The organism is Spirillospora sp. NPDC052242 (assembly GCF_040679555.1).
Taxonomy (GTDB): Bacteria; Actinomycetota; Actinomycetes; order Streptosporangiales; family Streptosporangiaceae; genus Spirillospora.
This window is the reverse complement of sequence record NZ_JBFAUZ010000028.1, coordinates 38927-96597: the sequence shown is the minus strand read 5'-3', so window position 1 is coordinate 96597 and position 57671 is coordinate 38927. Positions and strand designations below refer to the sequence as shown.

Annotated in this window: 33 protein-coding genes (1 of these 33 cut by a window edge); 17 read left to right on the top strand and 16 right to left on the bottom strand. The window is 70.3% G+C overall.

Features of this window, described 5'->3' with window-relative positions:
• Positions 1-3251, top strand: the 3' portion of a protein-coding gene (locus tag AB0L25_RS23255) for a DEAD/DEAH box helicase (RefSeq protein ID WP_500174748.1). Its footprint begins 1933 nt before the window's first position; 3251 of the gene's 5184 nt are visible here — the last part of the coding sequence; its start codon lies beyond the left edge, outside the window; the stop codon is at positions 3249-3251.
• Positions 3252-3319: 68 nt separating this feature from the next.
• On the opposite strand, the gene AB0L25_RS23250 is transcribed toward AB0L25_RS23255, so the two are convergent.
• The 10 genes from AB0L25_RS23250 to AB0L25_RS23205 form a co-directional block, all read right to left on the bottom strand.
• Positions 3320-5404, bottom strand: coding sequence for a DEAD/DEAH box helicase (locus AB0L25_RS23250; protein WP_500174747.1), 2085 nt, complete (start codon positions 5402-5404; stop codon positions 3320-3322).
• Between the two features lie 13 nt (positions 5405-5417).
• Positions 5418-6770 carry a BREX system ATP-binding protein BrxD gene (gene brxD / locus AB0L25_RS23245; protein ID WP_500174746.1) on the bottom strand — a complete coding sequence of 451 codons (1353 nt, stop codon included), beginning with the start codon at positions 6768-6770 and terminating at the stop codon, positions 5418-5420.
• Complete coding sequence (gene pglZ, locus AB0L25_RS23240; protein ID WP_500174744.1) at positions 6767-9412, bottom strand: BREX-2 system phosphatase PglZ; 2646 nt, start codon at positions 9410-9412, stop codon at positions 6767-6769. Before pglZ ends, brxD begins: the two co-directional genes overlap by 4 nt.
• Positions 9409-13101, bottom strand: coding sequence for a DUF6079 family protein (locus AB0L25_RS23235; protein ID WP_500174742.1), 3693 nt, complete (start codon positions 13099-13101; stop codon positions 9409-9411). Before AB0L25_RS23235 ends, pglZ begins: the two co-directional genes overlap by 4 nt.
• 13 nt (positions 13102-13114) lie before the next feature.
• Complete coding sequence (locus AB0L25_RS23230) at positions 13115-13684, bottom strand: PIN domain-containing protein (RefSeq protein WP_500174741.1); 570 nt, start codon at positions 13682-13684, stop codon at positions 13115-13117.
• 4 nt (positions 13685-13688) lie between these two features.
• A complete protein-coding gene (locus AB0L25_RS23225) occupies positions 13689-14867 on the bottom strand; it encodes a helix-turn-helix domain-containing protein (RefSeq protein ID WP_500174740.1) in 1179 nt (392 codons plus the stop codon).
• A complete protein-coding gene (locus tag AB0L25_RS23220; protein WP_500174739.1) occupies positions 14864-16201 on the bottom strand; it encodes a 7-cyano-7-deazaguanine synthase in 1338 nt (445 codons plus the stop codon). Before AB0L25_RS23220 ends, AB0L25_RS23225 begins: the two co-directional genes overlap by 4 nt.
• Positions 16201-16806 (bottom strand): hypothetical protein, encoded by a 606-nt coding sequence (locus AB0L25_RS23215; protein ID WP_500174738.1) that lies wholly within the window; start codon positions 16804-16806, stop codon positions 16201-16203. The genes AB0L25_RS23220 and AB0L25_RS23215 overlap by 1 nt, the downstream gene beginning before the upstream one ends.
• An 84-nt stretch (positions 16807-16890) precedes the next feature.
• Positions 16891-17442, bottom strand: coding sequence for an SUKH-4 family immunity protein (locus AB0L25_RS23210; RefSeq protein ID WP_500174737.1), 552 nt, complete (start codon positions 17440-17442; stop codon positions 16891-16893).
• Positions 17439-17879, bottom strand: coding sequence for an ATP-binding protein (locus AB0L25_RS23205; protein WP_500174736.1), 441 nt, complete (start codon positions 17877-17879; stop codon positions 17439-17441). Before AB0L25_RS23205 ends, AB0L25_RS23210 begins: the two co-directional genes overlap by 4 nt.
• Before the next feature lie 376 nt (positions 17880-18255).
• Between AB0L25_RS23205 and AB0L25_RS23200 the strand changes: the two genes are divergently transcribed.
• From AB0L25_RS23200 to AB0L25_RS23175, 6 genes are all read left to right on the top strand, one after another.
• Positions 18256-19599 (top strand): hypothetical protein, encoded by a 1344-nt coding sequence (locus AB0L25_RS23200; RefSeq protein WP_500174735.1) that lies wholly within the window; start codon positions 18256-18258, stop codon positions 19597-19599.
• A 161-nt stretch (positions 19600-19760) separates the two neighbouring features.
• Positions 19761-20549, top strand: coding sequence for an alpha/beta hydrolase (locus tag AB0L25_RS23195; RefSeq protein ID WP_500174734.1), 789 nt, complete (start codon positions 19761-19763; stop codon positions 20547-20549).
• Between the two features lie 15 nt (positions 20550-20564).
• Complete coding sequence (locus AB0L25_RS23190; protein WP_500174733.1) at positions 20565-22049, top strand: class I adenylate-forming enzyme family protein; 1485 nt, start codon at positions 20565-20567, stop codon at positions 22047-22049.
• Positions 22050-22073: 24 nt separating this feature from the next.
• Positions 22074-22718 (top strand): GlgC family sugar phosphate nucleotidyltransferase, encoded by a 645-nt coding sequence (locus AB0L25_RS23185; protein WP_500174732.1) that lies wholly within the window; start codon positions 22074-22076, stop codon positions 22716-22718.
• Positions 22719-22722: 4 nt separating this feature from the next.
• Complete coding sequence (locus AB0L25_RS23180) at positions 22723-23001, top strand: acyl carrier protein (RefSeq protein WP_500174731.1); 279 nt, start codon at positions 22723-22725, stop codon at positions 22999-23001.
• 203 nt (positions 23002-23204) lie between these two features.
• Positions 23205-23672 carry an SUKH-3 domain-containing protein gene (locus AB0L25_RS23175; protein WP_500174730.1) on the top strand — a complete coding sequence of 156 codons (468 nt, stop codon included), beginning with the start codon at positions 23205-23207 and terminating at the stop codon, positions 23670-23672.
• Positions 23673-24094: 422 nt separating this feature from the next.
• Here AB0L25_RS23175 and AB0L25_RS23170 read toward each other — a convergent pair whose 3' ends face one another.
• Together AB0L25_RS23170 and AB0L25_RS23165 are read right to left on the bottom strand one after the other, a co-directional pair.
• Positions 24095-26113 (bottom strand): WD40 repeat domain-containing serine/threonine protein kinase, encoded by a 2019-nt coding sequence (locus AB0L25_RS23170; protein WP_500174729.1) that lies wholly within the window; start codon positions 26111-26113, stop codon positions 24095-24097.
• A 493-nt stretch (positions 26114-26606) separates the two neighbouring features.
• Positions 26607-27032: a hypothetical protein gene (locus tag AB0L25_RS23165; protein WP_500174728.1), complete on the bottom strand. Its 426-nt coding sequence runs from the start codon at positions 27030-27032 to the stop codon at positions 26607-26609.
• 709 nt (positions 27033-27741) lie between these two features.
• Here AB0L25_RS23165 and AB0L25_RS23160 point away from each other — a divergent pair.
• A complete protein-coding gene (locus AB0L25_RS23160; RefSeq protein ID WP_500174727.1) occupies positions 27742-28623 on the top strand; it encodes a helix-turn-helix domain-containing protein in 882 nt (293 codons plus the stop codon).
• Complete coding sequence (locus AB0L25_RS23155; RefSeq protein ID WP_500174726.1) at positions 28620-28808, top strand: DUF397 domain-containing protein; 189 nt, start codon at positions 28620-28622, stop codon at positions 28806-28808. The genes AB0L25_RS23160 and AB0L25_RS23155 overlap by 4 nt, the downstream gene beginning before the upstream one ends.
• 208 nt (positions 28809-29016) lie before the next feature.
• On the opposite strand, the gene pglX is transcribed toward AB0L25_RS23155, so the two are convergent.
• Both pglX and pglW read right to left on the bottom strand, forming a co-directional pair.
• A complete protein-coding gene (gene pglX / locus AB0L25_RS23150) occupies positions 29017-32625 on the bottom strand; it encodes a BREX-2 system adenine-specific DNA-methyltransferase PglX (RefSeq protein WP_500174725.1) in 3609 nt (1202 codons plus the stop codon).
• Positions 32622-36902, bottom strand: a complete 4281-nt coding sequence (gene pglW, locus AB0L25_RS23145) for a BREX system serine/threonine kinase PglW (RefSeq protein WP_500174724.1) — start codon at positions 36900-36902, stop codon at positions 32622-32624. The genes pglX and pglW overlap by 4 nt, the downstream gene beginning before the upstream one ends.
• A gap of 192 nt (positions 36903-37094) precedes the next feature.
• Here pglW and AB0L25_RS23140 point away from each other — a divergent pair, with 192 nt between their 5' ends.
• From AB0L25_RS23140 to AB0L25_RS23125, 4 genes are read left to right on the top strand one after another with little or no spacing between them, the layout of a single operon-like run.
• Entirely contained in the window at positions 37095-38942 is a 1848-nt protein-coding gene (locus AB0L25_RS23140) for a GmrSD restriction endonuclease domain-containing protein (protein ID WP_500174723.1), read from the top strand.
• Positions 38939-39925: a CBS domain-containing protein gene (locus AB0L25_RS23135; RefSeq protein WP_500174722.1), complete on the top strand. Its 987-nt coding sequence runs from the start codon at positions 38939-38941 to the stop codon at positions 39923-39925. Before AB0L25_RS23140 ends, AB0L25_RS23135 begins: the two co-directional genes overlap by 4 nt.
• Positions 39922-43224 carry a hypothetical protein gene (locus tag AB0L25_RS23130; RefSeq protein WP_500174721.1) on the top strand — a complete coding sequence of 1101 codons (3303 nt, stop codon included), beginning with the start codon at positions 39922-39924 and terminating at the stop codon, positions 43222-43224. Before AB0L25_RS23135 ends, AB0L25_RS23130 begins: the two co-directional genes overlap by 4 nt.
• A gap of 44 nt (positions 43225-43268) precedes the next feature.
• Complete coding sequence (locus AB0L25_RS23125) at positions 43269-45347, top strand: UvrD-helicase domain-containing protein (protein WP_500174720.1); 2079 nt, start codon at positions 43269-43271, stop codon at positions 45345-45347.
• Here AB0L25_RS23125 and AB0L25_RS23120 read toward each other — a convergent pair.
• Both AB0L25_RS23120 and AB0L25_RS23115 read right to left on the bottom strand, forming a co-directional pair.
• Positions 45331-46824, bottom strand: coding sequence for a serine/threonine-protein kinase (locus tag AB0L25_RS23120; protein ID WP_500174719.1), 1494 nt, complete (start codon positions 46822-46824; stop codon positions 45331-45333). The two genes, AB0L25_RS23125 and AB0L25_RS23120, sit on opposite strands and share 17 nt — an antisense overlap.
• Positions 46825-46974: 150 nt before the next feature.
• Positions 46975-48942, bottom strand: coding sequence for an HsdM family class I SAM-dependent methyltransferase (locus AB0L25_RS23115; RefSeq protein ID WP_500174718.1), 1968 nt, complete (start codon positions 48940-48942; stop codon positions 46975-46977).
• Positions 48943-49216: 274 nt separating this feature from the next.
• Between AB0L25_RS23115 and AB0L25_RS23110 the strand changes: the two genes are divergently transcribed.
• The 4 genes from AB0L25_RS23110 to AB0L25_RS23095 all read left to right on the top strand — a co-directional run bounded on the left by AB0L25_RS23110 (position 49217) and on the right by AB0L25_RS23095 (position 57410).
• Positions 49217-49960: a DUF4352 domain-containing protein gene (locus tag AB0L25_RS23110; protein WP_500174717.1), complete on the top strand. Its 744-nt coding sequence runs from the start codon at positions 49217-49219 to the stop codon at positions 49958-49960.
• Positions 49961-50110: 150 nt separating this feature from the next.
• Positions 50111-55081, top strand: coding sequence for a PDDEXK-like endonuclease domain-containing protein (locus AB0L25_RS23105; protein ID WP_500174716.1), 4971 nt, complete (start codon positions 50111-50113; stop codon positions 55079-55081).
• Positions 55082-55170: 89 nt separating this feature from the next.
• A complete protein-coding gene (locus AB0L25_RS23100; RefSeq protein WP_500174715.1) occupies positions 55171-56943 on the top strand; it encodes a PD-(D/E)XK nuclease family protein in 1773 nt (590 codons plus the stop codon).
• A 167-nt stretch (positions 56944-57110) separates the two neighbouring features.
• Positions 57111-57410: a hypothetical protein gene (locus AB0L25_RS23095; RefSeq protein WP_500174714.1), complete on the top strand. Its 300-nt coding sequence runs from the start codon at positions 57111-57113 to the stop codon at positions 57408-57410.
• Positions 57411-57671 lie beyond the last annotated feature (261 nt).

Here is a 57671-nt window from a genome sequence, read left to right as displayed (position 1 = left end):
GCGCGCTCCACCCGGGAACGTCGGTGTCCTGCTGTTCGGAGGCGCGCCTATGGCCGGTGCGTCAGTTCACCCAGGCATCCGGTTCGCTCAAGGGATGCCTGGCCTGCGGTGGCCGCAACGGCCGCGGCACCCTCGTCCGCAAGTTCGAGAGCGGGCAGGACGCGGCGGCGGCGGTGGTGTCGACGGCGCTGTACCAGGCGCTGCCCGCCGCGCCGAACGAACGTATGGCCGATCGCCCCGGTGGCGGCCGCAAGCTGCTGCTCTTCAGTGACTCCCGGCAGAAGGCGGCGTTCTTCGCCCCATATCTGGAGAGCAGCTACGCGGTTCTGCAGAGGCGGCGGCTGATCTGGCAGGGACTTCAGCGGGCGGCCGAAGCCGGTGACGAAGTACGGGTGGACGACCTCGTCGCGGAGGTCGCGAAGGCCGGGGCGAGGGAGGGGATCTTCAAACGCCTCGACTCGAGGCAGAAAAAGGAGCGCACGACGGCGCTCTGGGTCATGCAGGAACTGGTGGCCATGGACGATCGCCAATCCCTCGAGGGCCTCGGTCTGCTACGGGTCGCTCTGGACCGGGAGCCGTACTGGAAGCTTCTGCCGGGGTTGACCCGCCTGGGTCTCAACGAGGACGAATGCTGGGACCTGCTCGGCGAGCTGACACGGACGCTGCGGCAGCAGGGCGTCCTGACGATGCCGGACGGCGTCGACCCCACCGATGAGGCGTTCGCTCCGCGCAGGGGCCCGATCTACGTCAGGTCCGACGGTTCGGAGAGCAAGCGAAAGGTACTGAGCTGGCTCCCGACCCGGGGCGTGAACCGGCGGCTCGACTACGTGCGCCGGGTGCTGGCGGCGCTGGGACGGGAGAACGATCCCACGCAGGTCCTGCAGGGCTGCTGGACCGTGATCAAGGAGCAGCAGGAGGGTTGGTTCACGGTTCGGCAGCCGCCGGGGCTCGGCGTCGTCCACCAGATCGACCATAGGTGGCTCTCGCTGGAGCCGGGGTCCGGCCTGTTCCGCTGCTCGACATGTCTGCGGACGGCGCCTGTCTCCGTGCGCGGGGTGTGCACCACCATGGGCTGCGCGGGCACGCTGGAACCCTACGAGGTACCGCCGCCGGAGCTCGACGATGACCATTACCGGTCGCTGTACCGGTCGATGAAGCCGGTGCCATTGAAGGCCAAGGAGCACACGGCACAGTGGACGGGCACGACCGCAGCGGAGATCCAGCAGGAGTTCCTGCGCGGGGAGGTCAACGCCCTGTCGTGCTCGACCACGTTCGAGCTCGGAGTCGACGTCGGTGAGCTGCAGTCGGTGATGCTGCGCAACATGCCTCCGACGACGGCGAACTACGTCCAGCGGGCGGGACGCGCGGGACGGCGCACCGCGTCGGCGGCTCTTGTGGTGACGTACGCGCAGCGCACGTCCCACGACCTGTCGCGCTACCAGAAGCCGGTCGACATGATCGCCGGGAAGGTGCGCGCACCCTACGTACCGTTGGGCAATGAGCGCATCGACCGGCGGCATGCGCACTCAGTGGCGCTGGCCGCGTTCTTCCGGTTCGCCAAGTTGCAGCTGGGCAGCCAATGGAGGACCGCCGGCGACTTCTTCCTACCGGGCGAGGACGGCGAACCGGCGCCGGTCACGCGAGTGCAGAACTTCCTCACACCCGTGCCCGACGGTGTCCAGGACTCCCTGCGGCGGGTCCTGCCGCCCGAGGTCCAACGCGTCCTGGGGGTGAACGAGGGACTGTGGGTGAAACGGCTGGTCGATCTTCTCGAGGAGGTCCGCGCCGACCTCGACAACGAGGTGAAGATCCTCGAGGAGCGCCGCGACGAAGCGTACATGTCGAAGAAGGGGAGGCTGGGCGACCAGCTCGATCGGACCATCAACACCCTCACCCGGCGGAATCTCCTGGGGTTCCTCGCCAACCGGAACGTGCTTCCCAAGTACGGCTTCCCCGTCGACACGGTCGAGCTGCGGACGGCGCACACCGGCAATCCGGTCGGGGAGCGGCTGCAGCTGGCCCGTGACCTGTCGGCGGCCATCTACGAGTACGCACCCGGCGGCGAGATCGTCGCGGGCGGGAAGCTGTGGAAGTCGGCGGGCGTGTACCGGCTTCCCGACCGGGAGCTGGACGGCAAGAAGTTCGCGATCTGCCGTTCCTGCGACTACTTCCACGAGACGAGGGACGACCTCGAACCCGTCTGCCCGGCGTGCGATACCCCGTTCCAGGACAATCCCCGCGAGTACGTCGTGCCGGAGTTCGGCTTCGTGGCCGCCAAGACGATCCAGGATCCCGGGATGCAGCCGCCCGAGCGGAGTTGGAACGGCGCCACCTACGTCCTGGACCTGGCCGCCGAGGAGAAAGAGGAGATCACTTGGCGGCTGGCCAACGGCGGATCCGTGATCGCCCGGGCGGGCGCCCGCGGAAAGCTGATCGCGGTGTCGGAGGGGCCGGGACGCGCCGGCTATTTCATCTGCGAGGCATGCGGCTGGGGCACCAGCATCCTGGCCTCCAGGGGCAGGCCGCCCAAGAGCCATGAACATCCGCTGCGCGACAGGGAGTGTCGCGGCAGGCTCCGGCGCAGGTCCCTCGCCCACCCGTACGAGACCGACATCCTCGAGTTGTCGTTCGACGCGCTCGCCCTGCGGCATCAGGACGACGGCACCCTGTACTCGCTGGTCAGCGCCATTCTCGAAGGCGCGGCGGAGCGGCTGCAGATCAGCCGGGACGACATCGACGGCACGCTGTATCCGCGTCCGGGCGGGCGGCGGGCGCTCGTCCTGTACGACACGGTCCCGGGCGGTGCCGGGAACGCCGCGCGGATCGCCCGTTCGCTCGACGTCGTGCTGCTCGGTGCGCTCGAGCGGGCGGACGGGTGCGACTGCGGCCCGGAGACGTCGTGTTACGGGTGCCTGCGCAACTTCCGCAACCAGTGGTTCCACGACCGGCTCGGCCGGGGAAAGGCGGCGGCGGCGCTGCGTCCTCTGGTCGCGTCGGCCGCCCCGGCGGTGGACGCGACGGGGCCGCACACCGGGATCCGGTTGGAGGGCGGCACGATGCTGTACGACACCGCGACCGGTCAGACGGTCGCCGTAGTGCTCGAGGGCGGACGCGTTCGGCTGCACGGCGAGGTCTACGACAGTCCCGACGCGGCCGCGACGGCGATCGAACAGGACGCCGACGCGTCGGAGTTCTGGTCGGTGGACGGCCCCGCCGGCCGGGTGCCACTGCGCGACTTCCTCAACGGTTGACGAGCCGGTAGCGGGCCCGTCGGGACGAGCGTCCCGACGGGCCTCGCGTTTCGGCAGCGCCCCGTCGGTCAGTGCAGCGGTCCGAAGAATCGGGTGGGTTCGGTGAGGACGTGCTCGGCCTGTTCGACGTCGGCGAGCCGCGCCGCGAGTGTGGCCTCGGCGAGGTGCCGGGGCAGGGCGGCGGAGAACTTCAGCCCGTGCAGAGCCCGCTCGTCCACCTCCGGCGGGACCAGGCGGCCGCGGAGCGTGGTGACGGCCTCGCGCCAGGTCTGCGGCCGGAGATCCGCGCGCAGCCGGAGGTGGCTTTCGGTGATGCGCTGGGTCTGATCGGCGAGGTCGCCGAGGGTGGCCTTGAGAGTCGCGTTGGCGCGGTGTCCCGCCCACGTCCACCAGCGCAGGTCCCCGGACGGGCCACGGCCGATCACCGGGCCGCCGGGATCGACGCAGTGCGCGAGGTCGTCGCGGACGGCGGTCAACGCGGCGGACGCCCGGCGCGTCAGCCGCACCGGCGGGTCCGCCCCGAGCAGCACGTCACGGGCGGCGCGGGCCAGCTCGAACGAGACGGTACCGGCTCCGCTCCCCATCCAGCCGGCCTTGCCGCCGCCGTCGGCGGGCTCGACGTGGCAGCGGCGACGTTTCCAGTCGATCCAGGTGACGCGCCAGCTGTGCCCACCGAGCAGGAGCAGCCGCGGGCCGGTGACGCGTTCGGTCAACAGCGCCGGATCGATGAGTCCCACTTCGCTGCGGCCGCTGACGGCGGTGAACTGCGGCGCGGCGGTGAACACGGCGGTGAGGTCGCGGAAGTGGATGCGGCCGAAACGCTTCTCGGCCTCGGGCCCGATGAACAGCATGCCGCCGTCGGAGTCGAGATAGCCCTCCTGCACCAGGTGCCGGACGATCGGAGCCGCGGAGTCGAACGGCGTGAGTCCGTCCCACCACTCGCGCCACAGCCTCTCCCCCACCTGGTTCTCCTGCAGGCAGAGTGCGAGGAGCTGCTGGGCGACGATGTGACGCGGCTCGGGCGGCGCGACGATCGGTTCGACGAACCCGCGGCTCCACTGCAGCAGGAGCGCCGCGGCGGACAGCACGTCCTCGCGCGTGAGGGCGAGGCAGAGACAGTTGCGGTCGGTCCCGGGACGTCGGCCGGTGCGGCCGAGCCGCTGCAGGAACGATGCGACGGTGGGCGGTGCGTTGATCTGCACGACTCGGTCGAGGTCGCCGACGTCGATGCCCAGTTCGAGCGTGGAGGTGGCGACGATGACGCAGTCGCGTGCGTCGGCGAAGGCCTGCTCGGCGCGACGCCGTTCATCGAGCGGCAGGGAGGCGTGGGACAGGAAGGTCGTGACCCCGAGGGCGCGCAGCGCGGCTCCGAGCTGCTCCACGATCCGGCGCGAGTCGCAGAACACGAGTCGCTTCTCGCCCCGGTGCAGCGCAGAGATCACCTTGGCCGCGTTCTCCACGGACCCGACGTGGTCGAGTTCGACGGAGGGTTCCGGCGCGAGTCCCGCCTGCGGTGCGACGACCCGTCCGGTCCGCCGCCGCCCTGCGCCTTGGAGCCAGGCGAGCAGATCGGCGGGGTTACCGACGGTGGCCGAGAGCCCGATGCGCTGGACGGGACGCCCGGCGACGCGCGAGAGCCGTTCGAGCACGGCGAGCAGGTGCCAGCCCCGGTCGTCCCCCGCGAAGGCGTGCACCTCGTCGACCACGACCGCGCGCAGTCCCGCGAACAGCCGGTCGTGGTCGACCTTCGCGCTGACCAGCATCGACTCCAGGGACTCCGGGGTGGTCAGCAGGATGTCGGGCGGGTCGGCGACGATCCGGCGGCGGCCCGGCTGCGAGACGTCACCGTGCCAGAGGGCGGCTCTGCGCCCCAGCCAGGCCGTATAGGTCTCCAGGCGCGGAAGCAGGTTGTTGAGGAGAGCCTTCAGCGGGCACACGTAGAGCACCGACAGGCCCGTCCAGTTCCCGGCGGCCATCGCGGACAGCAGCGGGAACACGGCCGCCTCCGTCTTGCCTCCGGCGGTGGGTGCCAGGAGCAGCGCGTCGTCGCCGTCGAGGACGGGACGGACGGCGTCGCTCTGCAGGGGACGCAGGCCGGGCCAGCCGAGCACGTTGACGATGTGGTGTTGCAGAGAGGGGTGCAACTCCTCCATCACGGGCCGTCCATCACAGGTCGAGTTCCACCTCGTCCGCACTGGACGCCCGGACGGTCGATGCGGCGGCGTTGCGTTCGACGTCGCTCAGTTCGGACGCGGCGAGCGTCAGCCGGTAGTCACGGCGAGGGTCGAAGTCGTCGAGGTAGTCGACCCGGTCGAGCACGTCGGCGACGAGCTTGCGCAGGAAGACGCGGGGCGCGACGCCGACCTGGCCGCCGAGCCCACCGGTGACGGCCTTGGCCAGCTCCGCGAGGTAGGCGTCATCGACGAACGCCGCGACACGTTCGGGGTTGCGGGCGCGGGAAACGAACAGGTCGCGGACGGCCACGCCAAGCTCGACGAGTTTGGGCAGGTCGAATCCGGTCAGCCGGAGCTGGACGGCACGCGGCGAGTCGAACCTGGGATCGGTGGAGAAGTCGGTGGCGAGGCGCTGCGCCAGCGGCGGCAGCCGCTGGGCGCCCTGTTGCCCGTCGAAGAACGCGGGCGTGCCGGTGATCACGAGGAACAGCCCGGGGAACCGTCCGCCGTCGACCTCGTCGATGAGCTGCCGCAGCGCGTTGAGGGCCTTCTCCCGCACGTCGGACCGGACGCGCTGCAGCGTCTCGATCTCGTCCAGTACGACGAGCAGCCCCGGGTGGCCGCAGTCGCGCAGGACGGTGAGGAGTCCCTGCAGGAACCCGAGGGCGCCGAAATGGTCGAGGTCGCCGCGGATCCCCGCGGCGCGCTTGGCGGAGGCGGCGACGTTGGGCTGCCCGCCGATCCACGCCAGCAGCGCTTCGGCGGTGGCGTGGTCGTCGGCGAGCCTGGCCCTGCGGTAGCCGCGCAGGGCGGCGGCGAACGCGGGCGTGGTCCGGGCGACGTCGGCGAGTCGCCGTTCCATCAGTTCGTCCACGCCCGCGGCGAGCGTGCCGAGGTCCGGCTGCCCGTCCGGCCCGGATGGAACGGTCCCAGTGGCCAGAACCTCTTCCTCCAGCGTGAAGAACCACGCCTCGACGATGTCGCGCAGTGCGCTCGGCGGAGACGACGCAGTGGAGATCCGTTCGACGAGCCGCCGGTACACGGTCTCCAGCCGGTGCAGCGGCGTCTCGGTCTCGGAGACCTGGATCTCCGTGGCGGCCATGCCGCGCCTCTTGGCCCGCTCTGCGAGCCAGCGGGCGAAGAACGTCTTACCGGAGCCGTACTCGCCGCGAACGGCCTTGAACACCGCGCCGCCTGCGATCGCGCCTGCCAGCTCGTCGTCGATGGCGGTCTCGAACCGGCCGAGACCGACGGCGAACAGGTCGAGGCCCGCCTGCGGGACGGTGCCACGGCGCAGGGCGTCCACGACTTCTCGACGCCGCGCGGCGCTCACCGCGGACGTCATCCGCCGCCTCCGAGGAACTGTTCGCGCAGCAGCGGCACGTTCAGGGCGACGGTCGCGCCGCGGTCGGTGACGGCGAGGACCTGGTAGCCGTCGACGTTGAGGAGCTTCATCACCGTGGAAACGTATCCGTGCATGCGGGCGGGCATCTGCCCGGCACGCTGGGCGGCCGCCTGGAGCGGCAGTTTGCCGCCCGCCTCGGCCAGCGCGTCGAGCAGCGCGATGATCCCGGCGTCGTCGACGCGCGCGGAGGGGACGAATTCGCGCTGGGCCGCGAACAGCCCGGAGGCGACGACCCGGGCGCCGATGCCGTCGGCGGGCTCGACGAGGTCGAAGAGCGCCTCCTCGGCGCGTACGTCGGGCGCGGCCTTCTTCCCGGTCCGGTCGTCGACCCGCTCGATCTGCGCGACCCGATTCCACCAGACGGGTTCGTGCATCGCGGGCGTGTAGTCCTCCCACCCGTCCGGCCGGAGCCGTCCGGACGGGACGAGCACCACGACCGGGACGACCATCTCGGCCAGGGAGACGCCACCGTGGTAGCCGTCCTTGCGGCTGTTGTAACGGATCCGCTCGTTCCAGGGAACAACGACGGTCCCGTCTCCGGTGAGCACACGCGGCCCGGACATCGTGATCTCGCCGTCTCCGGGTTCACCGGTGCGGTGGCGCGCGGCCTCGGCCTTGACGGTGACGGAGGCGTCCCCCCGGTCGAGAACGTGACCGTGGTCGGAGGTCAGGACGATCGGGCGCCCGGCGTGCCAGGCGGCGTCCAGCAGCGGCCGCAGCCCGGCGATCCCCCCGACGTGCCAGTCGCCGCGCCCGTCGGCGCGGCCCTTGTCGAGGCTGTCGTCGACGGCGTTGAGAACGACGCCGACGACGATCGCCCGGTCGGCGACGGCGGCTTTGAGCTTGTCGCCGAGCCCGTCCCTGATGTGCGCTTTGTGAAAAAGCTCGGTCCGGCGCGTCGGCCACAGAGCGTCGAAGCCGTCTCGTTCCTCGGCCTGCCCACCCGTCCGCAGCTCGCCGCTGAACAGGGACGTCCGGGAACAAGTGGTGATGGACGGGATCGTGGCGAGCGCTCCTTCGCGTCCCTGGGCGTGCCGGCCGATCTCGAGCCAGCGGCCGGTGCCCTCCCGGACGATCTCCGCAGTGATCTCGGTGGCGATGGCGGCGGTCATCCCGTCCAGGACCACGATCAGCGGCGCCGAGTCCCCGGCGAGCGGCCGCGCGACGGCCGCCTGCAGGTTCTCCACGAGGACGAGGTCACCGGCGTCCCCGGGTCCGCCGCTCCAGGCGGCGAGCCGCTGCGCGAACCCCCGGTCGAAGTCGTCGCGGCGGGCACGGACCGCGGCCAGCAGTCCGGTGTAGGCATCGTCGTGGGCATCGCGGACACCGGTGACGGCGCGATCGACCCAGGCGCCGTCGCGGACGTACCGGTCGACATGGTCGCGGAGCGCGCCGCCGGGTTCCGGCTCACCGGCCAGCCAGCGGACGAGCCGCACCGCCATCTCAGCGGCCGGCGTCTCGGGCCGGACGTCGTGCAGATGGTGACCGGTGAGCTCGGCGAGCCCGTCGTCCACTTCCGCAACGTGAACGGGCGATGGTGCGGGCAGCGCGGTGGCGATCGCCTTCTGCAGGGTGCGCAGCCGCATGTCGTAGCCCGCTTCGAGCACGTGGCTGTCTCCGGCCAGCTGTCCGGCCTGGAGCTCGTCGAGGAGGGACTGGGCACGGGCGAGGACGGACCGCAGGGCGGGCCGGTCCCCCTCGGCCCAGCGCAGCAGCAGTGACTCGCATGCCTCCGCGAACGCCATGAGCGAGTCCCGTTGCGGGAGCGGGCCGCCGCCGAACAGCCGCTCGGCTCGGACGCGTGCGTCGCGCACCGCCTGCCGCCGTTCGTCCTTCTTCTGGAACAGCACGCGGGCGATCACCCCGAACGCGATGGCGTCGGCGGCGTTCCCGGCCCGGACGAGACGGAAGAGGACCCGCGCCACGGGGCCCATGCTGCGTTCCAGCCAGTCGGCGATGCCACGCTGCTCGTCCATGCCGAGCCGGGTGAAGCGGGACACCGCCGCGAGGTCGCGGGACCACACCAGCAGGCTGGCAGCATCGGTGGCGCCGCCGTTGCCGAGACGGGCCGCGGCGACCTCGCCGAGCGCGGTGTCGAGGTCGAGCAGCGCGCCCTTGATCTTGGGCCAGCCGCCGTCCGGCTGGGCCTCCAGCAGCGCATCCGACAGCCAGGCGTTCTCCGGCGCGGTGAGCCGCGGGTCGAGCCGCCGGGCGCCGAAGGCGTTGCGGACGAGGTCCCAGCGGTTCACCGAGATGACGTCATGGCCGACCGCGTGCGCGAGGAGGGAGTCGCCGAGCTCGAGCCGGTCGAACGGTGACAGGACGACGAGATAGTCGGCGTCCTTCCCCGACACCGCGTCGAGCACCGCCAGCAGCGACGTGCAGGGCGCCACCCGGACGGACGCGCCGTCGACGTCGAGGGTCGCGGGCCCCCGCCACTCGGCGGCGGCGCGCAGGAACAGTGTGCCGCCCTCGGGTGCGCGACGGCGGGCGCGGCGGACCTCCCCGGCGACGATGCCGACGGTGGCGACGGGCGCGGGGCGGCTCCCGGCCGTCCCCGCCGCCGCGACGGGTTCGCTCACGGCAGGCTCCGCCACGTGATCAGGAACTCGGCGTCGGGACGCTCTGCCATGGCCGCCCGGATCCGCTCGACGACCTGGTCGAGCCCTTGTGCGAGCACCTGCGCCTCGCCGTGCACGGACTCGGTCGGACCGGTCGGCGTGTCGACCGGCCCCGTCCCGGTCCCGGTCCCGGTCCCGGTTCCGGTTCCGGTGTCCCCAGGCGGCGGAGGCGGCGGCGGGGTCTCCACGAAGAGGGCGAACGCCTCGTCCTTGGCCCGGGTCAGCGCCGGCCCCAGGGCCGCGGCCTGCTCGTCGTGCCGGGCGACGGCGCGGAGCCGGTCCAGGATGAGCGCGGCGGGCCCGGCCTGCTCCCCGCCGCCCTCGGCGAGGGTCTGCAGCTTGCCCAGCACCGACCATTCGGCGACGGAGAGCGCCTCGGAGACCGCCCGCGCCTCGCGGAGGCAGACGCGGACGGCGACGGGGTCGGCCCCGTCGAGATCGAACTCCGCGAGCCGGCGCAGCAGCGGCGTGTCCTCCTGGCCGATGAGCGCCTCGACGAGCCGGTGGGCGGTGCGGGCGGTGGCCAGCCGGGTCCCCTCGTCCAGGCCGAGCAGGCCGGCGTGCCGCTTCAGCCCGTCGACGAGCGCCTCGGTGTGCCGCAGCAGGTCCCCGGCGGCGCGGCGCAGCGCGTCCGCCTGGGCGTGCACGGTGCGGGGGCTGCGGACCTGCTGGCGCGGCAGCCGGAACAGCTCGTCGGCGCGGTGGTCGGCGGCCTCGAACTCCTCCGGCGACGGCAGCTCCAGCGGCCGCAGGACGTGGTCCCCGGGAATGTTGCGCAGGTCGGGCCGCTTGACGACCTGTCCGGCTCGCACCCAGGCCCGTTCCCGCATCAGGGCGTACGCGCACACGATGAGGTTCGCGACGTCGGGAGGCAGGCCGGGCTGTTCCTTCTCGATCCAGTCGCGCACCTGCGCGACGGTCATCTCCCCGGACGCCCCCGCCTGCGCGGCGAGCCGGTCGAGCGCCATCGGCCAGTTCTCGTTGAGGACGAGCGCGGCCTCGCTCATCACGCCGAGGTCGAGCGGGTTGACGATGCGGCGGATGGTGGGAATGTCGGCGCGCGGCGGCTCGTATCGCCGGTTCGCGTTCTCCATCGCCTTCTCGATGGCGCCGAGCGCGGTCTGCAGATCCTTCAGCCGGTAGGGGGCCTGCTTCCCGGCGGCGAGGTCCGGGTGCTTCGGGTAGCGGTGGTCGAGCAGCTTGCCGCAGAGGTGCTCCAGGGCCGCGTCGAAGCCGAGTGCCGCGGGCGGTCTGATATCAACGGACGCGTCCATGCCCATGATGTGCTGGTCGATCTGCTGGCCGATGTCGGCGTCGTCATGGGCGGCGAGCCCGTACGCCTTCTTCAGGACGTCCTTGATCCGAATCTCCAGTGCGCTGCACCGGCTTTCCAGCTGGGACTTCGCGTGGTAGCGGTCCTCGTCGGTCAGCAGCGGCGTGGCCTCGCGCAGCCGGTCGTCGCGCTCGAGCACGTACTTGATCTTCACGAGCTCGCCGAGGTCCGACAGCCGGTCGGCCGAGAAGAAGGACGGCAGCCAGCACAGCGTGTCCAGGTTGGCGCGGCGCGGGTCGGCGCGCAGTTCCTCGATGCGGTGCCGGTCGTCGGCGGGCCCGTAGACGTCGTCGAACGGATAGTCGACGACGACCCGGAGCGCGCCGGGCTCCTCGGCCTTGAACACCTCGGCGGCCGTCTTGGGGTCGGCGACGTTGACGAACGCCAGTTCCACGACCCGGGTCGTGCCGCGCCACACGATGGTGCGGCGGCTGACGAACGCGTCGGTATCCCCCGCCTTCAGCTCGTCCCAGAGGATGTCCTTGAGCAGGCGCCGCCGGGTCGCGTCGTCGTCGACATGGATGACCTTGCCGAGGATGCTCTTGGTGTCGACGCCGATCAGCGCGACGTCCACCGTCGGGTTCGTCTCGCCCTGCACCCGGATCTCGCCGAACTCCCCGGCCAGATCCCGCAGCATCTTGGCCACGATCTCGGCCTGGCGTCCGGGCAGCATCGAGGGGATCCAGCCGTGGTTGAGCGCGGCGAGCCGTCCCGGGTTCAGCGTCTTCAGCGCCGGGACGTTCGGGACCAGCGCCTTCAGCATGAGCGTTTTGACCACCAGGTCGTCACCGCGGAAGGCATGCATGGGCGGCAGGGCGGCGGCCTGCTCCTCGTCGAGCCGGTGGCGGGCCAGCAGCCAGGGCCGCAGCCGCTCCAGGTAGAAGTTCCTGGCCTGGTCGAATTCCGAGCGCAGCTTGTCGCTGAACGGGTCGACGCCGCCGCTCAGCAGCACGTCGAAGATCGCGCCGAGCGGGACGAGCTGCCCGGCCGTCAGCAGGTCCCGGTGGTCGACCAGCAGCTGCAGCATCAGCTTCAGCGCGGTGCGCTCACGCTGCAGGGCGCTGGAGATGTCGACCATCGTGTGCAGGAACGCGGGGCTGAACGGGTAGACCGACCGGAACGCCGCCTGGTCGGTGCCGCCGCCCTGGGAGTCCAGCAACGCCTCCCACACCTGCGCCTGGGTCCGGGTGATCCGCTCGAATCCGGCCTCGATCTCCGCGCGGGCCTGCTCGTCCTTGGGCTTGAGCAGCCGCCGCCGGACGACCTCGGGCAGGTTCGCGTCGGCGAGCTTGATGAAGTCGAACCGGCCGTCCCAGTGCTTGAGGGTGTCGAACAGCGTCGCCTGCTGCGCGCCGACGACCCCCTGCCCGACCAGTTCCCGCAGGTCGCGCTGACGGGGCACGAAGCTGATGATCGGCGCGGGCCGCTGCCAGTTCGCCGATTCCACGAGTTTGGCGACCATGCTCGCCTGGTCGGCGACGAACATCCGGTCGGCGAGCTTGCCGTTGAGCCACAGCACCAGCTCGTCCAGCAGCAGGATGAGGGCGTCGTAGCCGAGGACCTCCTTGGCGTGCCGGCTGATGATCGCCAGCCCCTCGTCCAGCGGGACGAACGCGTCGGCGTCCCCGGCGACGGCCTGCCGGTAGGCCGCCAGGTGGGTGGCGAGCAGGTCGGACACGAGTCGCTGCCGGTCGGAGTCGCCGTGCGGGGCGCTCATCGCTGCGTCGAGCGCCGTGGACGTCCAGCCGCCGGCACCCCACTCGTCGTCGTCCTCCTCCTGGGGCAGCCCGGCGAGGAACTGCTCGTCGCCCATTGAGGTCCGCAGCGCGCGCGCGTTCTCCATCAGCAGGTCGTCCCGGTACACCGGGGCGGGGGACGCCTCCGGGTGCAGTTCGGACACATGCTTGACGTAGTGGCCGAGCACCGCCGACGCCAGCGTGGTCGATCCGCTCAGGTGATACGGCACCATGAGGATCTTGCGGTCGGCGAGCCACGAGTCGTGCTTGTCGACGACCGGGCGCAGCAGGTCCTTGCGGCGCGCGTCCGGGTCCTTCCTGATCAGCGCGTGCAGCATCGCCATGAAGTGGCTCTTGCCGGAACCGAACGACCCGTCGAGGTAGGCGGCGTGCGAGGTTCCGGTCTCGACGGCCGTCTGCACGATGCCGAGCGCCTTGTCGAACGACTCGGCGAGCTGCGGCGTCACGACGTACTCGGTCACCGTGCCACGATCGGCGATCCCGGCGGTCAGCTTCAGCACGAGATCCCCGGCGTGCACCCGCTCGGGGATCTCGATCAGATCGCGCAACAGCTTCGTCATCGGCTCTCTCAACTCAAGAAACGGTGTCGTCCAGTATCCCGCCGACAGGCGACCATGATGCCCGCTCCGTCCACCAGGCGAAATCCGGGGAATTCTTACCGGGACGGAAACACGCTCGGCGTTCCACGGCCACGAGCATCGCGGCCATCTCGTGCTGCGGCGGCGCGGCGATCCCCTCGTAGCGCCGGAGGAGTCCGGCGGTACCGACGGCCGCCGTGATCCCGAGGCGGGCGGCGGCACGGAGCGCGGCGCGGTCGTCGGTGACGACCGGCAGGCCGCGATGCACGGCCATCGCGAGCGTCGCCGCCTCACCATCATCGACCTGGGCGGTGAGATCGACGAACGTCGCCATCTCGGCGCCGGGCCGCACCTCGGTCAACTCGAGCGTGCCCTTGGTGACGTGCGGTTCCAGGCGGACTTCGGTCCTGATCCTCTCACCGTCGACGACGTCTTCGACGTAGCGGACCTCACTGGCCGCGGTGCTCGCCATGACGAAGGTGAGGCCGAGAGCGTCGGCCACCACGTCGATGGCGTCGGCGGCAACGAGGTTCAGCGCCACGCAGGCGTCCAGAAGCTCACGCACGGGGTCAGGTCTCCGCCTCGTTCCATTGCAGGGGCTCCGGCTGGCCGCCCCCCGTCACGTCGTTGCTGGTGGTCAGTTCCCGGCTGATGCGGCGGGCGGTCACCCGGTCGGTCCGCAGGTAGGCGGCGAGCTGCCCTTCGGTGATCTGACCGGTGGTGAGCAGCTCCACGGCGAGATAGCGGTACCGGAGGGGAAGGAGCTCGGCGGGCTGCGCGTCGGGCGGCAACCCAAGCGCACGCCGGGCCTCGGCGGGCTTCAGCCGCGCCTCCAGCTTGTCGTGCGTTCCCTTGGGGATGAGCTGGAGATCTTCCAGGCGGTACGTCATGGCCTGCACCGAGACTCGGAACGCGTGGGCGAGATGGAAGAGGTCCGCGACGGTCGGCTCCCCATGGGGGCGCTCCCTGGTCAGTTCTATGAGGCGGCGCCGCACCCCGCTGCGAGGCATCAGGAAGTTGGCCGCGAACAGGTCCGCGAACCGCTCCTCGGCCCGGTTGCCTTCGGACAGCAGGGTGATCTCGGAGCGGTCCCGTCGGGTGAGGAAGTGTGCGTACTCGTGCGCGAGCGTCCAGCGGCGCCGCTGGACGGGGTGACGGGCGTTCACGGCGACGCACGCGCCGAGCGGCTCGGCGTACACGATCGCCCCCGCGATCCGAGACGGCATCGCGGGCATGAACACCCGCAACCCGACCTCGTCCTCCAGTAGTTCCCGTACGTGCTGGATCGGACCGTCCCCGAACCCCAGCCGACGCCGTTCCTCCAGAGCCAGGTCCTCGGCGCCGTGGGCGGGGTCGCCGCCCGGCAGGTTGTAGGTCGCCGGGTAGCGGCGGGGCAGTTCGACCCCGCTGCGCCGCGCCAGGTCGAGGAAGTCGTCGCCGAGCCGTTCGAGGTCCCCGATCACGCTGCGGAGCTCGTCGTCCCCCGTACGTCCCGACATCGCGAGGCGGAACTGGGCGCCGAGCGCGTCCAGCGGCGGCTGCGGCCGGGTTAGGTCGCTCACCGGGCGCTGGTACAGAGAGGCGAGCGTGACGAGCTCCTCCGGGCGGACCTTCCGGGTTCCCTTCTCCATCGCGACGAGCAGCGGGCGGCTGACACCGAGCACGGTGGCCGCCTGCTGCTGGGTGACGCCGGCCGCCTGCCGCGCGGCGCGCAGCCGTTCCGGCAGTGTGGTGTCGGTGCTCATCATGCGGCCGCCGCCCCTTCCAGACCCCAGTCGCGCAGGCTGATGCCGAGCTCCCGGGCCGTGTCCCGCCACTCGGCGCAGTACCGACCGTACAGCCCCAGCAGTTCCCGGCGGCCGCGCTCGCTCTCGACGTCCGGGACGTCGCGGATCTGCGGGAACTCCTCGAGCAGACGGCGCCAGGGATCGGCGGAGCGCAGGGCACGGCCGAGCCTGTTCACCTGGCAGAGCATGGCCCGCATCTCCCATGAGCCGATCACCTCGGCACGGTCGGCTCGGCAGCGCTGCCCGGCGTCGATGTGGCGCAGGCCCGAGGCGATCACCGATTGCGTACGCAGGATGCAGGACGTGCACTTGCCGCATGGCCTCCCGCCCTCCGTGTGGGTGGAGAACGCAGTGTCACAGGAGTAGGACAATCCGTAGGCGGCGGCCATCTGAGGTGGCGCCTGCCTGAGCAGTTCGGCCTTGGTCGACCACAGATAGGGCAGCTCGATCCGGAATGGCTCCCCGCTGAGGGATTCGGCGAGCTTTTCCATCTTCTGGGTCGTCAGAGGATGAACGGCATGCGGGGACTGCGAACCCCATTGCGACTCCAGCATCGGCAGGTTGATCGCCCCGATGCCGTTCTCGTAGACGCGGAGCGCCTGCCGTCCCGCCGCCCACGCCGTCGCGATCCCTGCCGAAAGGAACAGGAAGCCGCGGGTCCGCTGCGTGGACTCCCTCGCGGGAGTGTTCTGCCGCAGGTGGCAGCGGAAGGCACAGTCGTGCACCCGTCCGCCGAGTTGTTCGATGACCTTGCGCTGACGCCCCTGCATCCGGTCATTGCTGATGACCCGCACGGCGATGACGCCCCGGCCGGGAGCGGCCGCGAGTTCCGCGGCCAGGCCGGCCGTGGAGTCGAGCCCTCCACTGAACAGGGCCACGGGCGCCCCCTCCGGAATCAGGTCGACGAGGTAGCCCTGCGGAACGTGCAGCGGACCCGGTCGCCGCGCAGGCCGAAAACGCAGGTCCCACGTGTCGTCGGTCAGCCAGGTGAGCAGCTCGGACAGGTGCTCACGATGCCCTCGCCACAGGCCCGGGTCCCTGACCTCTATCCCCACTCGCAATTTTCGGGACCAGCCGAGCCCGTAGGCGCGGCTCCGGCCGCGCTGCGTGCGACGGTCGGCGGCGTACGCAGCGGCAGCGATCTCCATGAGGTCCGCCGCATGCGCGGGCAGTTCCGTGGCGAGCCGGTCGGTGACGTTTCCGCCGTCCAAGCGAATGTCAGCGTTCCACCGCACAGCGCGATGCCCGGGACGTCCGTCGGCCGGAAACTCGAACTCGGCCCACTCACCGCTCATCACGGGCTCCCCCATAGACCCTCGCCCAAGATGTCATCGACGCGCTCGCGTCTGCGGGGCGGCGCCTTCACGTTCCGTCCGTCGGGGCGGCGGGCCAGGAACTCCCCGATCTTGTCGATGCCGGGTTGCGAGAGGATCTCGTTGCACCGATCCCGGAGCCCGTCGACGTCCCACCCGTTCTCTCCGACCAGCATTGGAATGATCCGTCCGAACCCGTAGTGACCGGCCAGATCTCGGACGACCGCGCTGCTGACCAGCCGCTGCGCGGCCGCGAAGTTCTCGGCCAGCTCGTCCGTCCGGGTCTCCACCAACACCTGGGCGCGCCGCCAGGCGATGTCGTTCTGCGGAAGACGGCTTCGCCTCGGAGCCATGCCGAGCTGATGACCGTCGATCGGCAGGGCGCCAGACCGGCGCCGCGCAGCCCGGTGCGCTTCGGCGCAGACATCGGGGAGCACGGTAATCCCTTCGATGTCCCTGATGGTGGCGGCCAGTGCTCGTTCCGTCAGCCGAGACAGAACGGACAGCGGCGCGTCGCGGACCAGTGCCTTCTTCACGGCCGTCCAGCCGCGGGGAAGTCGGCGTTCGAGGTAGTCGTCATCGGGCATGTCGACCTCCGCCCTGACATTGTCAGAACCAAGGTGCGCTCGGATGCCTCATGATGTCAAGTTGTAAAAATACACAGAACCTTGTCAGAGGCGGCCCTGGCGGTAGTCGCGGTAGTGGGCGGCCAAGGTCTCGGTGTCGTGGGCGGGCCACTGGGTGAGGGCGCCGGTGCGCCGGTCGATGACGATGACCTCGGTGGTGGACGGCGGAACCACGGGGCGCGCGACGTAGCCGTCCTCGAACGTGTCGACGTGCAACGGGACCGGCCGTCCGGTGTCCCGGGCGTACCACGCGTCGGCGCGGCGCCATGCTTCGGCGCGGTCGACCGGGGCGGCGCGCGGGTCGTAGGCGGCCAGGGCCTCGGCGACGCCCTGGACCGTGCGGCAGCGTCCGGTGCCGCAGGCCAGGCAGACGAGACGCTCGTAGGGGTCGGGCCCGTACCGGTGGACGGTGAGGACGGTCGTCAGTGCGGCGCTCGCTGCCAGCGTCAGGTTTCGCGCGTCCCGGAGGAAAGAAGAAGTAGGAGTGTCGGCGGCTCCCGACGCCAGGCGGACGAGCGCGGCGGGGTCCGCGCGCATCGCGGCCGCCATGGTCGACCGCACCTGCCCGTCGGCCCAGTTCCGCAGGGCCCGGGTCACGCGGCCTCCGCCAGGGCGGCGCGCTCACCGAAGAACGCGGCGACGGTGCGGGAGCGGTCGTTGCCGAACCAGCCCCACCGGTCGGCCGTCGCGGACACCGTCCACAGGCCGCGGCCGGACTCGGCGTCGGCGCGCACGCACCCCGCGACAGGGTCGGAGGGACCGCCCTGGTCGGTGACGGCGACCGCGACGCTGCCGTCCCACCGGACGATCTCGACGGCGAACTCACCGCCCGGCTGCCCGGACTTGGTGTGCCGGACGGCGTTCACGACGAGTTCGTCGACGGCGAGCAGCACCTCGTCCAGCACGGGGCAGCCGGCCAGGAGCGCGGCGGTGAAGCGCCGGACGGCGGCGGCCTGGACGGGCTCGCCGGGGAACGACCGCCGCCACCGCTGCACGTCGTGGACGGCGGGCGCGAAAGGCAGGGCGGAGAACATGGGCACCTCGCTTGTCGCCGGGTCTTCGGTCTCTGCCGGTCATCGTCACAGCGGGTGCCCGACCGCGCACGCGATATCGGACCCGCCGCCGATATCCGCACGCCCAGGCCTTGAACGTTCAGCATTCGCACGTCAGGCAGCCGGAACGAGCACCATCCGACCCACGTTCCCGCCGTGCACGCCGCGCGGCACGGAAGGCAGTCGGCCGGGCCAGAACCGGTCAAGACGGACGAACATCGGCGCAACCTATTCGGAAATGTCAGGTGAGAAAGGTAGAAAAGCCTCACTTCCAATCTGCTCGGCCTGACCGCGGTGGCGGCTTCCGACGAGGTCCCCAGCGCCGCCGACGGGCCATCGCACCCGAGGAGTCTTCACAGTGCCGGAAGCGGCGAACGAGATGCAGGAAGGCGACTTCGAGATCACGCGCCTCGAGCTCCGCACGCTCGTGGCGGTGGATCTGGGGTGGGCCGTCCAGGACGAGGCGGCGGACACGTTCCTCCGGGACCGGGGACGGCCGGGCTGGCTCCATGCGCTTGCGGACCAGTTCCCGCAACCCGGCGGCGGGTTCGACCGTCCGCGGGTCGAACCGCCTTCCTACGGCCGGAGCACCGAATACGGACGGCCGACGTTCTCCGACGAGTTCAGCACGTCCTATATGCCGCTGGTGAGCAGGCCGCAGGCTCCCGTCGACTACCTCGCCGGCTGCCTGGTGTGGCGGCTCGACTGGGTGAAGATCGGGCCGTCGGGAGCCCTGAGCGTTTGCGTCCGCGCGGAGCTGCGCAACGGCCCCGTGAACGTCCTGGACGTCATCGGGAGCTATCACCAGTTCCGCCGTGACGTTCGGAACCGGTGGCCGGATCTGGTCACCGAGTTCCTGCGCCATTGGTCTTCGACGCTGCCCCGGTACCGGCTGATCGACACGGCGCCCGCCGTCCTGCTCGGCCACACCGAGACCTATGACGTCGTCGACTTCGACTTCACGGTGGACGGAGCCGTCCGCAGGCCCAAGGACCTGTACCGGGACGGGCCGGTCACGGGGCTGCGCGCGCTCGCGGGGCTCACCCGGATGTCGCACGTCATGAACCGCTACGGCGAGGACAACGTACGCGCGCTGCGGGAAATGGACCTCGGCAGCCGTCCCGACGAACTGTGGATCGTCAACGTCGAACGGATGACCCGGCACCACCCCGAGCACCTCAGCGACCTCGGAAAGCGGCTGTTCCTGGAGGACATCGTCTCCGCCATCGAGATCACCCTCCAGCAGCGGGTGACGCTCAAGTACGTCACCGACTGGGTGCGGCGCATGCGCGCGACGTTCCTGGACCGCCTCACGGCCGAACGGGACGTGTCGGGTTCCCACGCCGTCATGCAGACCCTGCTGACCCGGATCGCGTGGTCGAGCGACCTCTATTCGGAGGTGCCGGCAGTGCACCGTGACAGCGGCAGTTCCTTCTTCCGCACGATCGTCTCCAGGGTCGACCAGCTCAAGGAGGTCGATGCATCGCGGGACGCTGTGTCCAGGAGCGTGCAGAGCATGCTCGACATCGCCAATGCGATCTTTCAGGAGCGCAGCGCGGCGACCTCCGCCGCATTGCAGGAGATCAGTCTCAATGTGGGCAAGACCAGCCGGAACACCGGGTTCGCCGCCGTGTTTCTGGCGGTCGCCGCAGCAATACTCGCAATCGTCCAGATCTGGGTGGCCATAGCGGGATACGGCTGATACCTGTCGGACGAATGAAACGTAGTGTACCGCATAAAATGATCAATATGGCAACCACATCCGGCCACCCTCCGGCCTTGCTTGACGTGTAACGGCCCGGCCCTCAAACTTGGCGCTGGAAGCGACAAATACATAGAACGACTCGCCACTGGAGAGGGCCCATGTGGACGAACGAGCGGCTGACGAGCCGATATGGCGAGTCGCTGGCCTTGTCGGTCGGCGACGGCGCACCCGGCGACAGCGCCGTCGTCATGTTCCCTGGATTCACCAGCCGGCGACTCAATGCGACCAATAAGGCACTCGCCGCGAAACTGGCGCCACTCGGCGTTCGTTGCGTCACCGGCGATCTCAGTGGCCACGGTGACAGCGGTGGTGATATCCGCCACCAAACGATCCTCAAGGCGAGTCACGAGATCGAGGACATACTGCGCTTTGTCCGGAAACGCTATTCCATCGGGCGGCTCGGACTGCTCGGGAACAGCTTCTCGGGAAACGCGGCGATCATCGCCGCCGCACGCGTCGAGGGCCTGCACGCGCTCGCGCTGAAGTCCCCGGTCACCGACTACGTCGCGATGCGACGGAGCCTGCTCGGCGACGACGGCATGCGCCGCTGGCGGGAACAGGGCTGGACACGGCTGCCGGACGGCACCGTCAGCGACTACCGGTTCATCGAGGACGCACGGTCCGTGGACACCTACGCGGCGCTCCGGGAGGTCGACGCGCCCGTCCTCGCCGTCCAGGGGTCGGCGGACGAGGAGATCCCGGCGGCGTCCCGGCGGCGGCTGGCGCGGGAGATGGCGGAGCTCGGCATGACGTACCACCTCGTCGAAGGCGCGGACCACAACCTCAGCGACCCGCACTTCCATCACGCGATCGAGACGTTCGCCGCATTCCTGGCCGACCATCTCCTCCAGTCGGTGCCCGCGGGCGGGCTCAACGCGTGCGGCTGATCGGACCGCTCCGCGATGAATCGTTCCTCGGCCGACCAAATGCGCCGCGCCCCCGCCGTGGTCCGGGACCTGCTGACTCGCCGCGACGACCGGGGCTTCCGCCTGGCGAGCGCGGCGGGCGGGGAACTGTCCGCCGACCAGGTGCGGCGAGCAGCCATGGTCGTCGCCGAACGGCTGCGGGACGCCGCCGGGGCCGGAGACGGCCAGGCCGTCCTCGTCCGGGCCGGTGACTTCGAGGCCGCCGCCGTCGCGATGCTCGGGACGTGGGCGTGGGGCGGCACCCCGGTTCCGGTCCCGATGACCGCGCCGGCCCCGTTCGTCGCGCAGGTCACGGCCGAGTGCCGGCCCGCCGCACACATCACGCCGTCCGGGACGGAACTGGCCGTGGAGGTGCCGGGCCCCTCTCCGGGAGAGGCCGAGCCCGCGCTGGCCGCGGTGGCCCGGGACCACGACATCGCCATCGTGCTCTACACCTCGGGCTCGACCGGCGCGCCGAAGGGGATACTCGTCCCGCCGGACGCCATGGACTTCGCCACCCGAAGCATCCAGCGCTACCTCGGGCTCACCGAATGGGACAGGATCGTCAATCCGGTCGTTCCGCACTTCGACTACGGCCTGTACCAGTTGCTGCTGGCCCTCGCCGCGGACTGCGCGCTGACGGCCGCTCCCCCGCTCTTCCTCGACGACCTCATCGACGTGATCGACGCCCGGTGCGGCACCGTGCTGCCGCTCGTCCCGTCACTCGCGGGGCCGCTCACGGCCCGGATGGCGGAGCGGCGACGGACGGCGGCGTCCGTCCGCCTGATCACCTCCACCGGCTCGCATCTCGGGACACCGCTGATCGCCCGCCTCCGGGCCGCCTTCCCGCGAGCGCAGGTGATGCCCATGTACGGGCTCACGGAGTGCAAGCGCGTCTCCTACCTGGCGCCCAACCTGGTCGACGCGAAGCCGGGTTCCGTGGGACGCCCGATGGCCGGGGTCACCTGCCGCGTCGTCGACGCCAACGGCCGGACGGTTCCGGACGGGGAGACCGGCGAGCTCGTCGTGCGCGGCCCCAACCTGGCGCTCGGTTATCTCGGCGACGACCTGCTGACCGGGGTCGTCTTCCGTCCCGTCACCGGCGGCCGCGAACTGTGGACCGGCGACCTGTTCACCCGCGACGCCGACGGCCACCTGTACCACCGGGGCCGGCGCGACGACCTCGTCAAGGTCTCCGACCAGCGGATGAGCCTCCGCGAGGTGGAGGACGCGCTGCGGGGCGTCTCCGGGGTCGTCGATGCTCTCGCCTGGGTGGAGGACGGAACGCTCAAGGCCACCATCGTCGCGGACCCGCCCGCGAGGGATGTGGCCGCGGTCAGGCGGGCCCTGCGGCGCGCCGTCCGTCTCCCCGCGATGGTCCCCGCCGTCATCACCGTGGCGGGGCGGCTGCCGACCGGCCCCACCGGGAAACCGGCCCGCCCGCGCCCGGCCCGCGCGCCGGAGGCCGCGCGACACCGCTGAGCCGCCCCCTTCCTGGATGTGAGCATGCTGGACGACCTGTTCGACCCGGCCGATCCGCTGTGGACGGAACTGGCCACCGAGGCCCCGTGGGAACTCCTCCTGGACGTGCCTTCGGTCGTCGCCGCCCTGCGCGGCTCGCACGGGGACGGTACAGGCCCGGAGCCCGTCGTCCATCCGAGCGCCGTGGTCACGGGGTCCTATCTCGGTCCGGGCGTGCAGGTGTACGAAGGTTGCACCGTTCGCGACAGCGTCGTCCTCTCCGGTACCACCATCGGTCACGCGAGCGAGATAGCGCGGTCGATCGTCCTGCCGGACTGCATGATCCCGCGTTTCAACTACGTCGGCAGCAGCCTGCTCGGGCGGGGGGTGAACCTGGGCGGCTCGGCGCAGCTCGCCTCGATGCGCTACGACCGCGCCCCCGTCCGGCTCTCCTTGGCCGACGGCGAGATCGAGACGGGCCGTGACAAGTACGGAAGCCTGATCGGCGACGGTGCGCGCGTCGCCTACGGCTGCCACGTGAACCCCGGCTCGGTGATCGGACGCGGCGCCCTCATCGGCCCGCACATCGACTGGCGCGGTTACTGCCCGCCCGACACCTCGGTCTTCCTCCGGCAGCGCACCTTCATGTCCCGCGGGAGGGGCGCCGACATGTTCCTGCGAGGTGAATGACGCAATGCCCGAGATCATGCCGTTCCTGGTGGAGTGGGTCAGGGATTGGCGCCCCGACCTGGCGCGCGCCGAACTCCGGGGCGACACCCGGCTCGTCGAGGACCTCGGCCTCGACTCCCTCGCCCTGCTCGAGCTGGTGGCGAGCATCGAAAGCCGCTTCGACGTCCAGATCCGCGACGAGGACTACCGTTCCCGCAAGACCTTCGGCACCCTCGCCGACATCGAACGAGTGATCATTGAAACGCTGAACCGTTGCCGGCCGCGCACACCCAGGATGGCGTGACTCTAATCCCTTGCGATCTCATCAACAAGCCCGGAACGCTTATCGCTTTCTTTACTTTGTCTGCCAATTTTGCCAACTTCTAACATTTCCAGGCTCGGCGTGATTCCCAGGCCTAAATGAACACGCATAAGCCATCGTCAATGATCCGGTCGGTGCGCCCGCCGAGCTCGCCCGGGCAGCGATATGCTCGGACGGCGAGTCCAATGAGTGACCGGTTCGCGGAGGACGTCGATTCGTTGCTCCGGGCGGCCGGGTGGTTCGGAGGGAGATCGACGGACACGGCCCCGTGCCTGCAGGCATGGAAGTCCTTGGGCCTTCAGCCGGAGGCGAGCCCTGTGGGCTTCATCCGCGAGTTCGACGGACTCCACATCGAGCACCCGCCGTACGTCGACATCGGAGAAGCCAGACACTTCGACTTCACGAATTTCGATGCCGTCGCCAGCGTCCACGGTTTGCGGGAAAGAGCCTACCGAGAGTACACGGTGCTCGCGGGCCTGCGCTTGTGCCCCATCGGCCAGAACCGGGCGCACATGACCCTGATGATCGGGGCGCAGCAGATCTTCGCAGGAGTGGACAACTACCTTTTCACTTACTGCAACGGCTTGGACTCCGGCGTAACGGCGATGCTGCGGGGCGAGCAACCAACGAAGTTCGGCGAGTGGCACCCCTAACTGGGCGAGGCGACCCTCGCCCACGCCCACGTCTACGGCCGCGGCGGCCCGCCGCCTGAAGGTCTACACCGTCAAGAACCTGCTGTTCCCGCACGCGAGCCAGGCCGCCCAGGTCAAACAGCGCCGCACCGACACCGCACCCCAGGCCGTGGTCGGCATCCGCAACCTGGTTATCGCCCTCCCAGCGAACCATGTCGCCGTTGGGGGCCATTCCGCCGGGATTGGAGAAGCGGATGTGCACGGCCGATGACTGGGCCGGGAGTGGACGTTCTGGCTTTCGGACCCCGGCTCCGGGTCATGAACGTCGGTCGACTACGTGCCGCAGCTTGAGGAGTTCGCCATGGAGCAGTGAGGCGGGCGCCACCTGTGGGACGAGACGGCGGCAGCCTGCCTCAGGTGGGCGTCCTGGGGCAAGGGGCGGGTCATCCGATGGTCCAGACGGTGATGCCCTCGCCTCCTGCGGCTACGGTCCGGCCGTTGGGGCTGACTGCCACGCATTCGATTTCGGTGTTGGCGCCGGTGCTGAGGGCGGTGACACTCCTGCCGGTGGCGACGTTCCACAGTGTGACCGTGCCGTCGTTGAGGCCGCCGGCCAGAAGACCGTCGGGGCCGAACGCGATGCAGGTGATGCCGGAGGCGGGTCCGCCGATGGTGGCGGTGTCCCTGCGGGACGGGACGTCCCACAGCGTGATCAGGCCGTCGTTGCGGAGGTTCGCCAGCGTTCTGCCGTCCGGCGCGAACGCCAGGGCGTGCAGGTCGGAATTGGTTTGGGCGAGGGTGGCGATCTTTCCGTGGGTGGTGGTGTCCCACAATTCCAGCTGCCCGTCGTCGGGGGCGTTCCCCGGAAGGCCGTTGCCGGTCGCGGTGGCCAGCACGTCGCCGGCCGGGCTGTAGGCCATGGACTGGACCCAGTAGCCGATGCCCTCTCCGCTGGAGAGGGTCGCCCGCACGGCCCTGGCGGCCGGGTCCCACACCCTGACGGTCGGGGCGTCGTAGGCGAACGCCACCGCCTTACCTCTCGGGTGGACCGCGATGCAGCCGGAGGCGGTGTCCCACAGTTGCGGCGCAACGTAGGGGAGGGTGGTCACGGCGCCGGTGGCGATGGTCCACAGGTCGATGCTCCCGTCACCGTTGCCCACCGCCAGGGCGCCGTCCGGAGTGAACGCCACCGCGAACGTCGACGTGAACTGCGCGTTAAACGCGACGACCTCCTCCAGCGGCTTGTTCCAGGGGTTGGTGACCGTGTGAGTAAAGGTCTTGGTCGGCGTTCGGCCGTTCACGGTCCAGAGCCTGGTCTTCCCGTCGGCGCCGACGCCGGCCAATAGGTCTCCGTCCGGACTGAACGCCACAGCCCGGACGGGCCCGTCGAAGAGGGCGGCCGGCCTGGGTGCGGCTTTGGCCGTGGCCTGCTCGCGGGTCCAGGGACCGTCCACGGAGAGCGACCGCAGCAGGGGCACCGCCGGGACCGCTGCGGCGATGCCCAGCCCGGCCAGGACGAGGCTCCGGCGGGTGGGACGCCGCCCGGGGCCGGCCTGCGGGGCCGACGTGTCGCCAGGCACGTCCGGCGGCCGGTGCGCGTACTCGCTGTCATACCGGTCGATCAGCTGGGTGACCTCGGGCGGAAGCCATTGACCGGACGGTTCGTCCGGAGCGTCCGCGAGCCTCCGCAGGATCTCGGCGACCTCGGGCCGTCCCTCGGGTTTCTTGTCCAGGCAGGCGCGCAGAAGATCTGTGAGGTGGGCGGGCACCCCGGAAAGGTCGGGTTCCTCGTGCACGATCCGGTAGGCGACGGCCCGCGCATCCCCCGTCCCGAACGGGCCTCGCCCGGTCGCGGCGAACGTGAGCACCGACCCCAGGGCGAAGACGTCGCTGGTCGGCCCCACGTCCAGCCCGCGCACCTGCTCGGGAGACATGAACCCGGGTGTCCCCAGCACGGTGGTGGAGGCGTGGGCGGCGTCCAGGGCACGGACGATCCCGAAGTCGATCACGCGCGGGCCGTCGGCGGCCAGGATGATGTTGCCGGGTTTGAGGTCGCGGTGCACCAGGCCGGTCGCGTGGATGGCGGCCAGTCCTTCTGCCAGACCCGCCCCGAGCACGCGCAGGGTCCGGCCTGCCAGCGGCCCGTGCTCGTGGACGGCCTGCGCCAGCGTGGGGCCCGAGACGAAGGCGGTGACGAGCCACGGCGGACGGGCGGCGGTATCGGCGTCGACCACCTGGGCGGTGTAGAAGCCGCCGACCCTGCTGGCCGCTTCGACCTCCAGGGCGAACCGCTCCCGGAACGCCGAATCCTCGGCCAGCTCCGGGCGCACCACCTTGACCGCGACCGGGCGTCCACCCGGGGAACGGCCCAGGAACACCTGCCCCATCCCGCCCCCGCCCAGCCTCCGCTCCAGCCAGTACGGGCCAACCTGGCGTGGATCGGCCGGCTCCAGGGGCTTCACGGGCGCCTCACCTCAAATGAACGTCGGTGTCTAGATCAACCGGATCTTATTGGGCCCCGAGGAAGATCGGCGCGGAAATGACGATCGACGCCTCCGCCTGCTGTCACGTCGAGTTCGGTGACGGGACGGCAACCTCCATTTGACCCGACAAAACAGTCGCGCGTCAGCGCGCCCTCCGCCGAGGGACGAGCGGCAGATGTGCGGGTGTGAGGCGCCCGCCCGCTGGACGGTCCGGGGTCTGGTCGCCGAGGAAGCGCGGCAGCACGATGGTGCACTCGGGTTCGGGAGCGTCCGGCGGTGGACCATGGGCGTGCCCGTCGATGGAGGCGTCCAGCACCGGAGGCTCGACGCGAACGAGGTCCCACGGACAGGCCGAGGCGGATGACGGCTGTGACGAGCCCGCCGTAGGCGGCCTGACGAACATCGTTGGCAGCGCCGCCGCAGCGGGTGCGGCGGCCGGTGATGGCTTCGGCCAGCCCGCGTACAGGCCCGTTCAGCGGGAGGTGTGCGCCTGTACGAGGTTGGTGTTGACCTCGTTCACCCGGTGGGAGAGGTCACCGTCGCGGATGGCGGTGGGGCCGAGGCCGGTTCGGTGATCGGGGATGTCGATCACGGTGATGATCGTGTTGGCCATTCCGATGACGATCCACCAGGGGCGGCCGGCCGCGTTGGCGCGCCAGGTGGACTTCACCCACTTGCCGGTGTCGGTGCGTACCTCGGCGGAGACGAGCTCCCAGGTGGAGGGGTCGAAGTCGCGGAGTTCGTCGAGGGGGGCGTCGCGGTCGTCCCGGCGTGCCTGGGCGTGGGCGGCGTGGACCTTCAGTTGGACGGGCTCGTCCATGATCTGGCGAATCCGGTCGAAGAGAGCCGCCGGGCCGGTCGTGATGAGGAACTTGGCGGTCGTCCAGCGCGGCGACATCGGTTCTCCTGGGGCGGGTCGGCGCCACGGCCGCACCGGATGAAGGCCGACTTTACAGACCTGTGGAGCCGTCCGCGGTCGACGGGGTGATGGCGAACGACGGGACGCGGCCTCGGCCCTGGCTGCCGTCCGAGTCACCAATGCGGGACAGCGTTCCTTCAGGGCCGGAGGGCGGTGGGGCAGGGTGTGCTTGTCATATCCGGGGAGGACGTGCGTGCCTTGTTGGGGTGCGGGAGGAATGCGGCGCCCCCCAACGCCATCCGGCGTGCGGGCACGCGCTTGTAAGTGTTGAGCGGGACGGACGGAGCCGGCACCGGCTGCGTCGTTGCGGCGTTCCTCGCACTTGGGGCGACGTTCTTGAAGGCGTGTGCGGGATTGGTGGAACGCACGCACACGGTGGTTCTTGCCTTTCGGGTAACGGTGCATACACGCGCGCGCCAGTCGGAGGGGTGCGTGGTCGAGGCGTGTTGGACTTGCGTTCGGGAGTGGTGCGAGAGCCGAGGGGTTGCTCTGGCCGGTTCGCGGTTTCGCTGGCGCGTCCCAATTGGCGGGTGGGGCAAAAGGAACAATCGGACTCGGTGGAGTCGGCCGATACAAGAATGTAACGTTTTTCGGCCGCGGCATTTTTCGTTCTCTGGTTGCAAGGCGTGTCGATGGTGTACACCAGGTAGTGGATCGGTTACGACGGACACGCTCCCCGGGAGGCGATGTGAGCAGCCCCTTCGTTCGACGCCGACGTCTCGCCGACGAGCTCCGCAACCTCCGCGAAGAGCACGACCTCACGGCGGACGAGCTCGCCAAGCGCATCCACTACTCGCGCATGAAGATCAGCCGCCTGGAGAACGCCCACGGCCGCCCGGACGTCCGCGACGTCGTCAAGATCCTCGACACTCTCGGCGTCAAGGAACCCAAGTGGGCCGAGATGATCCGCCTTGCCACCGAAGCTTCTGAAAAGGGGTGGTGGGACAGGTATGGCGATTCGATGGGACCTCGCCAGAAGCTCTACGCCGACCTAGAATCCGGCGCGAACAGTATCTGCGACTACGATCCAACTGGCATACCTGCGGTACTACAGACGCCCGAGTTCATCGACGCGCTCATTAGACTCGATAAGGCCAACCGGCCAATCAAGTATGTACCCGCGCGAATGGCAAAGGCTCGCGAACACCGACGTCAAACCCTACTCCGCCCGCAAGGCCCTTCTTACGACACCGTGGTCGATGAGTTCGTCATCTTCCGTCTTGATATACCGTCCGAGGTGATGGCCGCTCAACTCAGGCACATCGTCGAGGTGGTCTTGAGGGAGCCTCAGCTTACCGTGAGGCTCCTGCGTTACAACGCACGCATCTCCGGCGGCCTGCTACCCAAGTCGTCGTTCGCCCTCTACACATTCCCCGGCCCTCAGGACCCTCCCATGGCGGTCGTCGAGACGATAACAACCGACTTGGTCCACACCGAACAGCAAGAACTGGCAAGGTATACAGGAGACTATAAGCGTCTCCAGGAGGCCGCGCTGTCCCCCGACGAGAGCCTGGCCTTCCTAGTGGAGACGGCCGAGCGAATTTCAGATGGGATGGTACGAGCTATATGAGGCCCGAGTTCACCAGTTGGCGGAAGTCAAGCTACAGCGACCCCGATGGCAAGTGCGTCGAGGTGGGACGTGGACCAGGTGGCACCGTCGGTGTTCGTGACACCAAAGAGCAGGGCACCGGCCCCATCCTGGAGTTCACGCAAGCCGAATGGACTGCGTTCCTTAACTTCGTCCAGATGCACTGACCGATCAGGACCACCGTGAGCCAGTGCACCCTCTCCTGAGGACGGGCGCCCGCAGATGCAGCGCTGCCGTGGGCGGACGTGACGTCGCAACGACTACGCGATGTCGTTCGCGATGCGCGCGCAGGGCAGGTGCGTCCGTAGCGGCACCTGGACACAGCGGCGTCCCGTCTCACCTCGATGTTGGCGAAGTGAGACGGGACGTGCTGCGTCAGGCATCCTTCTTCTTCCGGCCGCCGCGCTTCGGTTTCTCAGGACGCCACTTCTTGAGGTCGTCGCCCGAGATGCCAAGCTCGGCCTGCTTGGTCTCCAGGTACGTCGAGTACGCGTCGGCCGGGCTCTGTCCGAACGCCGGATCGACCTCGCCATGCCACTGCCGCACCCACGGCAGCACCTCAGCCAGGCCGGCAAGAAGCGGCGTGAGGCGAGCAGCGTCCCACCCGTCCTGAGTCGCCCGCTCCTCGATGAGCATCATGAGCGCCTGAGCCTGCTCCCGGTGGTCCCACCCAGCCCACCCGAGCAGCATGGACAAGTCGCCATCCGGACTACTGCCCGGATAGGAGATGAACCGCTCCTTGGGCACATCGAGCTTGCCCCGGTTCCGCCAGTAGGACGTCTTCAGGAAGTCAGCCGACGCGTACTTGGGCGGTACCGAAATGTCGATCCGCTTACCCGTACGGTCCTCCTCGCGCTGCTGCTCCCAGACAACCTCCCACTGGCCGCGCTTGCGGAGCCCAGAGTCCTTATACCGCAACGCCGCCAGATGAGGCACGTGCTCGTCTTGCGTGATCTCCGCGATCACCTTCGCCAGATCCGCGTCATCCCCCGCGTACAGGCGTACAACGGAAACGAAGTCCTCATCCTGCCGAAGCCTGTCGGCAAGCTGGTTGACGGTCACCGCGCTCGGCTGCTCAACGCCGTACTCATCGTCGGCAAACCACAGCGAACGATCCTCGCAACGGTCGAGGAGCCAGCTGCGCAGTGCCGCTTTCTCCTGCGACTCCCATGGCTCCATAGACCAGCGCCGTTTACACTCCGGCCGCTCAATCAGCGCAATATCACGTCGATTCTCAATGATCTCAATGCGCTTAGCAATTACCCTCCTGTATTCCGATGGCCAATGTTCGGGAATTTGCGTAACGGGAATAGATCCATGCCGATTGAACCATTCGGTTTCAATTTCCCCCAGTTTAACTTTGCGGGCCAAAACGATCTCAAAGGCACGTTCCCCAAGTTTTATTTGAGGAATATATTCTGCGGATACTGTAAGCCCTTCGGGCGTCAACCCATAACTCTCATAAAGTTGCCAGTCGGATTCTTCTTGCCATGCAATCATCTGCCCTACAGCCGATTCATACTGCGAGCGCGCTGCATCAAGCTTTTCTCGACTGGGCGAACCATTGACACATATAGCTGAAGGACTTGCGGCGAGGCGTGAGGCCGCCAAAGAATCCATCACCCTGCCCACCTCGATGGGCATCGAGGCGGGCAGTGGAAGATCTTGCAGCTTTGCGCCCGTAACCTCATAAAAACGCTCCCAGTCTTCACTAGCAACGCCACCGCCGTAGCCACCCTTGCCTCGATCAGGACATACCTGCTTGAGCCAAAAACATGCAGGCGAAGAGTTCAGTACGGCAAGTATGCCGTAGTAGAGGTCGGCATCTAGATCTGACTTGATATTAATTACTGGTACATGCTGATTAGATACAGCACGCCCATGTGTAAATACAGCATGATTATGAGTTGCAATTTTGGCAAATAGTATACGAGCACCGCCCTGATTACGCGATGCTACCCATCTGTACCAACTCCACCATTGTACGGCAGTCTCCCTGCGAGGCTTGCCTGAAAAGTCAGCTAGGGCGCCTAGATACTGCTTGGCCAGCCAAAGCTGATTAGCCCACCCCTTACTTACATCGATGTCTGCAATTGCAGCATCTTCGCCATAGGGGGCCAGGGCAAGTTCACTTGGGTCTACAGCCCAGAGCTTTATATCTTCGCCTGTAATCAAGGGTCGAATATATTGCGCCGGCGTGTCATATCGCCGATGCCAAGATCTTGGAAAATAAAATACCTCATCAACTCCAGAGAAGGCCGCAAACCCGATCGAGTCACTCAGGTAAGACTTAAGCCGTGTCACCTTCGACACATCCTCAAGCTTATCCATCACCGAGGAAGTTTCGCCTCCCGATATACTCCACGGATATTTGGCCAAGCTGTCAAGCTCCATATCCCGTACAGCCACCCACTGCGTTTCAATACCGGGCGAATCTATATTGTTCAGTATAGATCGCCAAACTAGACCGTTGGCGGCATTGTCGGGGCGACCCGGTTCGCTTCTAACGCCGACAACAACGCGTGCAAAAGATTTCGAAGTAGACCAAAACCTTCGCCCGAACATAATTACCGTGGGAGTTGCATGCCCAGGAATATGGACACCCGACGTGTCAATGATGTATGAAATTCTAACCGTCGGCAAGAACTCCTCAATTATTCGCTTGCCGAATTCACGCTTCATGAATGAATTTGCAGTTATTTGCCCAACGTGACCTGATAGGCTCTCATTCTCTCCACGCAGAGCTAGCTGAAAGAAGCGCTCAATGAAGGGGACTGTGAGCGCATATTTCCCCGCACAACTCTTATAGGCCACACGATAGTTTTCATTTTCTTTCTTGTCTTTAACGGTAATATAAGGCGGATTGCCGACCACGACGTGATAGCTGCCAATTCCGAGGAGATCAACCGCATCCAGTCGCGTTTTGCTTTTCTTCCCGATGAACCCATTAATGTCTTCTGTTACGTAGGTGTGGGGTTCGATTTCACTTAGCAAGTCTTCTTGCATTCCAGGGGCTCCTCGCCCATGGAGGAGTGAATCTCCAGTGGCCACGATGATCGGAAAGTCCGGCACGCTGGCGAGCAAGGACACCCTGCCAGCGCGCATTACTGCGACCAGCATCCGGAAGCGGGCGATGTTCGTGGCGAAGGGGTTCTTGTCGACGCCGTGGACCGACAAAAGGGTTCGGCGGATGAGCGTCCAGATCTCCGTGGCGGGCTCTGCGTCCCTCCATTTGTTCAGGATCCGGTTGAACGCGCCCAGCAGGAAGTGTCCCGAACCGCACGTGGGGTCGATGAGGCGGAGGCCGTCGAGGCCGAACTCGTCGATGGCTGGTTCGAGCGTGTAGTCGAGGATGAACTCTTCGACGAACTCCGGGGTCTGCAGGAGCGCGTACGTCTTCTTCGCGTGCTCCGACAGGTCCTGGTAGAGGTCACCCAGAAACCGCGTGTCCCACTCAGGGTCGGTGAAGTCGTGGACGATCTCGCCGTGGCCGTCGCGGCGGCGCCAGAACGCGAGCAGCTCCTTTGCGGCGTGGTGGGGGATCTCGATCTGCCACATCGGGTTGTGGGCCTTGTCGAACAAGCCCGCAGCGACCGGAGAGCGGGACATCTCCGCGAAGCCGGCGAGGATCCAGTGGCGGTCGGTGTCGTGGGGGTTGCGGGCGATGTGGTCCGCTTGCCGCTCCTGGGCGAGGGCGAGCTTCTCCCCCGGCCCGGCGAGGAACGGGTGCTCGATGAGGCCGTTGTCCTCGCAGAAGCGGAGGAACACCGTGCCGAGCACCCAGGCGACCGCGGCCTGCGTGACCCGGTCGTCCAGCCAGGATTCGTAGGTGGCGGCGATTCGATTCGCTTCGCGGGCCTTCTGCCATTCGCCGTGGAGGCGGGCGTGGGTGGCCTCGTCCTCGCCCGCGCGCTCCCTCAGCTCTCCTTCGAGAGCGACGACCTGCTTCTTGAGGTCGGTGAGCAGCGCCTTGCGGTCGATCATGAGGCTCTCCTGGTCGTCTTCTCGTCAGGCTGCCCGAAGGGGCGGGGCAGCAGGAGGTGTTCGTTGTCGGTGTTGGCGGGGACGGCGGTGCCGTCCAGGCGGGGAAGGGTGTTCGGATCCTCCATCGGGCACAGCAGCCATAGCCCGTACGGATTCTCGTGCGGGTCGCGGGCGGCCTCGATGATGCGGGCCAGGGTATCCGGGCCGTGCTTGTACCGGGCGAGGGGCGTCGCGTCGTGGAGCAGGGCCACACCTTCGACACCCGCGACCTTCTTCTCCACCTCGGCGAGGGCCTGGTCGATGAGGTCGTGGAAGACGTGCGGGGCCTTCGCCGGGTCGGCGCCGAGCATCTTCTCCCACGTCGGCTTGCCACGGGCGGCGACGATCGCGCGGAGCGCCTCGGTGAACGTGCTCGTGACGTTGACGGGGGTGACGCCCTTCCAGACGGTGAGGACGTCGAGCATCGACTCCGTGTAGCGGGTGCGGCACTTCAGGGCGAGGAAGCCGCCGCTGTCGACGGAGCCCACCAGGCGGCGGGTGATCTGGTCGGTGGGGACGCGCTGGGTCGCGGTGGAGCTGCGGGCGCCCGCGCTGAAGGTCCGGGCGGGATCGAAGCGACGATCGACGAGGCGTTTGCCGTCCTCGCTCCACTTGACCTCGTACCCGGCCTTGCGGAGCACCTTCGCGAGGTCGGAGGGCTCCTCGGGGAGCCCGCGCAGGCGGGGGAAGCGGGCGAGGACGCGGCGGCGCAGGTCGTCCGGGGTGATGCCGTCGCCGCCGAGGAAACCGGCGGCCTGTGCGAGGTCGAGCGCGCGGGCCGGTTCCAGGTCAATCGGGTACAGCTCGAGACGCGCGGTGACGTCCGCCTTGGTGGACGCGGCGGCGGCGAGGGCGACGAGGGCGGTGTCGGGGAGCAGCGGCATCCCGGCCGGGGTGATGACCTCGCGGAGCCCGGCGCGGACGGTGACGTCGCTGGGCAGCGGGTTCCGTCCGGCGAGCTCGTCCGCGTACTTGCCGAGCTCCTCGGCGTAGTCGATGAGGTCGGCGGCGGCCGGGGCGTCCACCGCGTCCTCCGGCGGACGCAGCGCGACGAGGATCTTGTGGCCGCCGGTGCGGCGCTTGATGAGGCGGGGCTCGTCCAGCCGCTCCTCGGTCTCGATCGCGGCGCGGAGGACGGCGCCGGCGACGGCGTGGCGGGCGGCGATGTCGGTGAGGCCGCACGCGCGGCGGGCCAGCAGCTCCCCGGCGAGCTGCGTGACCTCCAGGACGCCGCCCTTGGCCGCGAGGATCTCCACGACCTCCTCGCGCAGCGGCTTCAGGGCGCTGTCGGCGGTCCAGCGGCGGCGCGCGTCGGCGAGGGCGCGGGACACGTCCGCCGGGGTGGCCCGAATGCCCTCGTAATCGGCGATCTCCCGCTGGGACGCCCACGGGCGCAGCGGCGCCGGAGCGCCGGAGCCGTCCAGGGCGGGCAGCGCGAGCGCCAGGAAGACGATCTTCGCGTCCTGTCCGTCTCCCTTAGGGACGAGCCGGTTGACGATCTCGTCGAGGCTGAGCCGCTTGAGCTTCTCGCCCGCGACCTGGACGTCCCCGGCGGCCTTCCGCTGCTCCTTGGCGACCTCGGTCACCGACTCGCGAGCGCCGAACCGCTGGCGCCAGTCGCGGGCGAGGCGCAGCAGCTCGTTGCGGGGCTTGGAGCCAATCCCGGAGTCGCGGAGGCGCTGCACGCGGACGGCCGGAACGGTGATCAGCTCCCCGACCGTGGAGACGCCGAGCCCGTCGATCGCGGCGGAAAGAGCGCGGGGCGACAGTCCCGCCTCGACGAGCGGGGTCGTCTCGGTCGCGGCCTCGTTCAGGCGGCGGCGCGCCTCCAGGACGTCCTCGGTGTCCTCGTCGGTGCTGCTGGGGGTGGTCGGCGGCGCCGTCCGGTCCAGGTCGAGGAACATGCCGCGCCACGCGTCGCTCATCTGCTTCAGCGACGCGAACCGCCGCGCGGCGTCGCGGTGCAGGGCGCGGCGGAAGAACGCGGCGAGCGCGTCCCGCAGGCCCGCGTCGAACCGGTCCTCGGCGATCTGCGGGACGGTCTCGGCCTGGTCGATGAACTCGGCCTCGGCCATCCCGTCGCCCCAGGACGGGCGCTCGGCGGCGGCCATCTCGTGCAGGGTGACGGCGAGCGCGTACCGCTCGGCGTGGTCGTCGTAGCGGGGGCGGCGGTCGGTGCCGACGAACGGGTCGATGTAGTCGGGGGTGCCGGCCTTCACGACGGTGTCGGGCGTCCCGGCCATCGAGAAGTCCAGCATGACCAGGCGGCTGCTGTTGTTCGCCGCGCGGCGGATCGCGAGGTTCTCCGGCTTGACGTCGCGGTGCCGGACTCCTTCTTCCTCCAGGTAGTCGACGGCGTCGAACAGGTCGCCGCCGAACTTCTCCAGCTCGTCCGGGGAGAGCCGGCCCTGCCGCTTGATGTGCTCGGCGAGGGTGATCTGCCCGGCCTCCTCCAGGACGACGACGGTGCGGTCCGCGATGTCGAACGGGCCGTCGATCAGGCCGACGATCCTTGGGCTGCGGAGCCGTGCGAGGAGTGCGGCCTCGGCGTGCAGGCGGTCGGCGGCCGCCTCGGTCAGCGCGACCTTCAGCACCGCGGTGTGCTTCTCGCCACCGCGCGTCTCCTGCTCGGCGAGGAACGTGCGGGACGTCGAGCCCTGACCGAGGTTGCGGACGACCGTCCAGCCGTTGACGACCGTGCCGCGCTTGGCGTCCAGGGGGTCGGGCTCCGGTTCGGCGTCGGGGGCGGTCAGGTCCTCCTCGACCATGTCGAGGTACTCGAGGAACTCCATCACCGAGGAGACGCGCTCGAAGACGTCCCGCTTGGTGGCCTCCTCGATGAGCTGGTCCATCGGCGAGGTGATGGACTCATCGACCGCCGACGGGGTGAGGCGGCCCTGCTCGCTGAGGCGGCGGGCGAGGTCGGCGCGGGTCTCGGCGGGCGGCGTCCCCGTCATGACGAGGTAGCCGAGCGCGCCGAGGCCGAACACGTCCAGGGGGACGCTCTCGGCGTCGGGCTTGCCGAACTCGGGGGCGAGGTAGGCCTGCGCGGCCGCCTCGATGTGGCTGGCCGCCGTCCCGACCGCCCCGGCGAGCGTGGACGTCCGTCCGGCCGCGTCCGCGCCGCCCGGACGGGCCGCGGCCTGCCAGTCGACGATCTTCAAGGTGGGGTCGTACCCGGCGCCCCGGAACGCGACGTAGACGCTGCGGGCCGCGAGGGCCCGGTGGTACAGGTGGCGGCGGTGCGCGTGCGCGAGGGCCTCGGCGAGCTGCCGGATCATGCCGAGCCGCGTCTCGACGTCCAGGCCGTCGCCGTACTGGGCCATGTAGTGGTCGAGGCGCATCCACTCCGGGCGGTGCGGGAACACGATCGCGGGGCCCGCGTCGTGGTCGTCGCTGAACTGCTCGGCCTTGACGATGCCGGGATGGTCGATGCCCTGCAGGACGAGGTACTCGCGGCGGGCGGCGCGGCGCGTCGACTCCTGCGCCTCGCGGGATGCGCCCAGCTCCGACAGGTACAGCCGGACGCGCCGGTGATCGCCTTCGAGGGCGGTGTTCTCCGCGAGGTAGTCCTCCCAGGTGGGCCCGGTGTCCATGGCCTTGGGAGACAGCCGCCACGTGCCGACGGTGCGATGCTTGCGGTACTTCTGGGCGCCGATGGCCTTCATGAGGTCCGGCATCTTGCGAGAGAACGTGATCTCGGTGCGGCTCGGCGCGACGGGACGTCCGCGGCCGAGGAGGTCGTCCCAGATGGCGGGCAGCCCGTTGGAGGTGTCGCGGGCGTAGACGGCGGCGCGCTGGATGTCGTCCAGCTCCGACTTCAAGCCCGGGTCGGACAGGAACACCGCGGCCTGGATGAACGGGACGCGCAGGCCGCGCACGTTGAGCTTGCGCAGCGCCCACTGGAGCTGCTCCTTCAGCTCCTTGGCCTTGCGGTCGGCGAGATGCAGCGGGTTCTCGATCGTGGAGACGCGGTCGCGGTGGTGGAACATCCACGTGCTGCCGTTGTTCACCAGCCGGCCCTGATGGCTCTTGATCTCCACCAGGTAGAGGCCGGTCGGGGTGGCCATGAGCAGATCCACCTCGCGGGGGTGCCCCGACTTGGCGGTGAAGGTGAACGTCGACCAGGCGCGGTACGGGTCGACGGACGGCATGCGCGCCTTGACGAAGTCGAGGGCGTCCTGCTCCCACGGGAACTCGGAACGCGGCCCCCACCAGCGGTTGTCGCCCGTCGCCATCTGCCTGCTTCCCCCGGTCCGTCGTGCCCGGCCAGGATAGAAGCAGCGGCCGACAGTACGCACGCCGGTCCTGGTCACGAACGTAAAACGTTGCCGGATGCGGCCGACACTTCGTTAATCGGCGGTCAGAGCGGGCTTGACGGGGTTAGCCTCGTCGCACTAACTCGACAACGCGGTCGGAGGAGTGTCGGCGTGCCTTACGAAACCCCTCAGCTTCTACTCCGAGACCTTCTCGATCAGGTGGCGGACGGACGTATCCAGCTGCCGGACTTCCAGCGTCATTGGAAGTGGGATGACGAGCGAATCGTCTCCCTGCTCGCGACCCTGTCAATGGGCTACCCCATGGGCGTGATGATGGCGCTGGAGACAGGTGGCTCCGGAACGCGCTTCAAGCCCCGTCCGCTGGAGGGCGCCCAGGCGGGCACCGAGGCCCCTGACCTGCTCTTCATGGACGGCCAGCAGCGCATGACCTCGCTGTTCCAGTCGCTGCGTTCCGGGGCGCCGGTCCAGACCATGGACGCCAGGGGCAAGAAACTGCGGCGCTGGTACTACATCGACATCGAGAAGGCGATCGACGAGTCCGCCGACCGGGAGGACGCGATCCTCTCGGTGGACGAATCCCGCGTTGTGAAGTCGCCGGGCGGCCCGGTCGAGCTCGGCACTGTCGAGCAGGAGGCCGCGGCCGGCCTGTACCCGCTCCGGCTCGTGTTCGACACCCCTGCCACTCAGCGATGGATGCGTAAGTACGCGGGGAGCGATGACGTGCGGTGGGGGGCGTGGGAACGTTTCACACTTCAAGTCCTCGACAACATCACCCAGTATCAGATCCCGGTCATCAAGCTCACCAAGGACACCCCGAAGGAGGCCGTCTGCACGGTCTTCGAGAAGGTCAACACCGGTGGTGTCCCGCTGACCGTGTTCGAGCTGGTGACAGCGTCCTACGCGGCCGATCCGGCCTACTTCGAGGCTCACGGGACGGACTTTCAGCTGCACGAAGAGTGGGAGAAGATCCGGCGGGATCTCGCTGCCAAGACCATGCTGACGTCCGACCGTGCCGGGCTCGGCGGTACGGACTTCCTCCAGGCGGTCACGCTGGTGTCCACCTACTTCCGGCGGCGCGGACGCAAGGACGCCGACCCGTACACGCAGCCCGCGGCGAGCTGCAAGCGCAAGGACATCCTCGAGCTGCCGCTCGAGGAGTACCTCGAATACTCGCCCAAGGTGGTCGACGCTCTCCACTGGACGGACCAGTTCCTGCAGCGCGAGTGCATCTTCCAGGTCTCCGACATTCCCTACATGACGCAGCTCATCGCACTCGCCGCGATCCGGACCGTGCTCGGCGAGGCGACCGACACCGACGAGGCGTACGGGAAGATCGCGCGCTGGTACTGGTGCGGTGTCCTCGGCGAGCAGTACGGCGGCTCCCCCGAAACGCGGCTCCCCCGCGACCTCGAACAGGTGGTGGCGTGGGTGCGCGGCGGCCGGGAACCCGCATCGGTCGGCGAGGCCGTATTCCAGGAGGCGCGGCTCGGCACCATGCGCAGCCGCGTCAGCGCCGCCTACAAGGGCGTGTACGCGCTCCTCATGCGGCAGGGCTGCAAAGACTGGACCCACAACCGCGCGCCGATCGACAGGGACGTCTTCTTCAATCACAAGGTCGATCTCGCACAGATCTTCCCTCGAGGCTGGTGCGAGAAGAACAACGTCTCGCGCGACAAGTACGCCAGCATCGTCAACAAGACCCTGCTGGCCAACCGGACCGCGCAGCTCGTCGGAGGTCGCGCTCCGAACCTTTACCTGCGCGCGTTGGAAACCGACACCGGCCTGCCCGAGAACTGGCTGGACGACATCATCGCCACGCACCTGATCGATCCCTCGGCGTTGCGCGCGATGGACTTCGAGTTGTTCTACCGGGACCGGACGAAGCGGCTGCTCGAGCTCGTCGAGGCGGCCATGGGCAAGTCCGCCATCCCCGCCGCCGAGGCGCCGGAATCCGGCGACGACTATGAGCCGGAGGCCGACTCGGAGATGGTCGCATGAGGCTTCCCCAGGAACTGGCTCGCGCGACGATGCGTCCCGTCGAGCTGACGGTGGCGGAGCTGCTGGAGCTGTTCGGCGAGCGCAACCGGGACCCGGAGATCGTCGGACGGATCGAGGGGATGCTGGCCGAGGCCGGACTGTGCTGCGTCCCGACGCTGATCCACGGCCATCTCGACTCGCCCGTGACCGTCCGCGCGGTGGACACCGATGACACCACGGCGGCCGACGAGTCCGCCGTCGGCACCGAGGAGGAGACGTTCGCCCCGGCGTCGTTGCGCATCGCGGACCTGCCGACCGCGCGGCTGCCCGAAGGCGCGCTCGTCTGCCTTTCTCCCGACGATGACCTGCCTCGCGCCAGGATGGTGATGCTGGAGAACTATTTCTCCCAGCTTCCGGTGATGGCCGGCCCGTATGTGCTCAAGGGCGTGGTGACCTGGCAGTCGATCGCGCTGGCGCATGCCCGGGGCAAGTGCGAATCGCTCGCGGACGCGACAGTGCACGCGCATGTCGTCGACGTCCATGCGGATCTCCTGGTGACCCTCCCCGAGATCAACCAGCACGACTGCGTGTTCGTCCGGGACGAGGCTCAGCGGATCACCGGCCTGGTGACCGCCGCAGACCTCAGTATGGCGTTCGGCAGCCTGACCGGACCATTCCTACGCTTGGGCGAGATCGAGCGGCGGCTGCGTACCTGCGTCAAGCGAATGTGCGCGACCGTTGAGGAACTGCGCGCGGCGTCCGGCAACAACCGGGCCGAGAGCCCGGACGACCTGACCGTCTGGCAGATTCAGCAAGTGTTCGCAAAACCCGACCGATGGGCGCTTCTCAACTGGGGCCTTCCTCAGGACGACTTCGTGCGGCGGCTCGACGCCGTCCGGAAGATCCGCAACGAGGTCGCGCACTTCCGGCCGGACCCGCTGACCGATGACCAGCTGAACCAGGTGACGGTCTTCGCCGGATTGGTCAAGAATCTGGTGCCATGATGCGTGCCACCCCCCGACAGCTGCTCGATCTGCGCGAGAAGTCGTGGTCGCGGCGGCTCGGCGGGGTGTCGCTCGCCGCAGAGGTCGAGGTGCGTCGCGAGCACGCCGAGCAGGTCGCCGGGGTGCTCGGACGGCTGTATCGCGAACGTCTGGACGCCGAACGCGATCCGGGGCTGATCTTCGACCGATGGCCCGCGTGCACGGTCGTCGCGATGACGTGGGTCGCGGCGGATCGCTATGCGAAAGGGACGTACTGGGCTTCCTTCTGGGACGCCGTCGGCTATAGCGGGAACGCCGACGACCAGGCCGTCTGGGGCGGCGGCTTCCTACACGCGCTCGGCGAGCTGGGATTGCCGACGTTCCCCGATCTGCACATGTCGCGGTACGTGGGGCGGATCCTCATGCATGCGGGGATGCCGACGTACTGCCTCGACGATTTCTTCCGGTTGCTCGCGCACCAGCGCAACGTCACACCGGGCCTGGACGCCGAGTCGTTCTTGAGCTGGGCCACTGCGCCCGGCAAGGAGCTGCGCCTGGACGAGCTCGACGTGCCGGTGCGGCGCTTCCTGAAGCACGGAGGCGACTTCGCCCTGGACGTGGTCGAGCGCTGCATCGACCTGCTGGAGCGGGCGCGGCACACACCCGACGACGTGTCGGTCGGGCTGCCCGGCCGGTTCGCGGAGCGGGCGCTCCGCCTCGTCCAAGACGGCTCGCTGCCGCTCGCCCCGGCGGGCGGGCGCGGAAGGGCGGCGGCGGAACGTCCGCGGCTGGCGCTCGATCCCTTCGGCAAGGGCGTGGAGGTCAGGCTTCCCGCGATCGGGGACGCGCCGGACGGCGTCGCCTCCTGGCACATCACCGCCGACGCCGAACGGGCCGTGGTGCGCAGCCGGGCCGAGTGGGCGGGGGCCGTGGAAGGAACACCGGCTACTTCCCACCCCTTGCAGGGCCCCGTTCGGACGGTTCTGGTGTCGCTGGCGGGCTCGGAGCTGCAGGCCGAGTTGCAGGTGGTCGACCCGCGCGATCCGCTGCTGGTGTTCGCCGAGGACGGGCGGCAGATCCCGGCGGGGGTGCCGCTGCCCGCCGAGCCGGTGTGGGTGCTGCATCCAGACGATCGGGATCTCACCCTGGACGGTCCCGTCCAGGAGCGCGCGGACGCGGCGTTGCCGCTCGGCTGGGCGGGATGGCGGCTGCGGCTGCTGGACCTGGACGGCGTCCGGTCGCTCGGGCTGGAACGGACGCGCCCGGTGCGCGGGTTCGCGCGTCCGCGCATCGTTCTGGACCGGCCGCTGGACGGCGTCACGACCCCGTACGGCTCGCCCGTCCACGCCGTCGCACCGACGGTGCTCCTGCCCGCCGTCGGGGTCGAGACCACGTGGCGTGTCGAGGTGCGGTCGAGCGCGGACGGCCGGGTGCTGGCGGGCCGGAGCGTCACGACGCCCGGTCCGCACACCGTCGACGATCTGTGGGACGAGCTCGCCCGCCCGTTGTCGGGAGCGTTCGACGTGGTGGTGCGGGGACCGCTCGGGCGCGGTACGCGCCGCTCGGTCGTCCTGGCCGGGGGGTTGAGAGTCGATTTCCGTCCCGCGGTCCGCCTGTTCGCGACCGGTGGGCTGTCGCCGGCCACCGCCGTCTTGGCGGCGCCGCACGGGGCCGCGGTCGTTCCCCGGGAGGTCCGGTTCGGGGCCGGGGACCGGGCGCGCGTCGTCAGTTTCCAGGCCGGGGACGGCAGCGAGCCGCTGGTGGTCACGCCTCCGCACCTGGAGGTGATGCACCAGCGCCCGGAGGCTGGCGCCGTGTGGAGCGCCGCGCCGCTGCGGCTGGCGAGCGAGCCGTTCGACGAGCCCGGCGAGTTGCTCGTCCGGCTGCCCGGGGCCGCGTCGCTGCCCCCGCTCGAGCTGGTGACGCGGTCCGGCGGCGTGCTGTCGCTGGCACCGGACGGGAGGCAACGCGGCGGCACGGCCAGGTACCGGCTCGCGCGCATCGCCGACTCGATCGCCGAGTACAAGCAGGCCGAACTGCTGCTCGGTGAGACACCGCTGGTTCTCGTCCGGCCCAGGCAGCTTGCCACCGGCGTCGAGGACGGCGGCGGCCATTTGCTGCTGCGGGACGCCGTCGACGTCGACGGGCTGACCGCGGGCGTATACCTGGTCACCGCCCCGTGGCGGGGACCGCTGACGCTGCCGGTCGAGGACGGCCGCGTGAAGCTGCCGGAGGAGCTGCGGGAGGCCGGACCGGTTCGGGTGCTGCTGCAGGTAGAGGATCCGTGGGCGTTCACGGAGTGGCCGCGGTGGCCTTCCGGGCAGGCGTTCACCTGCGATCGGTGGGGGTCGTACGAGGCCGGGGACGAGGAGGAGACCGCCCTGGGGCGATTCCTCGTCGGGGAGGGGCCGCCGCCTGCACGTGCGTCCCGGCTCGAGCGGCTCTGGACGATCGTCGATCTCGCCGACGAACTGCAGGAATGCGGCGCGGCACCCTACATCGCCGGGCCGTGCGAACGGCTGCTGGCCGCCGAGCCGTCCGCCGCGCTGGCCGCGCTGCCATCGGCCGGTCTGCCCGCGGATCACGTCGTTCCCCTTCTGGTCGAGACGGGGATCGCGGCGGCGGCCGTCCGGACGGACGGACTCGTCTCGGAGCGGCGGCGGCTCAGGCAGCTGTGGTCGACGGCCCCGGTGGCCGCCACGCTGCTCGGCGCCGGAGGCGACGACTATTGGCGGGAGACGGCGCAGGACGTATGCGGCGACTCGGCCGAGTCGCTGCTGCGCGGGCTCGGCGATCCGTACGCGGAGGTGGGACGGTTCGGTCCGGAGTCCGCGCGGCTGGCGCACATGAGCGCGGAGCAGTTGGACGCCGTGTGGAGCGCGGCTCATGTCGTCCCGCAGGCACTGCTGGATCCCGATACCCGGCTGGCGGCGGCGCGGCGGCTGTTCGACGCGCGTCGCGCCCCGGTCGTCTCGTCGCTCGCCCGGCAGGCGGGCACGGTGCTGGCGGGGGTCCGAGACGTGCTCGGACCGCAGGGGCTCGGCGAACAGGTCGAGAGGCGCATGCCGGGGCGTTCGGCGGCGGACTGGCAACTGCTGCCCGCGGTGTCTATGGGGCTGGCGCTGGTGGCGCGCCTCGCGGCGCGGGGCGACGGGGAGGCCGTTCGCTGTGCCGATTCGATGCGCAAGTGGTGGGTGACGCTGGCCGGAGCGGCCCCCGAGCTGACCGGCGTTGACCTCGTCATAGCGGAACTGCTGGTGTCGGGAGCCGACCTTGGGGCCGGTCAGGCCGAGTCATCACAGAAAGTTGAGAATCTCTAGGATGGGCGTCTGACCTTCGATCTCGGTTGGGAAGGACGTGTGAGGTGGCTGAGCTGGCCATTGCGAGCGCGTTCATGCCGCAGTACGCCAAGCTGGAGCCCCAAGTGCGGCGGGGTGTCGAGGCGGCGTTCGCGAAGTTCGCCGAACACACGCATGCGGGGCTGCACCTGGAAAAGCTGCGGAACGCGCGGGATCCGCGGATCCGGACGATCCGGATCGACCAGTTCTGGCGCGGTGTCGTGCTGGCCCCGGAGCAGGGCGACACGTACTGCCTGCTGGCGGTGCTGGGGCACGACGACGCGATCGAGTACGCGCGGAGCCGGCGATTTTCGGTGAACCAGCGGCTCGGAGTGCTCGAGGTGCGGGACGAAACCGCGCTGGAGGAAATGTCGCCCGCGCTGAGGAAGGCCGCCGAAGGCACCGAAGAGCGGCTGTTCGAACACGTTCCCGACAAGGACCTCGTACAGCTGGGAATCGACCCGGAGCTGGTCCCGCTGGTACGGCTGCTGACCGCTGAGGCGCACCTGCAGGCGCTGGAGAAGCTGCTGCCAGATGCGCAGTACCTCGCGTTGCTGGCCCTGGCGCAAGGTATGAGCCCGCAGCAGGCCTGGGCGGAGATCGCGCAGTACCTACCGGAGGAGAACACGCCGAAGGAGGTCGACCCGGACGATCTGGTGACGGCGATGCGCCGAACTCCCGGGCAGATCGTATTCGTCAAGGGTCCCGAGGAACTCCGAGACATCTTGGCGCATCCTTTCGATACCTGGCGGATCTTCCTGCACCCGGTGCAGCGAAAGGTCGCGTTCAAGAGGTACAACGGCCCCGCGCAGGTGACCGGCGGGGCGGGAACGGGAAAGACGGTGACCGCGTTGCACCGGGCCCGGTTCCTCGCCGGGCGTGAGGGCGCCCGGATCCTGCTCACGACGTTCACGAAGAACCTTGCGGAGGCGCTGCGGCAGCAGCTGGAACTGCTGGTGGAAGACCCGGAGGTACGAGAGCGAATCCATGTGCGGAACGTGGACGCCGTGTCGTACGGGATCGTGGGACGGCATTACCGGCCCCTCTTGGCCAGCTCGGATTTCCTGGACGAGCTGTGGGACGAAGCGGCGGAGGGGACGCCGTTCTCGCCCGCGTTCCTGCGGCGCGAATGGGAGCAGATCGTCCTCGCGCAGGGACTGGGCAGCGAGGACGAGTACCTGGCCTGTACCAGGGCAGGGCGTGGTGTCCCGCTGGGAAAGGGACAGCGGACGGTGGTGTGGCGGGCTGTCCGGCACGTTACCGACAGGCTGACGGCAGCAGGCAAGTCGACGTTCCCACAGCTGGCGGACAAGGCCGCGGAGCTGCTGGACGGACCCGAATATGACCACGTGCTCGTCGACGAGGCGCAGGACATCCACCCGGCGCAGTGGCGGCTGTTGCGGCGACTGGCGGCGCCCGGGCCGGACGACCTGTTCATCGTCGGCGATCCCCACCAGCGGATCTACGACAGCCACGTGTCCCTCGCCGGCCTCGGCATCAACGTGCGTGGGCGCAGCACGAAACTCAAGCTGAACTACCGGACCACCCACGAGATCCTTCAGTGGGCTGTGCCGCTACTGGGATCGGCACCAGTGCAGGGGCTCGACGACTCGGCGGACACGCTGGACGGCTACCGCTCCCCCATGCACGGGCGCAGGCCGATCGTGCGGGAGTACGGAGACCCGCACGCGGAACTGGACGGACTTGTCGAACAGGTACGGGCGTGGATCGACGACGGGGTGGAGCCCGGATCGATCGGGATCGCGACACGGTTCGGGAAGGTCGTGCGGAACGTTGTCGAACAACTCGCCGACGCCGGTGTACCGGCGGAAGAAGTACCCGGTTCGGCAGGCCGCGTGCAGGTCGCGACCATGCACAAGATGAAGGGACTGGAGTTCCGCTGTATCGCCGTGGTGGGCGCGGACGAAGGCTCCTTGCCGCTCCTTCGTGCGCTCACGCCGGAGGATGAGGATCCGAAGGCGCACGCGCAGGACGTCCAGAAGGAGCGGTGCCTGCTGTTCGTGGCGTGCACGCGCGCGCGGGACCACCTGTACGTGTCTTATGCGGCGAAGCCGAGTCCTTTCCTGCCTAGTCCAGCTCGGTGAGGAGGGCCTGCAGGGAGAGGGCCTGAGGGTCTTCTTCGCCGTTGGTCTTGCGGACGTCCTCTAGGAGCGCGGCCAGTTCGTCCTTGCCGGTGGCGGTCCGGCCGATGGCGAGCTTGAGGCGCGCGATGCGTTCGCGGATGCGGAAGGCGAGGTCGCCGGACGGCCCGACGTCGTCCGCGAGGTCCTCCAGGCGGGCGAGGGCGGTCGCGGACGCGCCGAGCTGGGCCTGGCAGACGGCCTCGAGCTCGCGGCAGTGCAGCACCTCGGGGGCGTCCGGGCCGTACCACTCGGTGAGGAGGCCGGCGGCGGCGCGGTAGGCGTGGGCGGCGCGGCGGTAGTCGCCGCCGCTGTAGAGGACGTCGGCGAGGTCGCGGCGGAGGCTCACGTACTCGGCGTCGTCGTCGCCGAGGGCGAGGCGCGCGGGTTCGGTGAGGCCGGAGAGGACCTCCGCGGCCTGCGTGTAGCGGCCCTCGCCCGCGAGGGTCTCGGCCTCCGTCCGGGCCCGGACGACCTCGCTGCGGGTGGGCAGCTCGACGGGTTCCTCGACGCGGGGCGGGGCCGCGGCGACCTTGATGCGGCTGACGGCGTGCGCGTAGAGGTGCGCGGGCGGGGACGTGACGACGCCCGGCAGCGGTTCGAGGGTGGAGACGAACTGCAGGAGTCGTCGGTAGACGTGTTCGGCGTCTCTTGGGCGGTCGCCGGGTTGCTTGGCGAGAAGTTCAAGGACGAGAGTGTCGAGCCCAGGCGGAATGTCGGGACGCAGTACGCGGGGTGGGGTCGGGTCTTCGGTCTCGTGGCGACGCGTCACCTCGTATGGGGTCGCTCCCTCGAACACTTGGCGTCCGGTGAGCATTTCGTAGAGGACGCACCCGAGGGAGTACAGGTCGCTCTGCGGGCTCGGCGCTCCGTAGACCTGCTCCATGGCCGTGTAGCCGGGCGTGTGGGGCGCGCCGAGGCCGGTGGTGGTGCGGCGCACGTCGTCGGGTCCGAGGCCGACCGCCGCACCGAAGTCGAGGACCTTCACCGAGCCGTCCGGGCACAGCATGAGGTTGCCGGGTTTGAGGTCGCGGTGGACGAGCGGGCGCCGGTGGGCGACGCTCAGCACCGCGCAGACCTGCGCGGCGATCAGGGCCGCCCACGGGACCGGCAGCCGCTCGTGGGCGTCGACGACGTCGGCGAGCGTGAGGCCCTCGACGTACTGCATCACCAGGTAGAAGCAGTGGCCGCGGTCGGCGTCGCGGTGCCGCCCGAAGTCGTACACGGTCGGGACGCCGGGGTGCTCGAACCAGGCGGTGCTGCGCGCCTCCTGCTCGAACCGTCCGGCCAGGACCTCGTCGTCGACGACGGTGAACTTGATCGCGAGCCGCCGGTCGAGGAACCGGTCGTAGGCCCGCCAGACCTCGCCCATGCCGCCGCGCCCGATCGCCTGGTCCAGCTCGTACCGATCGCGTTCTCCGAGGAGATCGCCGCGCCGCACTCCCACCTCCTCCGTCCGGTCTCGTGTGCGTAGGGTACCGACGTCCGGGCGGGGTCAGAGGCCGCGGCGACCGTCGGCCCAGTGGATCCGCGTGTGGACGGACCACCGGTGCCGCCGGTCGCCGCCGCGCCGGCCGACGGGGCGTGGCCGTCAGGCGCGGGGGCGGAGGGTTCCGGCGCCGAGCCCTTCGAGGCCGAGGGTGAGGACCTGGTCGCCGGCCTCCTGGGCGGTGCGCAGGGCTTCCTCCAGGTCGGTGAGGCGGCGGAACGCCTCGCCGTATCCGGCCTGCTCGTCGAGGGTGAGGCGGGGCAGCCGGGCGCGGCGGACGTCGAACCGGGCGGACGACGTGGAGCTGCGCAGGCTCGCGCCCCGGGCGCCCAGCCGCAGCCAGCCCGCGACGAAGTCGGGGTCGCTGCGGGCGGGGTCGACGCGGACGATCGTCAGGCCGGGCCCGAGGACCGGGCCGTCCTCGGGGGCGACGCGCGCGATCGGGTGGCGGGCGATCTGGGAGACGACGATGTCGCGGGCCCGGATCCGGACGTGGTCCTCGTCGGGCGCCGCGGACCCGGTCGGGCCCCGGCCGCGGGCGGCGTCCTCGAGCGTGAGGACGGGCACGGTGCCCTCGTCCATCCGGATGCGGGGCGACACGCGCAGGATCTGCAGGACGCCGGCCTTCGCCAGCTCGCCGATCGTCGTCATCGCGGGCTCCTCGCCGCCGCGCGCCTGCTTCAGCAGCTCCAGCGCGGTGACGGCCCGGGGCAGCGCGGCGGCGGCGCTCTCGAGCCGCTCGCGTTCGCGGGTGAAGGCGCCCCCGGCGGACGGCGCGGTGCGCTGCGGCAGGTGCCGCGCGGGGTTGAGGTCGACCTCGTCGTCGAGCAGGTCGATGATGCGGACGACGGTCGCGGCGCCGCGCTGCGGGCGGCCGTCGAGGTAGCGGCTCCACGCGTCCACCGCGGCCTCGTGGTACGCGTCGGGCTCGGCGGACACGTCCGCCATGAGGACGTCGTCGGCGGGCTGGTCCCCGGGGGCGGGGCGGCGCAGCACCCAGACGGAGACCGCGACGGCCATGTTCGGGACGGCGCCCGCGGGCAGCCCGACGACGGCGCGCAGCGCGCCCCGGCGCAGCAGCTCGGCGCGGATGCGGCGGCCCGAGCGGCGGGCGGCCACGGCGGGCGGCACCAGCATCACGACGAGGCCGCCCGGCGCGGCGTGCGCGAGGCCGTGCTGCAGCCAGGCGAGCTCCGACTCCATGCGGGGCGGCAGCCCGTACTCCCACCGGGGATCGCCGGTCAGCTCCTCGTATCCCCAGTTGCGGTCGTTGAACGGGGGGTTCGTGACGACGAGGTCGGCGGCGCGTCCCGCGAACGCGTCGTCGCGCAGGGAGTCGCCCGGACGGACCTCGGCCGGGGCACCGCGCAGTGCGAGCTGTACCGCGGTCATGCGCGCGGTCGTCTCGTCTATCTCCTGGCCGAGGAGCTCTTGCACGTTCTTGTAGACGTCTTGCGCGGCGGTCAAGAACGCACCCGTGCCGCAGGCTGGGTCCAGGACGGTGCGTGGGGTTTCCGTCGCGAAGTCGAGCATCAGGCGGACGACCGGTTCGGGCGTCATGTACACGCGGCGGCTGTGGTGCTCCAGGTAGCGCGTGCGCAGGAACTCGAAGGCGTCCGCGGTGCCCAGTTCGTCGGCGAGCCCGGCGAGCGCGCGCGCGGGCGAGACGTGCGCGGCGACGTCGAAGGAGGCGGGGAGCCGGTCGGTGTGCGCGCGGACGGCGGCGGCGAGGGCCTCGCCGGCGCGGTCGTCCGGGTGGGCGGACAGGTCGTTCCGGAGGGCGGGGTCCGCGTGCAGGGCGAGCAGGAACGCCCCGGCGAACGTCATGACGTCGGACAGCTCGACGTCGCCGGCCGCGGCCTGCCGGAGGGTCTGCCAGACGCGCTCGCGCAGCGGCGGGTCGGCCAGCTTGCCCTGGTCGCGCAGCCAGATCTCGATCTGGCCGAGCGAGAACGTCGGGCTGGTGGCCGTGCCGCCGACCGGCTGCGGGAAGTCGTCGTGCCGGCGCCGCCAGTTGCTCACCGCCGCGCGCCCCACCCCCGCCAATCGGGCGATGTCGGCAGCGGTCACGGTCGCATCGTTCGACACACCAGCTCTCCTTACAGCCGACGTTCAGGCGGCGTTCAGTGATCACACCCTAGCGGTACCGGCCCGTCGAGCCGGTTGACCTGGTTCACGGTATCGCGGATCCACATCCGAGGGAGTGAACGCACGGGCGGCATTTCGATGGTTGATTGCGTTCACATAGCTACTGTGCTTTGATGTGAACATCAGACACCGCACCGGACGAGCGCGGAGCCACTCGCGGACACCCAGGTGCCGCCGAGAAGTTCGGAGAGAGACCATGAACCCCGGCCACGGAAACCCCGCACCCCGTCCGCAGCACGCGGGCGCGCACGGCCCGCATCACCTGCCCCCTCCGCCCGGCTACCCGGCGGCGCCCCCGCCCAAGCAGCGCGGCAAGGGCTGCCTCTACGCGGTCGTCGGCGGTGTCGCGGCCCTGTTCCTGATGGGCGCCTGCGGGGCGATCGTCGCCACCGCGTCCGACCCGGCGGCGACGTCGTCCGGCACGGAGACCGGAGGCGGGGCCGGGACGGGCGGCGAGCAGGCCGCCGCCGGCGGTGCGGGCGCCGAGAAGAGCGCGGGGCCCGAGAACGGCAAGGGAAAGGGGAAGGAGAAGGTCGCCGACGGGATCGGGCGCGAGTACAGGGACGGCAAGTTCGCCTTCACCGTCACCAAGGTGAAGAAGGGCGTCGCGCGGGTCGGGAACGAGTACGCGGGCTCGGAGGCACAGGGCCAGTACGTCCTCGTCCACGTCACCGTCGAGAACATCGGCGACGAGGCCCGCATGTTCGACGGGACGAACCAGACGCTCATCGACACCCGGGGGCGCGAGTTCGAGGCCGACACCGAGGCGGCCATCTGGAGCAACCAGGACACGAGGTCGTTCCTGGAGCAGATCAACCCCGGGAACTCGGTGAAGGGCGTCGTCATCTTCGACGTCCCGAAGAACGTGAAGCTCAAGGCCATCGAACTCCACGACTCGATGTTCTCCGGCGGCGTCACCGTCCCCCTCGGCGGCCGCTGACCCGCCGGGGCGGGTTCGGCCGCTGCCGGGAAGGTCGCCGGGACAACCGTGAAGTATCGCCGGACGTCCCACACAGACCGCTTGCGAAGATCGTCACCACGGTGGACGCGGGCGCGGGTGAGGCTGCGTTGAAGGGATGCGAGGGCGTACGTGACCGATGAGGCCATGACGCGGGAGCGGATCGGGCACCTGTACGACTATCTGGGGGCGCTCGCGCAGGAGGTGTACGCCAAGCCCGTCCGGCACCTGGGGGACCACGAGCCGCAGGTGGCGCCGGACGACCTGCCGGATCATCGGGCGGTGCGGCTGGTGTCCCCGGACGGGGACGGGACCGGGGAGGCGTGGCTGCGGGTCGGCAAGACGCCGAAGCCGAAACCGCCCGCGTACCCGCCGGAGATCGCCGGGCTGCTGAGCGGGGTGGGCCGCGACGACCCCGGCGTCCCGCCGGAGCTGCCGGACGACCTCGCGGAACGGGCCGGCGAGGACGCCGCCGGCTCCGCGCGGGCGGCCCTGGCCGCGTGGCGCGCGGACGTGTGGGAGCCGTGGGCGGAGGCGGCCCGCGCCGCGCTCGCCGCCCGGGACCTGTACGAAACGCTTTTCCGGCTGCGGCAGCGGATGCGCGCCGACGAGGCCACGCACGAACTGGTGTGGGGGCACGGGATCCTGGGCTGGCACCACGGCGGGCACCGGATCTGCCATCCCCTGCTGGTCACGCGGACGCGGGTGGCGTTCGACGCGGCGTCCGGCGAGATCGCGATCGTGGCCGACGGGCCGACCGCCCTGGAGCTGGACTGCCTGCAGGGCCTCGGCGTCCCGGGGCTGGACCGGCTCGCCCCGATCGCCGAGGAGCTGCGGGCGGCGCCCGTCGACCCGTGGGCGCCCGACGAGGTGCGTCCCCTCTACCGGCGGCTCCTCGCCCCGCTCGGGCTGGACGCCCGCCTCGACGACGGGCCCGCGGCCCCGGAGATCGGCCCGACCCCGGTCATGGCCGGGACGTGGCGGCTGTTCGTCCGCAAACGTCCCGTGATGTTCCCGCGCTTCTTCGAGCGGCTGAAGCGGACGGTCACCGAGGGCGGGCGGCTGCCCGCGCCGATGGTCGCGCTCGCGACCGGCGACGACGCGTCGGCGGGCGTCCCCGCGGACGAGTGGGCGCCGGTCGCCGAGCGGCTGCTGCTGCCGCTCGCCGCGAACGACGAGCAGGAGCAGATCGCCCGCAAGCTCGCGTCGCACAGCGGCGTCACCGTCCAGGGCCCGCCCGGCACCGGCAAGAGCCACACCATCGCGAACCTGGTGTCGCACCTGGTCGCGCACGGCAAGCGGGTGCTGGTCACCGCGCACAAGGACCAGGCGCTCGCCGTCCTGCGCGACAAGATCCCCGACGAGTTGCGGGACCTGTCGCTGGCGGTGCTCGGGTCGTCGTCGGCCGACCTGACCGCGCTGCAGCAGTCCGTCCAGGCGATCACGGGGACGGCCGACGGCATCGACGAGGAGCGGGAGCGGCGCGCCACGGAGGCGCTGCGGGAACGGCTCGACACGGTGACGGGCGAGGTGCTGACGCTGCGCAAGCGGCTGCGGACGTCGCTGGAGCGGGAACGGGAGACGCTCGAGATCGACGGCTTCCCGCGGCCCGCCGCCGAGGTCGCCGACCGGCTCGCCCGGCGGCAGGACGAGCTCGACCGGATCCCCGACCCGCTGCCCGCCGGGTCGGAGCCGCCGCTGGACGCCGAGGAGCTCGCCGAGCTCTACGCGCTGGCCGGGGAGATCGGCGAGCGCGACGCCCGCGACGCGATGCTCGACCTGCCGCCCGCCGACCGGCTCCCGCCGGGCGGGCACCTCGCGGAACGCTGGGCGGAGCTGCGGCGGCTCGCGGAGGTCCTCGCCGGGTACCGCGACTACGTCGCCGACCCGGCCGTCCTCGACGCCGCCGGGGAGCCCGCGCTGGCGCGGCTCGCCGAACGCTGTGGACAGGCCGCCCACGCCCTCGGTGACCTGCAGGAACCGTGGTTGCAGCGGCTGCGCGACCAGGTCGTCCAGTCCCCGCAGTGGCGCGGGCTCTGGGAGGGGCACGCGCAGCGGCTCGGCGCGGACGCCGCCGAATGCGCCCGGCTGCGCGCGGCGACGGCGGGCGCGGCCGTCGAGCTGCCGCCGGGCCCGCCCGGCGAGACGCTCGCGCTGCTGGAACAGGCGCGGACCCGGTTCGCCCAGGGCAAGAAGGTGTCCGGGCTGACGCAGCGGTCGCTGGCGCAGTTCCTCAAGGGCACCGTGCTGGACGGCGAGACGCCGCGCACCGCCGCGGACGTCGAGCGCGTCATCGCGTTCGTGGAGCTGCGGCGCCGCCGGGAGAGCGCGGTGCGGCTCTGGCGGGACGAGCTCGTCGCGGCGCTCGGCGCGCCCGAGCCCGTCGGCGGCGCCGCCGTCGAGATCTGGATCGACGCGCGGGTCCAGCAGATCTCCACCGCGCTGGCCTGGGAGTTCGGCGAGTGGCCGCGGCTGCGCGCCGAACTGTGCGCGATCGTGGCGCCCGACGCCGTCCCGCACCGGCCGTCCCCCGACGACCTGCACCGGCTCGCCTCGGTGCTCGGCGGCCTGCGGGCGCGGACGCGGCAGCGAGCCGTCCAGGCCGAGCTGGACGCCCTCGCCGCGCACGTGTCGGACGCGCGCGGGCGTCCGGGGGCGAGCCCGCTGTGGACCGACCTCGCGAACGCCGTGCGGCAGCGCGACCGGGGCGTCTGGGACGCCGCGCTGGCCGGCGCCGCCCGGCTCGCGGCGCTCCGGCCGCGGGTCGCCCGGCTGACCGGGCTGCACGACCGGCTGGCGGCGGCCGCGCCGCAGTGGGCACGCCGCATCCGGGAGACCGGCGGGGACGCCGCCGCGTGCGGCGACCCGGCCCGGCTCGGCGAACTGTGGGAGTGGCGGCGCGCCGAGACGTGGCTGCGCGCGATCATCGACGCGGACGATCTCGGCGACGTCCAGCGGCGCCTCGACGCGGCGCAGGAGGAGCAGCGGCGGGTCACGCTGGAGCTGACCCGCCGGTCGGCGTGGCTCGCCATGAAGGGCAACCTCGGCGCCGACCGGCGCCGCGCGCTGGTCGGCTGGCTGCAGACCCTCCGCAAGATCGGCAAGGGCACCGGGGCGAGCGCGGGCAAGTGGCGCGCGGAGGCGCAGCGGCTGATGCCGGAGGCGATGGGCGCCGTCCCGGTGTGGATCATGCCGTACTACCGGGTGGCGGAGTCGTTCGATCCGGCGGTCGCCCCGCCGTTCGACGTCGTCGTCATCGACGAGAGCAGCCAGTGCGACGTGTTCGCGCTCGGCCTGCTCGGCCTCGGCCGCAAGGTGGTCGTGGTCGGCGACGACAAGCAGATCAGCCCGTCCGCCGTCGGGATCCGCCGCGACCGGGTGGACGAGCTGATCCGCACCCACCTGCCGACGCTGCCGAACTCGATGCTGCTCGACATGGAGTCGAGCCTGTACGACGCGGCGACCCGGCTGTTCCCCGGGGTCGTCCGGCTGCGGGAGCACTTCCGCTGCCTGCCGCGCATCATCGAGTTCTCCTCGCAGCACTACTACGGCGGGGAGATCCAGCCGTTGAGGGAGGAATCGGACGTCCGGCTGCCCGGGCCCGCCGTGCGGGCCGTGCACGTCCCGGACGGCGTCCGGCGGGACCTGCCGATCGGCAACGTCAACGAGGCGGAGGCGAACGCCCTCATCGACCAGGTCGTCCAGTGCTGCGCCGACCCCGCCTACGACGGCCGGACGATGGGCGTCATCTCGCTGCTGAGCAGCAGCAGGCAGGCCCAGTACATCGAGCGGCGGCTCATGGACAAGCTCGGCCCGGAGGAGTACGAGCGCCGCGGACTCCGCTGCGGCGACTCCTACAGCTTCCAGGGGGACGAACGGGACGTCGTGTTCATCAGCGTCGTCGCCGACTCCGCGCGCGCGCCGTTCACGTCCCGCCAGTACGAGCAGCGCGTCAACGTCGCCGCCAGCCGCGCCCGCGACCAGATGTGGGTGTTCCACAGCGTGCTGCCGAACGATCTGAATCCCGATGACCAGCGGGCGGCGCTCGTCCGGTACGCGTCCGACGGAGTGCGGTCCACGGACCTGGCCGCCGACCTGGAGTCGCGCTGCGAGTCCGACTTCGAGCGGCGCGTCCTGCGCATGCTGCTGGCCCGCGACTACCTGGTCACCCCGCAGCACCGGGTCGGCAACCTGCGGATCGACCTCGTCGTCCGGGGCGGCGGGCGCAAGCTCGCCGTCGAATGCGACGGGGACAGGTTCCACGGCCCCGACCAGTGGGAGGACGACCTGCGCCGGCAGACCGTCCTCGAACGTCTCGGCTGGCGGTTCTGGCGGGTGCGCGGCAGCGTCTTCTACCGCGATCCCGAATCCGCGATGTCGGAGCTGTGGCCGCTGCTCGACGAACTCGGCATCACGCCGGGCCGGGAGCACGCCGAGGAGGCGGTCGCCCGGCACGGGAGCCCCGCGGTCACGGGCGACGCGCCGCCGGACGTCCCGCGCCCTGCGGCGGACGACGCCGTCCCGCCGGGGGCCGGAATCGACACGCGACCGGACACCTCGGACGTCCCGACCGGGGCCGACGCGACCCGACCGGCCGTCCTGCACACGACACAACCGGACCTCCGCTCCACCGCCCTTCGACCGGCGGTCGACGACACGGCCCCGGCACAGCCCGACGTCCCACGCACCACACTCCCCGAACCGGCGGCGGGGGACACGAACCCGGCCGAGGCTCACCCGCCCACGAGCACCCCGGCACGGCCGGACGTCCGTCCCGCCGCACCCCGCCGACCGGCGGCGGACGGCACGGATGGCGGACCGTCCGGGCAGGGCGAGGGGGCGGCCCGGCCGAGCACCGAGGGGCGGTCGGACGTGGAGGCGCGGACGCTCGAGTTCCTGCAGCTCGCGGGCGCGTCCGGCACCATGGGGGACGCGGGGCCGGCGGAGGCTCCCGTGGCCGGGCGGCGGAGCACCGGGGAGCAGGTCCGGGCGTGGGCGCGGGCGAACGGGCGGCACGTCGGCTCCCGCGGCCGGATCGCCAAGGCGATCGTCGACGACTACAACTGGGAGCACCCGGACGCGCCCTATGATCCCGACCGGTGAGGCGTCCACACCGACTTCTCGGAATCGATGGTTGATTGGGTTCACGCGTGCTGTAATGGTCGTGGTCATCCCCTAGCGCTGGAGCGGACATGCCCTTCGGAAACTGGACGCCGCACGAGGAGCTGAGCGGCGATCCCGGCGTCATCCGGCTCTCGGCGAGCCTGCTCGACCGCGACGACCGGCACTGCCGCGACTTCGCCGCGCTCAAGGCCCGGCCGCGGGTGTGGCCGCGCAAGCGGGGGGCGCGGCGGTACGCGCCGTGGGAGACGTTCCCGCTCGGGCTCGTGATGGACGCCCTGAACCTGACCGAGTTCCGGCACGTCCCCGCGGAGGAGGCGATCGAGCAGGCGCTCGGGCGGGCGCGGTCGGCGGTGCATCCGGGCGTCGCGGTGTGGGTGCGGCACGCGTTCGACGCGTACCTGCGGGCGGCCGAGTGGATCGCCGACGACCTCGAGGCCGAGGGCGTCGCGGTGCGTCCGGAGCCGCTGCCGCGGGTCGTCCAGGCGGAGTCGCCCGCGGAGCTGCGGGTGCTCACCGCGTGGGGACGCTGGTACGCGTCGTCCGACGGCGCCGTGCGGGAGTTCCGGCGGCTCCGGGTGGGGCGGCCCGGCGAGCGCGACGCGCCGTCGAACGACGCGCTCGCGTTCGTCGCGGCGGCGGGGCTGCGCGCGGAGAGCGACGTCTACCGGGACCTGCCGGTCGAGGTGGTCCCGGACGAGGTCGCACCGGAGCGCGTCCGGCTGGTCGAGGTCGTCCTCACGGGCGACGTGCCGCCGCGGGTGCTCGTGGACGCGCCGCCCGCCGAGATCCGCCGCGTGTACCGGGAGCGCACCAGGCCGATCGTCACCGACATCGCGTTCGGCACGGGCACCCGGCCGGGGTCGGACTGCGGCGAGTGCAAGGCGCTGCCGACGTGCGGCGCGGTGCCGGACGTCCCGGGCCTGCTCGGCCTCGAGGGGCGGGGCACGCACCGCCGCACCTGGTCGGTGACGACCGGCCGCCAGTACCTGGTGTGCCCCGCGCAGGCGCACCTGCGGGAGCTGCACGTCCCCGCCGCGCAGCGTTCGGACGGGACGGCGGCGCGGCGGGGCCGCGCGGTGCACCGGTGGCTCGAGCTCGCGCACGGCCGCGCCGGCGCGCCCGCGTGCACCCCGGACGACCTGCCCGACCCGGCGAGCGGGCTCGGCATCGCCGCGGGCGTCCTGACGCCCGAGGAGTACGCGGACGCCCACCCGTACCTGGCGGCGCACGTGGACGTGTGCCCGCTGCGCGAACCGTCCACGGACGTCCGGCCGGAACCGGCGGTCGCCGCGCACGACACCGACGCGGACGTCGTGGTCATCGCCCACCCCGACCTGATCCGCACCACGGGCGGCACCGTCGTGTACCGGGAGCAGAAGACGACGCAGGGCGCTCCCCCGGCCGGGGACGCCCCGACGGTCTTCACCCTCGTGCCCCAGCTGGCGCTGGCCGTCCTGCTGATGAAGCACGGCGTCCTCGGCGGCGACGGCGGCGGGATCGTCGAGCTGGAGACGATGACGCCGTCGGGCGCCGAGGTGCTGCGGTTCGACGTGTGGGACCCGGACGTCCGGCAGGCCGCCCGCGAGGTGATCACCTCGATGACCGCCCGCTGGCACGCCGACGAGTCCTTCCGCCCGCTGCCCGGCCCGTGGTGCGGCGGCTGCCCGGTCGCCGACTGGTGCCCGGACCGCGCGTCGAACGACCCCGGCGCCCCCATCGTGGTGGACGGCGTCCGCATCGACCCGCTCACCGGCGAGGTCCTCGGCACCGCGCTCACCGGCCGCGCCGCCGCCGTCGCCGAAGGCGTCACCGACCCGTCCGAAGAACCCCCGCCGTTCTGACCCCATTTAGGGGAAGACCGAAACCAGAATCAAGCATGTCCGTAATACGCCTTTTCCTTCTACATCGGCGACAACTCTCTACGATCAACGACAGTGCGCCGGGCCGCATGAAAACCTGCGCACGCCGATGAATTGATCAACAGGATCCCTCTTGGAAAGGTTGCCGGATGACCAAGCATGCCGACCCCAAGCGCATTGCACAGCACGCGGATGACTTGGACAGAGATGTCATCCCCCTAATAAAAAAGGCCGGAGACACACTCAATAAGGACGGCACGTACAACCTGGAGGGCGGGGACTTCAGCCCAGCATGCCTAACCATCGCAGGCGCCTATCCGATCAGCGTCCAATTCGCCTTTGAAGACATCAAGATGCTGATGTCCACCGCCAAGGACTACGCCGCGAAAATCGATAAGACGGCCGAGAACTATCGCAACTCCGAGTTGCACAATATTTCCGGAAAATAACGACCTTATGGCGGAGGAGGGCTGAATGGGCAATCGAGACGGCGCCCCCGGCGGCGAGCAGTCGGCCGGGGAGGGCCCCCAGCAACCGGGCGACCAAGGCACCGCACCACCCGCCGGGGAGGGCCCCCAACAACCAGGCGAGCAAGGCACCCCGCCTCCTGCCGGTGAGGGCCCCCAACAACCAGGCGAGCAAGGCACCCCGCCTCCTGCCGGTGAGGGCCCCCAACAACCAGGCGAGCAAGGAACCCCGCCTCCTGCCGG

Bases quoted from the DNA above. Each gene is read 5' to 3' on its own strand.
- AB0L25_RS23250 (WP_500174747.1), bottom strand. From the start codon at position 5,404: ATGGAGGAGTTGCACCCCTCTCTGCAACACCACATCGTCAACGTGCTC.
- brxD (WP_500174746.1), bottom strand. From the start codon at position 6,770: ATGACGTCCGCGGTGAGCGCCGCGCGGCGTCGAGAAGTCGTGGACGCC.
- AB0L25_RS23235 (WP_500174742.1), bottom strand. From the start codon at position 13,101: ATGACGAAGCTGTTGCGCGATCTGATCGAGATCCCCGAGCGGGTGCAC.
- AB0L25_RS23225 (WP_500174740.1), bottom strand. From the start codon at position 14,867: ATGATGAGCACCGACACCACACTGCCGGAACGGCTGCGCGCCGCGCGG.
- AB0L25_RS23220 (WP_500174739.1), bottom strand. From the start codon at position 16,201: ATGAGCGGTGAGTGGGCCGAGTTCGAGTTTCCGGCCGACGGACGTCCC.
- AB0L25_RS23215 (WP_500174738.1), bottom strand. From the start codon at position 16,806: ATGCCCGATGACGACTACCTCGAACGCCGACTTCCCCGCGGCTGGACG.
- AB0L25_RS23205 (WP_500174736.1), bottom strand. From the start codon at position 17,879: ATGTTCTCCGCCCTGCCTTTCGCGCCCGCCGTCCACGACGTGCAGCGG.
- AB0L25_RS23195 (WP_500174734.1), top strand. From the start codon at position 19,761: ATGTGGACGAACGAGCGGCTGACGAGCCGATATGGCGAGTCGCTGGCC.
- AB0L25_RS23190 (WP_500174733.1), top strand. From the start codon at position 20,565: ATGAATCGTTCCTCGGCCGACCAAATGCGCCGCGCCCCCGCCGTGGTC.
- AB0L25_RS23185 (WP_500174732.1), top strand. From the start codon at position 22,074: ATGCTGGACGACCTGTTCGACCCGGCCGATCCGCTGTGGACGGAACTG.
- AB0L25_RS23180 (WP_500174731.1), top strand. From the start codon at position 22,723: ATGCCCGAGATCATGCCGTTCCTGGTGGAGTGGGTCAGGGATTGGCGC.
- AB0L25_RS23175 (WP_500174730.1), top strand. From the start codon at position 23,205: ATGAGTGACCGGTTCGCGGAGGACGTCGATTCGTTGCTCCGGGCGGCC.
- AB0L25_RS23165 (WP_500174728.1), bottom strand. From the start codon at position 27,032: ATGTCGCCGCGCTGGACGACCGCCAAGTTCCTCATCACGACCGGCCCG.
- AB0L25_RS23155 (WP_500174726.1), top strand. From the start codon at position 28,620: ATGAGGCCCGAGTTCACCAGTTGGCGGAAGTCAAGCTACAGCGACCCC.
- pglX (WP_500174725.1), bottom strand. From the start codon at position 32,625: ATGATCGACCGCAAGGCGCTGCTCACCGACCTCAAGAAGCAGGTCGTC.
- pglW (WP_500174724.1), bottom strand. From the start codon at position 36,902: ATGGCGACGGGCGACAACCGCTGGTGGGGGCCGCGTTCCGAGTTCCCG.
- AB0L25_RS23135 (WP_500174722.1), top strand. From the start codon at position 38,939: ATGAGGCTTCCCCAGGAACTGGCTCGCGCGACGATGCGTCCCGTCGAG.
- AB0L25_RS23130 (WP_500174721.1), top strand. From the start codon at position 39,922: ATGATGCGTGCCACCCCCCGACAGCTGCTCGATCTGCGCGAGAAGTCG.
- AB0L25_RS23110 (WP_500174717.1), top strand. From the start codon at position 49,217: ATGAACCCCGGCCACGGAAACCCCGCACCCCGTCCGCAGCACGCGGGC.
- AB0L25_RS23100 (WP_500174715.1), top strand. From the start codon at position 55,171: ATGCCCTTCGGAAACTGGACGCCGCACGAGGAGCTGAGCGGCGATCCC.
- AB0L25_RS23095 (WP_500174714.1), top strand. From the start codon at position 57,111: ATGACCAAGCATGCCGACCCCAAGCGCATTGCACAGCACGCGGATGAC.